The sequence below is a fragment of the Streptomyces sp. NPDC127119 genome (genome assembly GCF_042677425.1).
Taxonomy (GTDB): Bacteria; Actinomycetota; Actinomycetes; order Streptomycetales; family Streptomycetaceae; genus Streptomyces.
The window spans coordinates 1-57,671 of record NZ_JBHXTO010000045.1; the positions used below are offsets into that span (position 1 = coordinate 1).

Here is a 57,671-nt window from a genome sequence, read left to right on the forward strand (position 1 = left end):
GCGTAGGGCTCCCGCAAAAAAGTCAGACCCTCCGACCAAGAGCCGTATGCACGGGGGCGGCGGACTCGACGTACCGGCACGGCCCGCTCCCACCACCCACGCCCTCCCACGCCGCCCACGCCCCCGGCAACACCCCGGCGCCCCCAACGCCCCCAGGCCCCCTACGGCAAGGCGATCCCAGGATCCATCCCACCCAACGCAGAAGCACACGAACAATCCCGCGAACCCCCCGCCGGCAGCCCCGCAACCGCGTCGAACAGAACCCCCCGCAACCGCCCCACATTCGCCGCGAACACCTTCAGCACCTCGTCGTGCGAGACACCTTCCCCCGCAGCGGCACCCGCGTCGAGATCGGTGACCAGCGTCATCGACGTGTAGCAGAGCTCCAGTTCACGAGCGAGCGCCGCCTCCGGATGGCCGGTCATACCGACCACGGACCACCCCTGAGCCCGGTACCAGAGGGACTCCGCACGGGTGGAGAAGCGCGGCCCCTCGATCACGACGAGCGTCCCGCCGTCCACCGCCTCCCACTCCCGCCCACGCGCCGCCGCGAGCGCGACCTCGCGCCCGACGGGGCAGTAGGGGTCGGCCAAGGACACGTGCACCACGTTCGGCGTCCTGCCACCGGCCACCGGCACCCCGTCGAAGAACGACTGCGCCCGGGACTGCGTACGGTCCACGAACTGGTCCGGCACGAGCAGAGTCCCGGGCCCGTACTCGGGGCGCAGCCCGCCCACGGCGCACGGCCCGAGCACCTGCCGCGCGCCGACGGAACGCAGCGCCCACAGGTTGGCCCGGTAGTTGATGCGATGCGGCGGCAGATGGTGCCCGCGACCGTGGCGGGGGAGGAAGGCGACCCGTCGCCCGGCGATCTCGCCGAGGAAGAGGGAGTCGCTGGGCGGCCCGTAGGGGGTGTCCACCTGTATTTCGGTCACGTCGTCGAGGAATGAGTAGAAGCCCGACCCGCCGATGACGCCGATCTCGACGTTCTCCGTGTTCGCCATGACCGGCACCCTAGCCGGGCCCTCAGGGAGCCGGAGAACGCCGAAGACCCCGCCGTGCGCGTGAAGCGCGACGACAGGGTCTTCGTAAGAAAAGGCGCGAGAACGCGTCAGGCGGCGTTGCTGCCGGAGGACGAACTCGTGGACGACGACTTCGACGACGACGACGACTTCGAATCCGAGGACGACGACGAAGACTTGGAGTCCGACGAACCGGACGGCTTCGACTCGGACGACGACCCCGAGGACTTCGACGCCGAAGCGGGGCTGCTGCTCGACGACGAGCCGCGGCTGTCGTTGCGGTAGAAACCGGAGCCCTTGAAGACGATGCCTACTGCGGAGTACACCTTCTTCAGGCGGCCACTGCAGTTGGGGCACACGGTCAGGGCGTCATCGGTGAACTTCTGCACCGCCTCAAGGCCTTCGCCGCACTCGGTGCACTGGTACTGGTAGGTCGGCACTGTGTCTTCCTCCTGGCACTCTCACTCAGTGAGTGCTAACGACGGTCCATACTGACCTATTCCTCGGGATCAGTCCACTGTCACCGGCACGCGGTGACCCACGCCACGTGCGACGGTACGGCTCACGGCCGGCGGAGCGAGCCGCGAACGCAGGCCCACGAGGGTTGCCAGAGCGAGCAGCGTGCCGCCCATCGGGACCAGGAAACCGGCCCCGTCCCAGAGGCGGTCCTCCAGCTGTCCGGCGATCATGACGGCGGCCGCCTGGCCGAGTGCGACCGCGCCGGTCAGCCAGGTGAAGGCCTCCGTGCGGGCGCCCACCGGCACCAGCCCGTCGACCAGCGTGTAGCCGGTGATCAGGGCGGGCGCGATGCACATGCCGACCACGAGTCCGGTCCCGGCGAGGACGACCACCGACTGGGCCGCCCACAGCCCGGAGGCGGTCAGTGCCAGGGCCGCGTACCCGATGAGGAGGCGGCGGCGCGGGGCCACCTTCCAGGCGATCGCGCCGCAGACGATGCCGGAGAGCATGTTGCCCGCGGCGAACGTCCCGTACAGGACGCCGTTCAGACCGGGCTCGCCGATGGACTCGCTGAACGCGGCGAGCGAGACCTGCATGCCGCCGAAGACGGCACCGATGCCGAGGAAGGCGACGACCAGCACCCGCACACCGGGGACGGCGAGCGCGGAAACGGCCTTCACGCGTGCGTGCTGTCCGTCACCGCCCCGCACCTGCGCACCCACAGACGGCTGGGAGCCCCGCTGAGCGGCGAACAGCAGGCCGCCCACCAACGTCAGCGCGGCCTCCGTGAGCAGCCCCGCAGCCGGATCCACGGCCGTGCACAGCGCGGTCGCCAGGAGCGGTCCGAACACGAAGGTCAGTTCGTCCGTGACGGACTCGAAGGCCGCCGCGGTCGTCATGAGGGGCGAGCCCTGGAGCTTGGCGCCCCAGCGGGCCCGGACCATGGGCCCGACCTGCGGCACCGAGGCACCGGTCGGCACGGCGGCGGCGAACAGGGCCCACAGGGGAGCGTCGGCGAGGGCCAGCGCGGTCAGGGACAGGCCCGCCAGCGCGTGCACGACGACCCCGGGGAGCAGCACGGCCCGCTGGCCGTGCCGGTCGGCGAGACGGCCGGTGAACGGCGCGAACAGGGCCATGGCGACACCGGTCACGGCGGCGACGGCGCCCGCGGTCCCGTACGAGCCGGTGGTGTGCTGCACGAGGAGCACGATGGAGATGGTCAGCATCGCGAACGGCTGGCGCGCGGCGAAGCCGGGGAGCAGGAACGTCCAGGCGCCGCGGGTGCGCAGCAGCTGCCCGTACCCCGGGCGCTTGGCGGCCGGAGTTCCCGTAGTGGCCGGAGTTCCGGAGGAATCCGGAGTCCCGCCGGTCTCCTGGGTGACCGTGGATGCCACGGCCGTGCCTTTCTGCCGCCTGGTAGCGCGGCCCCTGTGGCGGGGCGCGGGGCGCCGAGAGCTGTCCTCTTGCGCGGAACTGCGGTAGATACCGGGCCGCCCGCTGAGAGGGGCACCGCGGCCGCCATACGGTCGCGCCAGCACTGCGTCAGGCAGAGTTGGTTCGATCAAGTGTGCCTTGATGATACAGGCCCCACAGAAGCCGGACCTGTGAAAACCAGCACCTCTCACCCCGAAGCCTGGCTTTCACAACACACCGCCCCCGGCCCCCGCCAAGCTTCGGGCCCCGCCAAGCCCCGGCCCGCGCAAACCCCTGGCCCGCGCCAAGCCCCAGCCCCGTCAGACTTCCGGGCCCCGTCAGGCCCGGCCCCGCAAACCTCCGGCCCCGCCAACCCCCGACCTCGCCAACCCCCCGACCCCGCCGACCCGCCCCGCGCTCAGCGATCCCCGCCGGTCCCCAGCCAGTCCGCCAGCTTTCCGCCCTGCCCGACCGCCCGCAGCCGTCGCTCGGCGGCGTCCCGGACGGGGTCCGTCGCCACGACGAGCAGTTCGTCGCCGCGCCGCAGCACGGTCGCGGGAAGCGGAACGAACGATTCTCCACCGCGTACGACCAGCGTGACCGCGGCCCCCGCGGGCAGCCGCAGCTCGTTGATCTCGACGCCGTGCATCTTCGACCCGTCCGGGATGGCGACGGACAGCAGATGTCCGCGCAGCCGCTCCAGGGGCGCCGACTCGATCCCCAGGTCGGCGGTCTCGGAGTCGGATGTGGACAGCCCCAGTTTCCGGGCCAGCCAGGGGAGCGTCGGCCCCTGCACGAGGGTGTAGACGACGACAAGGACGAACACGATGTTGAAGATGCGACGGCTTTCCTCGATGCCGCTCACCATCGGGATCGTCGCCAGGATGATGGGCACGGCGCCGCGCAGTCCGGCCCAGGACATCAGGGCCTGTTCCTGCCAGCGCATGCGGAACGGCAGCAGGGCCACCACGACACTCAACGGTCGGGCCCCCATGGTCAGCACCAGGCCGATGACGAGCGCCGGCCAGATGTCGTCGCCCATCTCGTGCGGGGTGACGAGCAGACCGAGCAGGACGAACATGCCGATCTGCGCGATCCAGCCGAGCCCGTCGGCGAAGCCGCGGGTGGCGGGCCAGTGCGGCAGCTTCGCGTTGCCGAGCACCATCGACGCCAGATACACGGCGAGGAAGCCGCTGCCGTGGGCCAGCGCCCCGGCCGCGTACGCGGTGACCGCGATCGCCATGACCGCGATCGGATAGAGCCCGGAGGCGGGAAGCGCCACGTGCCGCAGCCCGTACGCCCCCAGGAAGCCCACCGCGAGCCCGATGGCCGCTCCGATGGCCAGCTCCAGCGCTATCTCGCCGATCAGGTGGTACCAGTGATCCACCGGACCGGCCGTGGAGAACGCCACGACGAGGATGACGACCGGGGCGTCGTTGAACCCCGACTCGGCCTCCAGGATGCCCGTCACGCGCGAGGGGAGGGGCACCTTCCGGAGTACCGAGAAAACCGCCGCCGCGTCCGTGGAGGACACCACCGCGCCGATGATGAGCGCCTGCCGCCACTCCAGCCCGATCAGATAGTGGGCGGCCGTCGCCGTGACGCCGACGCTCACCGAGACACCGACGATCGCCAGTGAGGAGGCGGCCGGGAGTCCCGGCTTGATCTCCTTCCACTTCGTGCCCAGACCGCCCTCGGCGAGGATCACGACCAGGGCCGCGTATCCGATGACCTGGGTCAGTTCGGCGCTGTCGAAGTGGACGTCACCGATGCCGTCCTGGCCCATGGCGACGCCGATGCCCAGGTAGACGAGCAGGCTGGGCAGTCCGCTGCGCGAGGAGATCCGAACCGCTGCCACCGCGACGAGCAGAACGAGCGAGCAGACGAGCAAGAGCTGGTTGAGGTGGTGGACAGTCAGCGGCTGTTCCCTTCTCGTCGTTCCGATCCTGCTGTTCCGAGTGGCTCGGCCCGATCGGTTTCGTCAGCGCAACTACTTCGTTACCTTACCTAACTCTTGACGCTTTCTTGACGCTTGCCAGGGCAAGATCGAACTTTCGTCCGCTCGGGTACCCGACACCGCGTCAAGCCGGGGTTGGCCCTGCGCCTATGGTTGCTCCAGCGTTCAGTCAAATGGACAAGCCCGTCTGCCGCTCGCGTGAGGACAGCAAGGACAGCGATGCCCCCCAACACCACCGCATCTTCCGGTCAGAAGCCCGGCAAGTCCGGCAGGAAGAAGGGGCGCAGAGCCCGTCTGATCCTGATCGTCCTGGTTCTGGCCATTGTCGGCGGTGTCGCCTACGGGGCGTTCTGGAGCATCAGCACCGTCCGCGCCTCCTTCCCACAGACCAAGGGTTCCATCACCCTCGACGGTCTGTCGGGGCCCGTGGACGTGAAGCGGGACGGCTACGGCATCCCGCAGGTCTACGCCTCGACCGACGAGGACCTGTTCATGGCGCAGGGCTACGTCCAGGCGCAGGACCGGTTCTACGAGATGGACGTCCGCCGTCACATGACGGCCGGCCGGCTCTCCGAGATGTTCGGCGAGAGCCAGGTCGACAACGACGAGTTCCTGCGCACGCTCGGCTGGCAGCGCGTGGCCGAGAAGGAGTACAGGACCACGCTGTCGGCCGGGACGAAGAAGTATCTCCAGGCGTACGCCAAGGGGGTCAACGCCTACCTGAAGGGCAAGGACGGCGCGGACATCTCCCTGGAGTACGCGGCTCTCGGCTTCACCAACGACTACAAGCCCAAGGAGTGGACCCCGGTCGACTCCGTGGCCTGGCTCAAGGCGATGGCCTGGGACCTGCGCGGCAACATGCAGGACGAGATCGACCGCTCCCTGATGACGAGCAGGCTCGGCCCGAAGCAGATCGCCGACCTGTACCCGCAGTACCCGTACGACCGGAACAAGCCGATCGTGCAGGAGGGCCGGTACGACACCGTCACCGGCCAGTACTCGCAGGACAGCACCGACTCCGGCACGGGTACGGGAACCGGCACCGGAACGGGCACGGGAACCGGCGGTACGCAGTCCGTGGCGGGCAGTGGGCTCACGAGCGGCACCGAGGCCCCCGCGGGGCTGGAGAGCCAGCTGTCGGGCCTCTACGGCGTGCTGGACGACGTCCCCGAGGCCGTCGGCGTGAACGGCAACGGCATCGGCTCCAACTCCTGGGTCGTCGGCGGATCCCACACCATCAGCGGCAAGCCCCTGCTGGCCAACGACCCGCACCTGTCGCCCTCGCTCCCGTCGGTCTGGTACCAGATGGGCCTGCACTGCAACAGCCTCTCCGAGAAGTGCCAGTACGACGTCTCCGGATACACCTTCGCGGGCATGCCCGGTGTGATCATCGGCCACAACAAGGAGATCGCCTGGGGCATGACGAACTCCGGCGCCGACGTCACCGACCTCTACCTGGAGAAGCTCACCGGGGAGGGCTACGAGTACGACGACAAGGTGCTGCCCTTCACCACCCGCAAGGAGAAGATCGACGTCGCGGGCGGTGCGAGCAAGAGCATCACCGTCCGGGAGACCAACAACGGACCGCTGCTGTCCGACCGCGACGACGAGCTCGTGAAGGTCGGCAAGAAGGCCGGTGTCGACAGCGCCGCCCCCGACCGCGGCGACGGCTACGGCATCGCCCTGCGATGGACCGCGCTGGACCCGGGCACCTCGATGGACGCCGTCTTCGCGATCAACAAGGCGACCGACTGGACGTCCTTCCGCAAGGCGGCCACCCTCTTCGACGTCCCCTCGCAGAACCTCGTCTACGCGGACCGCGACGACAACATCGGCTACCAGCTGCCCGGCCGGATCCCGATCCGCGGCGAGGGCGACGGCTCGCTCCCGTCCCCGGGCTGGGACTCCAAGTACCGCTGGACCGGCTACATCGACCAGGACGAACTCCCCAGCGAGTACAACCCGGAGCGCGGCTACATCGTGACCGCCAACCAGGCCGTGGTCGACAAGGACAAGTACCCGTACACGCTGACCACGGACTGGGGTTACGGCACCCGCAGCCAGCGGATCTCCGACCTCATCGCGTCGAAGATCAAGAACGGCGGCAAGGTCTCCACGGACGACATGCGCCAGATGCAGCTCGACAACAGCAGCGAGATCGCCAAGCTGCTGGTGCCCAAGCTGCTCAAGATCGACGTGCCCGACAAGGACGTCCGCGAGGCGCAGAAGCTCCTGGAGGGCTGGAACTACACCCAGGACGCCGACTCGGCCGCCGCCGCGTACTTCAACGCGACCTGGCGCAACATCCTCAAGCTCGCCTTCGGCAACAAGCTCCCCAAGGAGCTGCGGGTCAAGGGTCAGTGCCTGTACGTCGAACCGACCGACTCCACCGGCCCGGTCGACGACGAGGACGACAAGGTGCGTGAGTGCGGCCAGCGCGACGCGGACAGCGCCCAGCCGGACGGCGGCGACCGCTGGTTCGAGGTGGTGCGCAAGATCCTCGACGACGAGGACAACGACTGGTGGTCGGCGCCCAAGACGCGTACCGACAAGGCCGTCGAAACCCGTGACGAGCTCTTCGGGCGGGCCCTCGCGGACGCCCGCTGGGAGCTGACCGCCAAGCTCGGCAAGGACCTGGACACCTGGAGCTGGGGCCGCCTGCACCGGCTGTACCTGAAGAACCAGACCCTGGGCACCGAAGGCCCCGGCTTCCTGAAGTACATGCTCAACCGCGGCCCGTACAACATGGGCGGCGGCGAGGCGGCGGTGAACGCCACCGGCTGGAACGCGGCGGGCGGTTACTCGGTGGTCTGGGTGCCGTCGATGCGCATGGTGGTCAACCTCGACAACTTCGACAAGTCCAAGTGGATCAACCTGACCGGTGCCTCCGGCCACGCGTACAGCGCCCACTACATCGACCAGACGAGCAAGTGGGTCAAGGGCGAACTGCTCCCGTGGGTCTCCTCGGACCGGGCCGTCGGCAAGGCCACGTCGGACACGCTGGTGCTGAAACCCTGACTGGCGTCGCCGAAGCCGAAAGGGCCCTCCACGCACGCGTGGAGGGCCCTTTCACGTACCCGTGCGTTCCGGCCGGGTCAGCGGAACCGGTGAACCCCCGACGGGGTCACCGCCGCGTGCACCGGCCGGTCGTGCGGCTCCTCCGGTACGTGGCCCACCACTTCGGAGTCGTGCAGCAGCACCACCAGGGCCGGATCCGCGCCCGCCCGCTCCAGCCGCGCGAGCACCCGGTCGTACGATCCGCCGCCGCGGCCGAGCCGCATCCCGCGCCCGTCCACGGCCAGCCCCGGCAGCAGCACGGCGTCGGCGCCGAGCACGCCCTCCGGGCCCAGGCGGGTGCCCGCAGGCTCCAGGAGGGTCATCCTGCCCCCGTGCCGGACGGGCACGAGCGAGTCCGGTCCGCCGTAGGTGCCCCAGTCGAGGTCGTTGTCCGCGAGGAGCACGGGGAGCAGCACGTGCGCACCGCGCGCGTGGAGCGCGTCGAGGAGCGCACGGGTGCCCGGTTCGCTCCCCACGGAGACGTACGCCGCCACCGTGCGCGCACGCGCCAGTTCGGGAAGCTCCAGTGCGCGGGCCCCGAGAGAGGCCTCCGTCTCCCGCACGTCATCGGCCGTCAACCTGTCCCTCACCGTGAGGATCTCCCGCCGCAACGAACGCTTGGCAGAGTCCTCTTCAGGTCCCAGGTGGCTCATAGACTTGTCTCGTACCCTTCATAATGCGCTCATATGAGAGCGAATTAACCGGAGCCACAGATTCACTACAAAGGCACCGGATATGGTGTCGGGCATGACTCAGTCGCACCCAAGGATCAGCAAGGCTGTCATCCCCGCAGCAGGTCTCGGTACCCGGTTCCTGCCGGCCACCAAGGCCACTCCCAAGGAGATGCTGCCGGTCGTGGACAAGCCGGCGATCCAGTACGTGGTCGAGGAGGCCGCATCCGCCGGCCTCGATGACGTCCTCATGATCACGGGCCGCAACAAGCGCCCGCTGGAGGACCATTTCGACCGCAACTACGAGCTGGAGTCGGCCCTTCAGAAGAAGGGTGACGCCGGCCGGCTCGCCAAGGTGCAGGAGTCGAGCGACCTCGCCACCATGCACTACGTCCGCCAGGGAGACCCCAAGGGCCTCGGCCACGCCGTGCTGTGCGCCGCCCCGCACGTCGGCAACGAGCCCTTCGCCGTACTCCTCGGCGACGACCTGATCGACCCGCGCGACCCGCTGCTCAAGCGCATGGTCGACGTCCACGAGCAGCACGGCGGCAGCGTCATCGCGCTCATGGAGGTCGAGCCCGAGCAGATCCACCTCTACGGCTGCGCGGCCGTAGAGGTCACCGAGGACGGCGACGTCGTCAAGGTGACCGGCCTCGTCGAGAAGCCCGACCCGGCGGACGCCCCCAGCAACTACGCGGTCATCGGCCGGTACGTCCTCGACCCGCACGTCTTCGACATACTCCGCACGACCGAGCCCGGCCGCGGCGGCGAGATCCAGCTCACCGACGCCCTCCAGCAGCTCGCGGACGACGAGAAGATCGGCGGCCCCGTGCACGGCGTCGTCTTCAAGGGCCGCCGCTATGACACCGGTGACCGCGGGGACTACCTGCGTGCCATTGTCCGACTCGCGTGCGAACGTGAAGACCTGGGCCCGGACTTCCGGGCCTGGCTTCGCAGTTACGTCACCGAGGAGATGTAGCAATTTGAGCACCGCCGCGACCCGTGCCACCGGCCAGGACCACCTCTGGTCGGTGACCGAGCACCTGGAGGACATCCTCGCGACCGTGCGGCCCCTGGACCCCATCCAGCTGCAACTCCTCGACGCCCAGGGCTGTGTCCTCGTCGAGGACGTCATGGTGCCGGTGTCCCTGCCGCCCTTCGACAACAGCTCGATGGACGGGTACGCGGTCAGGGTCGCCGATGTCGCGGGCGCCAGCGAGGAGTACCCGGCGGTCCTCACGGTCGTCGGCGACGTCGCGGCGGGCCAGTCCGAACTGCTCCACGTGGGTCCCGGCCAGACCGCCCGCATCATGACGGGCGCCCCGCTGCCGCCCGGCGCCGAAGCGGTCGTCCCCGTGGAGTGGACCGACGGCGGCCTCGGCGAGGGCCCCGTCTCCGGGATGCGCGCCCGCAGCACGTCCCCCGAAGGCGCCTCGGGACAGGTGCACGTCCACCGCCCGGCGGGAGCACGCGCGCATGTGCGCGCGAAGGGCAGCGATGTGCAGGCCGGCGACCGCGCCCTGTCCGCGGGCACCGTCCTCGGCCCGCCGCAGATCGGCCTGCTCGCCGCGATCGGCCGGGGGACCGTCCGCGTCCGCCCCCGCCCGCGCGTGGTGGTCCTGTCCACCGGCAGCGAACTCGTCCAGCCCGACGGCGAGTTGGAGAACGGCCAGATCTACGACTCCAACAGCTACGCGCTGTGCGCCGCGGCCCGGGACGCCGGAGCGATCGCCTACCGGGTGGGCGCCGTCGCCGACGACGCCGAGACCCTGCGCGCCACCATCGAGGACCAGCTCATCCGCGCCGACCTCGTGGTCACCACGGGCGGCGTCAGCGTCGGCGCGTACGACGTCGTCAAGGAGGCGCTCTCCTCGGTCGGCGACGAGGACGAGGCGGGCGGCGGCATCGAGTTCCGCAAGCTCGCCATGCAGCCCGGCAAGCCCCAGGGCTTCGGCACCATCGGCCCCGACCACACCCCGCTGCTCGCCCTCCCGGGCAACCCCGTCTCCTCGTACGTGTCCTTCGAGCTGTTCGTGCGCCCCGCGATCCGCACCCTGGCCGGCCTGGACGACGTCCACCGGCCCACCATCCGGGCGACACTCCGTACGGAGAAGTCGCTCACCTCGCCCGCGGGCCGCCGTCAATTCCTGCGCGGCCGGTACGCGGACGGGGAAGTGAGGCCCGTCGGCGGCGCCGGATCCCACCTGATCGCGGCCCTCGCGCACGCCGACGCGCTGATCGTCGTCCCGGAGACCGTCGAGTCCGTGGAGACCGGCACCGAGGTCGACGTGGTCCTCCTGGGCTGAGAGCTCCGGGTTGGGGGTACCGTGTCGCGCACGACAGGCACGACCGGGAGCGCCGCCACAGCATGAGTACGGCATGAGCACGCAGGACAGACTGACCCACATCGACGAGGCGGGTGCCGCCCGCATGGTCGACGTGTCCGAGAAGGACGTGACGGCCCGCACCGCGCGCGCGAGCGGCCGCGTCCTCGTCTCGCCCCGCGTGATCGAGCTGCTGCGCGGCGAGGGGGTGCCCAAGGGCGACGCCCTCGCCACCGCGCGCATCGCGGGCATCATGGGCGCCAAGCGCACCCCGGATCTGATCCCGCTCTGCCACCCGTTGTCGGTGTCGGGTGTCAAGCTGGACCTGTCGGTCGCGGACGACGCCGTCGAGATCCTGGCCACCGTGAAGACCACCGACCGCACGGGCGTCGAGATGGAGGCCCTCACCGCGGTCACCGTCGCGGCTCTCACCGTGATCGACATGGTCAAGGCTGTCGACAAGGGAGCGGTCATCACGGACGTGCGCGTGGAGGAGAAGACGGGCGGCAAGTCGGGCGACTGGAGCCGGCCATGACGAAGACCCCTGAGACCCCAGAGATCTTTGAGATCCCTGAGACGCCGAAGGCCTCGGCGGCACCGGCGGCACCGGCGGCACCGGCCGAGCCGGCGATCGGAGGTGCGCTGACCGCCCCGTACAGCGCACTCGTCGTGACGGCCTCCAACCGCGCGGCGGCGGGTGTCTACGAGGACAGGGGCGGGCCCCTGATCGCGGAGGGCCTCGTGAAGTTCGGCTTCGCCGTCGACGGCCCCTGGGCGGTTCCCGACGGGGACCCCGTCGAGAACGCGCTGCGGGTGGGCGTCCAGGCCGGCTACGACGTCATCGTGACCACCGGCGGCACAGGCATCTCGCCCACCGACCGCACGCCGGAGGCCACGCGGAACGTGATCGAGTACGAGGTGCCGGGCATTCCCGAGGCCATCAGGGCGTTCGGACGGGAGAAGGTGCCCACGGCGGCGCTCTCCCGGGGCCTCGCCGGGGTCGCCGAGGGGACGCTGATCGTGAACCTGCCGGGCTCCACCGGCGGTGTCAAGGACGGTCTGGCCGTCCTCGAACCCCTTCTGATCCACGCCGTCGACCAGCTGCGCGGCGGCGACCACCCCAGACCCGGCGGCAGTGGGGGTGCGAGCTGAACAGCCCATCCTGGCCGGTCGAGCTGGCGCACGGTGATGTGGTCCTCAGGCCCATAAAGCTGCGCGACCAGCGAGCCTGGCGTGACGTCAACCGGCGCAACCGGGACTGGCTGCGCCCCTGGGAGGCGACCATTCCGCCGCCCACACCCAGCGGGCCGATCGCCCACCGGCCGACGTACCGGCAGATGGTCCGGCACCTGCGCGCCGAGGCGAACGCGGGGCGGATGCTGCCGTTCGTCATCGAGTACCAGGGGCGGCTCGTCGGACAGCTGACGGTCGCCGGAATCACCTGGGGCTCCATGTGTTCGGGCCATATCGGCTACTGGGTGGACGAGGCCGTCGCCGGACGCGGAGTGATGCCGACAGCCGTGGCACTTGTGTCCGACCACTGCTTCCGAACCGTTGGTCTGCACCGCATCGAGGTCTGCATTCGGCCCGAGAACGGACCCAGTCGGCGGGTCGTCGAGAAACTCGGATTCCGTGACGAAGGTCTCCGTCCGCGTTATCTCCACATCGACGGAGCCTGGCGCGACCACCTCGTCTTCGCCCTCACGGCCGAGGAGATCCCCGAAGGACTGCTGGCCCGCTGGCGGCGGACCCACACGAGGAACGCGTCCGAAAACTCACCTAGGGACACGCCCCGGAACACCGCGTAAATGAAATAGGTGTTCGAAAATGATCGGCGATCGACCATCCGCGGGCATTAATTTCGTGCTCTCGGCGGCCTGCTGATCGCATCGGTCACAAAAAAAGCTCGAAATATCAGCCAGATCGTGCGACACACCGGCTCAATTGGCAGATGGCCTCATGCAAACCCCTCTACCGTGTGAGGCGTGAGCAGCAGCGGCCTCATCTACGCAGTCATTGTCGGGGCCTGGGCCGCCTACTTGGTGCCGATGTGGCTCCGTAGGCAGGACGAGCTGAATGAGGCCCGTCCGACGGAACGCTTCAGCACCGCCATCCGGCTTCTGTCCGGACGAGCGGGAATGGAGCGCCGATACGCCAAGGACCTGCAGGCGCGCTCCACCGAAGAGGGGGAGCAGCGCGCCGACCCGGACGGCGTCACCGACTCGGTGGACGTCCGGGCCTTCGCCATGCCTCCGACGCGCCGTGAAGTACGGGCGAACGTCGACGGGGCGCGAGACGCCCGGGAGGCACGCTCCGAAGCGCAGCACGCCCAGGCGCAAGCCCAGCACGCCCAGGCGCAAGCCCAGCACGCACAGGCCCAGCACGCGCAGGCTCAGGCGCAGCAGGCTTCCAGACAGGCGCAGGCGTCGAGGCAGGCCGCCAAGCAGCAGGCGCTGCAGCAGGCGTCGGAACAAGAAGCGCGGCAGGCGGCACGGCAGGCGGCGGCGACGGCCCCCAAGCCCGGCGCCCGCCCCGTGCCCCAGCAGGGCGCCAAGTCCTCGAAGACGTCCGGCGCCTCGAAGACGTCCAGCGCTTCGAAGGCGTCGAACGGCACGACGTCGTCGTCCCCCGCGCGACGGGCCACCGCGGCGGAGGCCGCGGCCCGCGCCCGGCGCTCGAAGGTGCTCGCGCGCCGACGGCGTACGACCGTCATGCTCTTCGTCGCCTTCACGCTCGGTGCGATCGTCGCGGCCGTCGGCGGACTGGCGTTCCTGTGGGCGCCCGCGGTGCCCGCCGTGATGCTGAGCATCTACATCGCGTATCTGCGCTCCCAGGAGCGTCGGCGCTTCACGTACGTGATGGACCGCAGGCAGGCCGAGGCCGCGGCGCAGCGACTGCGCGAGCGGCAGCCGCGCCGGCGGCCCCCGGGCGACCCGGGCGCCGCCGACGAGCCGGAGGACGGACCCGAGCCCGACACCGATCCCGGGATGTCGGCGCTCGCGGCGGACCGCCGTGCCCTCGTCGAGCAGACCGATCACGCGGAGTGGGTCGACCAGCAGCGCGAGCGCCGCAACGGCCCCGCGCGCGGTGAGAGCTGGGACCCCGTCCCGGTGCCCCTGCCGACGTACGTGACGGCGCCGGTCGCCCCGCGGGCGACCTCCGACGTCGACCTGGGCGCGCCCGACGCGTGGAGCTCGGCCCGGTCCAGCACGGCCGAGCCGAACGCGGACCGCGCGGCGGCGGAGGCGGACGCGGCCGAGGCGGCGGAAGCAGCCGAAGCGGCCGAGGCGCAGGAGGAACTGGGCGATCTCGACGGGGACGACGTGGACGACAGCTCGGGCAGCGCCGCGGACGCCCGCCGCGCGGCCTCGGCCCGCCGGGCCCGCGAACGGGGCCGCACGCCCCTCTTCGACCAGTACGAGGACGGCGACCGGCCGCGCGCCGCCAACGAGTGACGGCACCTCAGAACCCCACCGGAGGCCCTGCCCCTGACCAGCGGGAGAGCCACCGGGAACGGATTTCCAAGCACCCTGATGAGGATGCTAGAGTTTCACTCGTTGCAAGGGCCTGTGGCGCAGTCTGGTAGCGCACCTCGTTCGCATCGAGGGGGTCTGGGGTTCAAATCCCCACAGGTCCACCGCAGCTCAGAACCCCCGCCGGGGAGATCCGGCGGGGGTTCTTTGGTGTTGCGTGGTGGGTCGGGGGTGCGCGGCGGCCGGAGTGGATGGCTCGCGTCGGGTGGGGTCAGTAGATGATGACCCTCCAGCGTTCCACCCAGCGCAGCCACGCGCCGCCCGTGCCGCGGACCTGGACGCGGTCCGTCTGGACCTGCCAGACGGTGCCGTAGAGCGTGACGTCCGGGAGGTCCACTCTGACGATGTCGTAGACGTCCACGTCGGTCTCCACCGGCCGCGACCACGTGTGCGCGCAGCGGTCGCAGGTGTAGCCGACCACCTCACGTCCCCCGGCGGACGTGGGGCTGCCCCTGCGGACCGCCTCCACGGAGCATCGGGGGCACGGGTCGGCGGTGCGCTCGCCCGTCACCTGCGACATACGGCTCCTCACAGTCGCTTCGCGAAGCAGCGGCTGTCGTCGTGGAAGCGGTAGTGGCCGAACTTGACGCAGGGCTCGTAGCCGCTGGACGCGTACAGGGCGATGGCCTCGGGCTGCTTGTTGCCGGTCTCCAGGACCATGCGGGTGCGGCCCGCCGCCCGCGCGTCCGCCTCCAGGTCGCCGAGGATGCGGCGGGCGAGGCCGTTGCCGCGGGCCTCCCCGATCACGAACATGCGCTTCAGCTCGGCGTCGCCGTCCGAGTAGCCCTCGTCGTTCTCGTCCTGGGTGCGCCAGCCGCCGGTGGCCACGGGCCGGTCCCCGGCGTCGTACGCGATCAGATAGAGGCCGAGCGGCGGCTCGAACATCGACGGGTCGAGCGGGGTGACATCGCCCTCGTCGCCGTAGCGCACGGCGTACTCGGCCTGCACCTCGTCGTTGAGCTTGACGGCGTCGGGGTGGTCGAAGGCGACCCGGCGTATATCCATGCTGAGTATCGTACTTCTATGCAGTAGGTGGGAAGGGAGCGGTGCGCTGTGCTCGTCCAGTGTGCCGGTATCGTGCCGGGGTGCTCACTGTGACCTCTGTGAATGTGAACGGGCTCCGGGCCGCCGCCAAGAAGGGCTTCGTGGAGTGGCTGGCGGAGACCTCCGCCGACGTGCTGTGCCTCCAGGAGGTACGGGCCGAGCCCGAGCAGCTCCCGGAGGGCGTACGGCAGCCCGACGGCTGGCACGTCGTGCACGCGCCCGCCGCCGCGAAGGGACGGGCCGGCGTCTCCCTCTACACGCGCCGCGAGCCCGACCGCGTCCAGGTCGGCTTCGGATCGGACGAGTTCGACGGCAGCGGGCGCTATGTCGAGGCCGACCTGCCCGGCGTCACCGTCGCCAGCCTGTACCTGCCCTCCGGTGAGGTCGGGACCGAGCGGCAGGACGAGAAGATCCGGTTCATGGACGAGTTCCTCGCCTACCTGAAGGGGCTGCGCGTGCGCGCCGCCGCCGAGGGGCGCGAGGTCGTCGTGTGCGGCGACTGGAACATCGCCCACCGGCCGGCCGACCTCAAGAACTGGCGGGCCAACCAGAAGAACTCCGGCTTCCTGCCGGAGGAGCGGGAGTGGCTGGGCAAGGTCTTCGCCGAGGTCGAGGCCGAGGCCGAGGTGAAGGCGGAGGCCGAGGGCAGCGGCGACAGTGGCGGTGACGGGGCCGGGTACGTGGATGTCGTACGCGCGCTGCACCCGGACGTCGACGGGCCGTACTCGTGGTGGTCCTACCGCGGGCGGGCCTTCGACAACGACTCGGGATGGCGGATCGACTACCAGGTCTCCACACCCGGACTGGCGGCCCGGGCCGTCAAGGCCTTCGTGGAGCGGGCGGCCACTCATGAGGAGCGCTGGTCGGACCACGCGCCGGTGACCGTCGTCTATGAGCGATGACAGTGATCCGCGGCCGGTGACCGTCGTCCACGACCGCTGACCCTCGTTCGCGGTCGGTGCCGGCCGGACCCGGCCGGACCCCTGCCCGGGGTTCACGGCCGCTTCTGCAGGCGCCGGTCCAGTGCCATCGACAGTTCCGCCTCCACCACGCTCTTCGCCAGGGGGCGCAGGCGCTGGAGGTCCTCCGGGGTGCGGTCCTCGGTGAGGACCAGGTCGGTGAACAACTCCGCCAGGGCGTCGGCGTGTTCGCGTACGCGGCGGGCGGCCGCGAGGATGTCCGCGAGCGGGATGCCCTCGCGGACGAGCGCCGCCGAGGTGTCCAGCAGCCGGCGGCTGATGTGGACGATGTCCGTGCCGTCGGTGGCGAGGTAGCCGAGGTCCAGGGACGCGGCGAGGTTCTCCGAGGTGGCCTGGCCCGCGAAGACGTCGGCCAGTTCCTCGGGGGAGAGGCGGACCGGGGTCTCCTCGGTGGGTACGCCGAGCCCCAGCAGTTCGCCCACGTCACGGCCGTGGTCGAACGCCTCGGCCAGTTCCGCGATGCCGTTGAGGGTGTGGCCGCGCTCCAGGAGGGCGGCGATCGTACGCAGCCGGGCGAGGTGGTCCTCGTCGTACCAGGCGATGCGGCCCTCGCGGCGCGGTGGCGGGATCAGCTTCCGCTCACGGTAGAAGCGCAGCGTGCGCACGGTGATGCCGGCCTGCTGGGCCAGCTCCTCCATTCGGTACTCCCGCTTGTCCGCCACATCGGCACCCTATGTCGTACCGCCGGTAACTTTCCTGCGTGCAACCCCTACCCATGAGTACGGAGCTGCTCTAGTCTCCCCATTGCGCCAGTGTTCACTGGCGCGGTCGTACGGGGCATGGACGCGGCATGGAGGCATCGGGATGACCGAGCACGAACATGTACGGGTGGCGGTGATCGGCTCCGGTTTCGGCGGGCTGGGAGCCGCCGTGCGGTTGCGCCGCGAGGGCGTCACCGACTTCGTCGTCCTGGAACGGGCCGGCAGCGTGGGCGGGACCTGGCGCGACAACAGCTACCCCGGCTGCGCCTGCGACGTGCCGTCCCACCTCTACTCGTTCTCCTTCGCGCCCAACCCCGACTGGCCGCGCACCTTCTCCGGGCAGGAGCACATCCGCGCCTATCTGGAGCACGTCACCGACACCTTCGGACTGCGGCCGCATCTGCGCCTGAACTCCGAGGTCAAGCTCATGACCTGGGACATCGAGCGGCTGCGCTGGGTGATCGAGACCAGCAGCGGCACCCTCACCGCCGACCTCGTCGTGTCCGCCACCGGGCCGCTCTCCGACCCGAAGACGCCGGACGTCCCGGGGCTCGACATCTTCCCCGGCAAGGTCTTCCACTCGGCCCGCTGGGACCACGACTACGACCTGCGCGGCAAGCGGGTCGCGATGGTCGGCACCGGGGCCTCGGCCATCCAGATCGTGCCGGCGATCCAGCCCGAGGTCGCGAAACTCACCCTCTTCCAGCGCACCCCGCCCTGGGTGATGCCCCGCATGGACCGGGCCGTCAGCGGCGCAGAGCGGCTGCTGCACCGGACGCTGCCCGTCACGGCCCGGCTGCGGCGCGGACTCCTGTGGGGCATCCGGGAGTTGCAGGTCCAGGCGTTCACGAAGCGTCCGAACGAGCTGGGGCTGGTCGAGCAGATCGCCAGGCGGAACATGTTCCGGGCCGTCAAGGACCCGGGACTGCGGGCCAAGCTGACCCCGTCGTACCGCATCGGCTGCAAGCGCATCCTGCTGTCCAGCACGTACTACCCGGCCCTCGCGAAGCCCAATGTGGACGTCGTCGCGAGCGGACTGCGCGAGGTCCGCGGCTCCACCGTCGTCGCCGCCGACGGCAGCGAGGCCGAGGTCGACGCGATCGTCTTCGGTACGGGATTCCATGTCACCGACATGCCCATCGCCGACCGGGTCGTCGGCGCGGAGGGCCGGACGCTCGCCGAGGCGTGGTCGGCGTCCGGCATGAGGTCGCTGCGGGGCGCGACCGCCGCCGGGTTCCCCAACTGGATGACGATCATCGGCCCCAACACGGGCCTCGGGAACTCCAGCATGATCCTGATGATCGAGTCCCAGCTGAACTACATGGCCGACTACGTACGGCAGTTGGACGTGCTCGGCGGCCGGGCCGCCCTCGACGCACGCCCCGCCGCGGTCGACGCCTGGAACGACCGCGTCCAGCGACGCATGGAACGTACGGTCTGGTCCACCGGCGGCTGCAACAGCTGGTACCTCGACGAGAACGGCGTCAACACGACCGTCTGGCCGGGCACGACCACGGAGTTCCGCGGCGCGACCAGGCACGTGGACCTGGCGGAGTACGACCTGATCCGCCCACCGGTACCCACGCCCACACGCACACCCGCTCCCGAATCCGAACCCGAATCCGGATTCGTACCGGCATCGGCCGCGCAGTCCGCGACACCGGCCGCCCGTACCAAGAAGAAGGCCGAGGCAGAAGCATGAGCCGACTGACGCGCGAGGCCTCCGGCCCCTACGCGCTGCCCGTCCCCGCGCGCGAACTGACGGCGGTCTCCGCCGACGGGGCACGGCTGCACGTCGAGGTGCACGGAGCCGTCGACGACCCGGCCGCCCCCGCTGTGGTGCTCGCGCACGGCTGGACGTGCTCGACCGCCTTCTGGGCGGCGCAGATACAGGAACTCGCCGCCGACCACCGGGTGATCGTCTACGACCAGCGCGGGCACGGGCGCAGCCCCGCCGGCCCCGCCTGCAGCACGGACGGGCTCGCCGACGACCTGGAGGCGGTGCTCGCGGCCACCCTCGCGCCCGACGAGAAGGCCGTTCTCGTCGGGCACTCCATGGGCGGCATGACGCTCATCGCCGCGTCCGAACGGGCCGGGTTCCGCGAGCACGCCGCCGCCGTACTCCTGTGCAGCACGGGCAGTTCACGGCTGGTCGCCGAGTCGCTCGTACTCCCGATGCGGGCCGGACGGTCGCGTACCTGGCTCACCAAGCAGATCCTCGGATCGCGGGCGCCGCTCGGACCGGTCACACCGCTCGCCCGGCGGATCCTCAAGTACGCGACCATGGGACCCGGTTCGGCGCCGGCCATGGTCGACGCGTGCGCGCGGATCGTGCACGCGTGTCCCCGGCAGGTGCGCCACTCCTGGTCGAAGGTGCTCGACCTGCTCGATCTCGACCACGCGGTACGGGAGTTGCAGGTCCCCGCCGAGGTCGTCGTGGGTACGGCGGACCGGCTGACGCCCCCCGTGCACGCCCGCTCCCTGGTCGCCGCGCTGCCGCACTGCGTCGGCTCCACCGAACTGCCCGGCATCGGGCACATGACCCCCATCGAGGCGCCCGACCTGGTCACCACCCGGATCCGGGCACTCGTCGCCACATACGCAGTGATCAAGGAGGGCGCATGAGCAGGGTCGGTCTTCAAGGACAGGTCGCCGTCGTCACGGGGGCCGCGCGGGGTGTCGGGGAACTCCTCGCCCGCAAGCTCTCCGCCCGCGGCGCCACCGTCGCGCTCGTCGGCCTCGAACCCGAGGAACTGAAGGGCGTCTCCGAGCGGCTGCACGGCGAGAGCGGGTACTGGCACGCCGACGTCACCGACCACGAGGCCATGGCCGAGGTCGCGCGCGAGGTGAAGGCGCGGTTCGGGAAGGTCGACATCGTCGTCGCCAACGCCGGGGTCGCCAACGGCGGCCCGTTCGTCGACTCCGACCCGGTGGCCTGGCGGCGGGTCATCGAGGTGAACCTCATCGGATCGGCCGTCACCGCCCGCGCCTTCCTGCCCGTCCTCCAGGAGAGCCGCGGCTATCTGCTCCAGATCGCCTCGCTCGCCGCGATCACGCCCGCGCCGATGATGACCGCGTACACGGCGTCCAAGTCGGGCGTCGAGGCGTTCGCGCACAGCCTGCGGGCCGAAGTCGGCCACCAGGGCGTACGCGTCGGGGTCGGGTACCTCTCCTGGACCGACACCGACATGGTGCGCGGGGCCGACCAGGACGACGTCATGCGGGAGTTGCGCCAGCGGCTGCCGTGGCCCGCCAACAAGACGTACCCGCTGGGGCCGGCCGTCGACCGGATCGTGGCCGGGATCGAGCGGAGGTCCAGCCACGTGTACGGGCAGTGGTGGCTGCGCGGGATGCAGGGGGTACGGGGATACCTCCCCGCGCTCATCGGAACGGTCGGGCAGCGGGAGATGCGGCGGTTCGCACCACGGCTGGGGAGTATCGGGACGGGGCTCGTCGGTGCGGGCGGGGAGGCGGACGAGACAGGTCGGAACACGGTGCGTCACCGACCGTGACTGACCGAAATGCGCGCGATGTCCGTGCGTGTAACTCTGGTCGAGGCCCAACCCCCTCACCCAAAACGGGAGTGAACCTCATGGCCATGAAGGACCAGTTCCAGGACAAGGCCGAAGAACTTCAGCGCACCGCGAAGCAGAAGCTCGGCGAGCGTCGTGACCAGGCCGGCGAGCGTGGGCAGCAGATGCCCGAGCGTGAGCGGCCCGCCGAGCGTGAGCGTCCGGACCGTGAGCGGCCGGAGCGGCGTGCGCCCGAAGGTGCGCGGGAGCGGCGCGACGAGTTCGACGTCTGAGACGTCCGACTCGGCTGAACGCTCAGCCTTCGGCCCTGGCCGGAATTGACGTGGGGTGCCCTCTTCTCTGGGGCGCCCCACGTTTTTCGTCGTCCGCGGCCGGGTGGGGGCTGGCCGCGCAGTTCCCCGCGCCCCTAAGGGGCTCCGCCCCCCAAAGACGAAAAGATTGCGCCGTTCCCCGCGCCCCTGAGGGGGCCGAGGTGCGGGCGCCCCGTCAGGGGCGCGGGGAACGGCGCGGCCAGCCACGACGCACCCGCAGATCGCTGCGAATCAGCCAGCTCCCGCCGGGCCCCGTAAGGGGCGCGGGGAACTGCGCGGCGCGCCCCCACCCGGCCGCAGGTTGAAGCGGATCGGGCAGCGCACCCGCCGGGGGTCAGGGCCGGGGCGGTAGCCGGGGGCGGGACCGGTCGGGGAGGGCTGTGTACGGGGGTGGTGTGGACGCCGGGTGCAGGGCCAGGAGGTCCAGGGACAGCCGGACCGCGTCATCCAGCTGCGCATGCCGCCCCTCCGCCCAGTCCAGCGGCGTACGCGGCACCTCCAGGTCAGGACAGACCCCGTGGTTCTCCACGGACCACCCGTACGCGTCGAACCACGCCGCGTTCATCGGAACCGTGATGACCGACCCGTCCCCCAGCTCGTGGCGCCCGGTCATCCCGACCACCCCGCCCCACGTGCGCAGCCCCACCACCGGCCCCAGTTTCAGCAGTTTGAAGGCCGCCGTGATCATGTCCCCGTCCGAGGAGGTCATCTCGTCGGCGAGGGCGACCACGGGCCCGCGCGGGGCGTTGGACGTGTACGACACCGGCTGCGCGTTACGGGTCAGGTCCCAGCCCATGATCGTACGGGTGAGCTTCTCGATGACCAGCTCGCTGATGTGGCCGCCCGCGTTGCCGCGTACGTCGACGATGAGCGCGGGCCGCGACACCTCCATGCGCAGATCGCGGTTGAACTGGGCCCAGCCCGAGCCGCCCATGTCGGGGATGTGCAGGTAGCCGCACCGGCCGCCGCTCAACTCCCGTACCACGGCACGCCGTTTGGCCACCCAGTCCTGGTAGCGCAGGGGCCGCTCGTCGACGAGGGGGACCACCGCCACCCGACGCGAACATTCCGCAACCCCGGTACCTCCCGTACCCCTCGTACCCCCCGTGCCCCCCGCGCCCCCAGAGCCCTCCGCCGGAGCGAACGTCAGCTCCACCGTCGTACCGCCCGCCCCCGCGAGCAGCGGGAACGGACCGGTGACCGGGTCCACCGGCCGCCCGTCCACATGCGTCAGCCGCGCGCCCTCGCGGATGCCCGTACCGGCCAGCGGGGAGCGCGCCTTGGAGTCGGAGGAGTCGCCGGGCAGGATGCGTCTGACGACCCAGTCGCCGTCCCGGCAGACGAAGTTGGCGCCCAGCAGGCCCTGGGGGCGCTGATAGTGCGGCGGCCCCTCGTTGCGGCGCGCGGCGACCACGTACGCGTGCGAGGTGCCCAGTTCGCCCAGTACCTCGCGGAGCAGGTCCGCGAACTCGTCGGGGGACGCGACCCGTTCGACCAGCGGGCGGTACTGGTCCAGCACGCCCGGCCAGTCGATGCCGCACATGCCGGGTTCCCAGAAGTACGCGTGGATGAGGCGGCCCGCCTCGGCGTACGCCTGGCGCCATTCCGCGGCCGGGTCGGCCTCGTGCAGGATGCGGCGCAGATCGATCCAGACGGTCGAGTCGCCGTCGCCCGGCTCGGTGGACGGGACGGCCCGCAGTTCTCCCTCGTCGACCACGACGAGCCGGCTGCCGTCACCGCTGGGCGCGAACCAGTCGAGATGGTCGACGAGTTCGGACTTCTTCGCCTTGGAGAGGCTGAAGTGCTCCAGGGTCGGCCGGCCGCTGGTGTCGTCCGGGTTCGCGAACGTCTCGCCGAGCGCCCCCGAGATCGGCCAGCGCAGCCAGACGAGTCCGCCGCCCGCGACCGGGTACAGCGCCGAGTACTTGGAGGCCGTCACCGGGAACGGTGTCACCCGGCTCTCCAGCCCCTCGGTCTCGACGGTCACCGTGCCGGCCCCCGCGACCCCGTCCCCACCCTCCTCCTCGTCCAGACCGCCGGCCGCCGGACGGCCCTCGGGGGTCAGCGCGAACGGGGACGGGGTCGCCGAGGACAGCGGTACGAGGTACGGGCGGCAGCCCAGCGGGAAGGAGAGGTCGCCGGTGTGGACGTCGTACACCGGGTCGAAGCCGCGCCAGGAGAGGAAGGCGAGGAAGCGGCCGTCGCGGGTGAAGACCGGGTTCTCGTCCTCGAAGCGGCCGTTGGTGACGTCGACGACCGTACGGGCGCCGGGCCCGTCGATCCGCGCCAGTTTGATCTGGCGGAGCGTGCGGCCGATACCCGGGTGCGACCAGGTCAGCCAGGTCCCGTCGGGGGAGAAGGCGAGGTCGCGCACGGGCCCGTTGACGGACCGGACGAGCTCCAGGACCACCCCCTCGCCCCCCTCGCCCCCCTCGTCTTCCTCGCTTCCCTCGCCTCCCTCGCTTCCGTCGTTCACGGTGAGCAGCAGCAGCCGCCCGTCGTGCGAGGCGATCGCCAGCCGTTCGCCCTTCGGGTCGGAGACGAGTTCCAGGACGCGGCCCAGTTTCCCGGCGGCCAGCCGTCGGGGGTCGCGTGCGCCCGTCGCGCGGGGCAGATACGCGATCTCGACGGCGTCCTCGCCCTCCGCGTCGGTCACGTACGCCACCTGCCCGCCGGAACCGAGCATCTCCGGCAGCCGGACGCGGACGCCGGGAGTGTCGGCGATGGTGCGGGCCGGGCCGTCGCGGTGCGTGAGCCAGTACAGGCTGCCGCGGACGACGACCGCGCCGGCCCGGCCCGTCTCGTCCACGGAGATCCCGTCGACGTGCTGGGCGGCCGGCACCTGGTAGGGGCGGCGGCCCGCGCGGGGCCCGCCGAGCCGTACGTCGAGGCGGCGGGGCCGGGCGTCCGCGGCCAGGTCGTCGACGATCCACACCTCGCCCGCGCACTGGTAGACGACACGGGTGCCGTCGCTGGAGGCGTGCCGGGCGTAGAAGGCGTCGTGGTCGGTGTGGCGCCGCAGGCCGGAGCCGTCGTGCAGGCACGAGTACAGATTGCCGACGCCCTCGTGGTCGGAGAGGAAGGCGATCCGGTCGCCGACGAACATCGGGGAGTCCAGATGCCCGTCGAGGTCGGCGAGGAGGCGCTGCCCGTGCAGCCAGAGCCGGCCGGTGGCGCCGCCGCGGTAGCGCTTCCAGGCGGCGGGCTCGTGCGGGGGCGTACCGGTGAGGAGCAGTGTCCTGCGCTCGCCGTCGACGTCCGCGACCGCGATGTCGGAGACCGGGCCCCACGGGAGTTTGCGGCCGGGGCCGCCGTCGACCGGCACGCTGTAGGCCCAGGTGAAGTAGGAGAAGGGCTCGCCGTGCGAGGCGACGGCGAGGATCTCGCAGGTGCCCTCGGCGTCGGGGGGCGACCAGCCGCAGACCTGGGTGTCGGCGTTGCCCCAGTAGGTGAGCCGCCGGGCCGGGCCGCCGTCGACCGGGGCCAGCTGGATCTCCGGCACGAGACTGCGCCAGGTCGTGTACGCGAGGTGCCGCCCGTCGGGGGAGAAGCGCGGGTGGCTCACCTTGGTCCGGTCTACGGTCACGCGCCAGGCACGGCCGGGCCCGTCGAGGGGGGCCACCCAGAGATCGTCCTCGGCGACGAAGCAGAGCCGGTCCCCGCTGAGATGCGGGAACCGCAGATAGGAGGGGGAGGAGGAGCCGCTGCCTTCCCCGGCTACGGCTCCCGTCCCTGCTCCGGCCCCCGCCCCGGCCGCGTCCTCAACCCCGTACCCGTACCCGTTCCCGTGCCTGTATCGGTGCTCGTCCCCGATCCCGGTCCCGTTCTCGCTCTCGTCGCTCACCCACCCATGCTTTTCCGGTGGGCGGGGCCCGGCAACTCGTGGTTCCGGACGGACGCGTGACCCACCACACGTACGAAACGGTTTCGTTTCGTTGACGCGCAGGGTATCTTCAGAGGAGTACGAGACAGTTTCGTTCGAGCGGAAGCGGTGAATGGGATGGCTGAGACAGCAACGACGCGTCGCAGCCGGCTCACGCCCGAGCGCGAGGCCGAGCTGTACGAGGCCGTCCTCGAACTGCTCCGGGAGGTCGGTTACGACTCCCTGACCATGGACGCCGTGGCGACCCGCACCCGGTCCAGCAAGGCCACCCTCTACCGCCAGTGGGGCGGCAAGGCCGAACTGGTGGCCAGGTCGGTCCGGCACCACAAACCGGTCGGCATCGCCAGTGTGGACACCGGTTCCCTGCGGGGCGACCTCCACGCGATGATCACCCGCCAGGACGACTGCGAGATGGAGCAGAACTCCTCCCTCATGCGCGCCCTGGGGACGGCGGTCCACTCGAACCCCGATCTGCTGGCCGCCCTGCGGGAGTGGCTGGTCGAACCGGAACTGGACGAGATGCGCCAGGTGGTGCAGCGAGCCGTCGACCGCGGCGAGGTCCGCGCGGACAACCCCGCGATCGACTTCCTGCTGCACATGATCATCGGCTCCTTCGCGGCCCGGACGATCATCGACAACGAGCCACCGACGCAGAGTTTCCTCTCCTCGTACATCGACGCAGTGGTCATCCCCGCCCTCGTCGCCTGACCCCACCTCCTCCGAGAACTTCCGAGAACTCCGAGGACCTCCGAGAACCGGCACCGCACCACCCCGCCCTACCCCACCCTTCCCTCCTCTCTCCTTTCTCCTCTCCTCACGCACCTGACGCGACCGCTCACGTCGTCGGGCCGATGATCCCTGCCCTGATGCCGGCGCCGATGCCAGCCATCACCCTCCGCGCCGCGGCGCATCACCGAGCCGCATCACCGACCTGCATCACCGACCTGATCGGGAGTACGCCCTCGTGGCAACGTTCCTCTACAAACTCGGCCGGCTCGCCTTCAGGCGACGGCACTTCGTCGTCCTCATATGGGTGGCCCTGCTGACGCTCGCGGGTGTCGGAGCGGCCTCCGCGCCCGCCGCGGGCACGACCTCCTTCTCCATCCCCGGCACCGAGGCGCAGAAGGCCTTCGACCTGCTGGAGCAGCGTTTCCCCGGCGCCAGCGCCGACGGAGCGACCGGGCGCATCGTCTTCAAGGCCCCCGAGGGGCAGAAGATGACGGACGCCGACAACAAGGCGACCGTCGCGAAGACCGTCAAGGCGCTGGGCGACGGCTCCGAGGTCGTCTCCGTCACCGACCCGTTCACGACGAACGCCGTGAGCAAGGACGGGACGGTCGCCTACACCTCGGTGCGCTACGACGCCCCGGGGATGGAACTCGCGGACTCGACCAGGGACGCCCTTGAGGCGGCAGGGGAGTCGGCCCGGGACACCGGTCTGACCGTCGACGTCGGCGGCGACGCGCTGGAGGCCGGGGCGGAGATGGGCGCGACCGGCGAGATCATCGGCCTCGCGCTCGCCGCGGTCGTCCTCGTCGTCACCCTGGGTTCGCTGGTCGCGGCCGGACTGCCGCTGCTGACGGCGATCATCGGCGTCGGCATCGGTGTCTCCACCATCACCGCGCTCGCCAACGCGCTCGACCTCGGCGACACCACCTCGACGCTCGCGCTGATGATCGGCCTCGCGGTCGGTATCGACTACGCGCTGTTCATCGTCTCCCGCTACCGGGCGGAACTGGCCGAGGGCCGCGACCGCGAGGAGGCGGCGGGCCGCGCCACCGGTACCGCCGGCTCGGCGGTCGTCTTCGCGGGGCTCACGGTGGTCATCGCCCTGGCGGGCCTCGCGGTCGTCAACGTCCCGATGCTGACCAAGATGGGCCTCGCCGCGGCGGGCACGGTCGTGGTCGCCGTCCTCATCGCGCTGACCATGATCCCCGCGATGCTCGGCTACGCGGGCGGCAAGATCCGCCCGGCGAACGAGAAGCGCAAGGACAAGCGCAAGGACAGTGGCAAGGGAGAGGCCAAGGACAGGGGCAAGGACACCGGTACCTCGGCGGGGAAGCCGTCCAGGCCCAACATGGGCACCCGCTGGGCGAGCTTCGTCATCCGCCGCCCGGCAGCCGTACTGCTGCTCGGCGTGGTCGGCCTCGGCGTGATCGCCGTACCGGCCACCCAGCTGGAACTGGGCCTGCCCGACGACGGCTCGCAGCCCACGTCCACGACGCAGCGTCGGGCGTACGACCTGCTGTCGGAGGGCTTCGGCCCCGGCTTCAACGGTCCCCTGATGATCGTGGTCGACGCCAAGAAGAGCGCCGACCCGACGGCCGCCTTCACCGCCGTGACGGACGGCATCAAGGGCCTCAAGGACGTCGTGACGGTCACCCCGGCGACCCCCAACAAGGCGGGCGACACCGCGACGATCACGGTGATCCCGGACTCCAAGCCGTCCTCGACACAGACCGAGGACCTGGTCCACGCCATCCGCGGCCAGAGCGCCGACATCAAGGCGGACACGGACGCGGAGGTGCTGGTCACCGGCACCACGGCGATGAACATCGACTTCTCGCAGAAGCTCAACGACGCGCTGGTCCCGTACCTCGCCCTGGTGGTGGGCCTGGCCTTCCTCCTCCTGATCGTGGTCTTCCGCTCGATCCTGGTCCCGCTCAAGGCGGCGCTCGGCTTCCTGCTGAGCGTGCTCGCCGCGCTCGGCGCGGTGGTCGCGGTCTTCCAGTGGGGCTGGCTGGCCGGACTGATCGGCGTCGAGGAGACCGGCCCGATCATGTCGATGATGCCGATCTTCATGGTCGGTGTGGTCTTCGGCCTGGCGATGGACTACGAGGTGTTCCTCGTGACCCGCATGCGGGAGGCGTACGTGCACGGGGAGTCCCCGAGCCAGGCGGTCGTCACCGGCTTCCGGCACAGCGCCCGCGTCGTGGTCGCGGCGGCGATCATCATGATGGCGGTCTTCGGCGGCTTCATCGGCGCGAGCGACTCGATGATCAAGATGATCGGCTTCGGACTCGCGATCGCCGTCTTCTTCGACGCGTTCGTGGTCCGCATGGCAATCGTCCCCGCGGTACTGGCCCTGCTCGGCAAGAAGGCCTGGTGGCTCCCGAGGTGGCTGGACCGCGCCCTGCCGAACGTGGACGTCGAGGGCGAGGGCCTGAAGGCGCTCGACGCCACCCGCCCGACGACTAAGCAGCACGAGGACCGGGAACTGGTCCGCGCCTGACAGGTCGGCCACGCATGACCAGCCGGTGAGGGGCCCGTGGGGACGGGAGCCCCTCACCGGCTTCTGTCTGCGCCCGCCCACCCGGACGGGAGCGGGGCGGACCCACGCGAGGGGCCGTGCCGGTACGCCGTGGTCCGCCGCGTAGCCCTTCCGAACACGGCTCGCCGTGGCAGCAGAGTTCCGTATGCCCGGGGGCGGCGGACCGCGGTGTACCGGCACGGCCCCGCCCCACCCACCGACGCCCCACCGACTAGCGTGCTCTTCATGACCGCCGCCGAAGAAGAACAGAACGCAGCCCACCCCCGTTTCGCCGAAGCCGTGCGGAAGTTGGGTCTCGACGACCTGCTCCCGAGCATCCGCCGCTTCCCGGAGGCGACCCGCACCGCCGCCGAGGCCGCCACGGCACTGGGCTGCGAACTCAGCGAGATCTGCAAGTCGTTGATCTTCGCCGCGGACGGCGTCCCGGTCCTCGTCCTCATGGACGGCTCGTCCCGCGTGGACCTCGACCTCGTACAGCACGCACTGGGCGCCGAGAAGGTGACCCGGGCCAGGGCGGACCTCGTACGCGAGACGACCGGGTACGCGATCGGCGGCGTACCCCCCTTCGGACACCGCAGCAAGACCCGTGTCCTGGCGGACCGTTCACTGCTGGACCACGACATCGTGTGGGCCGCCGCGGGCACCCCGTACTCCGTGTTCCCGATGGCCCCGAGGACCCTGATCGACCACGCCGGCGGCACCCTCGTGGACGTCCGCGAGCAGTCCGCGTGACACCGCTGGTCACCGCGGCCGTCCTGGTCGCGGCGGTCACCCACGCAGGCTGGAACGCGATAGCCCACCGGATCACCGACAAACTGGTCGGGTTCACGCTGATAGCGGGCGGGGGAGCGCTCATCGGGCTGGCCCTGGTGCCGTTCGTCCCGTTCCCCGCCGCGGAGGCCTGGCCCTACCTGATCGTCTCGGCGGTCATCCATGTCGCCTACTACGTCCTCCTCATGCGCTCCTTCCGGCTGGGCGACTTCGGCCAGGCGTACCCCATCGCGCGCGGCACCGCGCCCCTGGTGGTCACGCTGCTCGCCGCGCTCTTCGCCCACGAGGTGCCCGACGGCTGGGCGGCCGCGGGCATCGCCGTGTCGTGCGCGGGACTGACCGGCGTCGCGCTGTGGGGCCTGCGCGGGAAGCGGCCGAACTGGGCGGCGATCGTCGCGGCCCTCGCGACCGGCCTGACCATCGCGGCCTACACGGTCGTGGACGGCCTGGGCGTACGCGCCTCGGGCTCCTCCCTCGCCTACATCGCCTGGCTGATGGCGGTGGAGGGCGTGGCGGTACCGGCATACGCCCTCCACCGCTGGCGCGGCGAACTCCTCGCCGTACTACGCCCGTTCGCCGGGGTGGGCCTCCTCGGCGCAGCCCTGTCCGTCGCCGCATACGCCCTGGTCCTCTGGGCCCAGACCCGAGCGGAACTGGCCCCGGTCGCGGCGTTGCGCGAATCGTCGATCATCGTCGGCGCGGCCATAGGAGCGGTCTTCTTCAAGGAACGCTTCGGAGCACCGAGGATCGCGGCGGCGGGCCTGCTGGTGGTGGGCATAGGCCTGATGCTGCACGCGGGCTAGGCACAGTACAGGGTCGGGCCCCGTCAGGGGCGCGGGGAACTGCGCGGCCGGCCCCCACCGGCCGGACTCCGTACGAGACGGTGATCCACGAGGCGGCCCTGCGCATCAGGGTCGGCAATCGGGTCGCGACACGCGCCCAGCTCCTCCGTGTCCTCGAACTCTCCGAAGCCGACCACGCCCACGCGCGTCTTCGTCCGCGACTCGAAGATGTCGGCGGAGGCCATCCTCAGCCTCCCGGCCGGAGCCTTTGCCTTCTTCCTCGAAGGCCTGGAGCCTGCCGACGAGGCCGCCTACGCCCGCAACGCCGCCCGCACCGCCCGTACCAGCGCCTGTGCTCGCGGGTCCGCCGTGACCGTCTTGCGGAAGCCGTTCGTCACGTAGGCGAATGCCGTGGCCGTGTCGGGGTCGGCGAAGCCGAGGGAGCCGCCTCGGCCCGGGTGGCCGAAGGAGCCGGGGGCCAGGAACGGGGACGCCGAGCCGTGCAGCATGTACCCGAGGCCGAAGCTCGTGTTGATCACCAGGACGCGGTCCGGGCCCGCCGACTCCTGCGTGCGGGCCGCGGCCAGGGTCGATGGGGTGAACAGGCGTGTGCCGCCGTCCACTTCGCCGATCAGGGACGCGTAGAAGCGGGCCAGCCCGTCCGCCGTCGCGATGCCGTTCGTCGCGGGGAGCGCCGCCGCCCGGTACGCGGGGTCGTTCTGGTCCGGGAACGGGGTGATCGCCGCGAAGGCCCGCCGGGTGAGGGAGTCGGGGTCCTCGTAGGCCTCCACCACCGACTGTTTCGGGCGGGCCCGCAGGCCCCCGTCGCCGGCCGGGGTCTCTATGCGGCCCACCCTGCCGACCCGGGCCGCCTCCCGCTCGGGGAGTCCGACCCACAGGTCCGCGCCCACCGGGCCCGCGATCTCCCGCGCGATCCAGTCGCCGATGCCGTCACCCGTGACGCGCCGCAGCAGCTCGCCGGTCAGCCAGCCGTACGTCAGCGCGTGGTAGCCGTGGTCCGTGCCGGGTACCCACACCGGGGCCTGGCGGGCGACCGCCTCGGCGCCCCGCAGCGGGTCGAGCGACTCCAGCGCGGTCAGCGGCACGTCCAGGACCGGCAGTCCGGCCCGGTGCGAGAGCACGTGCCGGACGAGCACCCGCTCCTTGCCCGCCGCCTTGAACCCGGGCCAGTACTCGCCCACCGGCGCGTCCAGGTCGAGCAGACCCCGCTGGTGCAGGAGCAGCAGGGCGGCAGCCGCGACCCCCTTCGTCGCCGAGCGCACGATCTGCGCGGTGCCGTGCTGCCAGGGCTCACTGTCGTCGATGTGCTTCGTGCCCGCCCACAGGTCGACGACCTTTCGGCCGTCGCGGTACACCGCCACCGCCGCGCCCCGGTCCCCGAGCGTCTCGAAGTTCCTTACGAACGCCGCCTCGACCGGCTCGAAGCCCTCCGCCACTGAGCCGTTCACATCCACCACGTCCGTACCCTTCGCCGCGCGAGCGTCACGCGCCCATTGTCACCGAGCGCGGATCGAAGCCGAACGGCAGCTCCAGGCGGTGCTCCCGCATCAGCTCCTCGTCGGAGAGCAGTTCGCCGGTGCGGCCGTCCGCCGCGATCACGCCGTCGCTGAGGATCAGGGCACGGGGGCACAGTTCGAGGGCGTACGGCAGGTCGTGCGTGACCATGAGCACGGTCACGTCCAACGAGCGCAGGATGTCGGCGAGTTCGCGTCGTGAGGCGGGGTCGAGGTTGGACGACGGCTCGTCGAGGACGAGGATCTCCGGCTCCATCGCCAGCACGGTCGCGACGGCCACCCGGCGCCGCTGCCCGAAGGAGAGGTGGTGCGGCGGACGGTCGGCGAAGGCCTCCATGCCGACCCGTTCGAGCGCGGTGCGCACCCGCGCCTCCAGCTCGGGCCCCTTCAGGCCGGCGGAGGCGGGCCCGAAGGCCACGTCCTCGCGCACGCTCGGCATGAAGAGCTGGTCGTCCGGGTCCTGGAAGACGATGCCGACCTTCCGCCGGATCTCCGCCATGTGCTTCTTGCCGACGGGCAGCCCGGCGACCGTCACCGTTCCGGCGCCGCCGGTCAGGATGCCGTTGAGGTGGAGCACGAGGGTCGTCTTGCCGGCGCCGTTCGGGCCGAGCAGGGCCACGCGCTCGCCCCGGCCGACCGTGAAGTCCACGCCGAAGAGGGCCTGGTGCCCGTCGGGGTAGGCGAACGCCAGCCCGGCGACATCGAGCGAGGGCGCGGGGGAGGAGGGCGGGGGAGACGAGTTCACAGGGTCCATCCCAGCAGACATACGACGAGTGCGGCGCACGGCAGGGCGAAGGCGTACGACCACTGCGCGCGCGACGCGGTCACCTCGTCGATGACCGGCATCGAACCGGTGTAGCCCCGGCTCACCATGGCCAGGTGCACCCGTTCCCCGCGTTCGTAGGAGCGGATGAACAGGGCGCCCGCGGACTTGGCGAGGACGCCCCAGGAGCGGACGCCGCGGGCCTCGAAGCCGCGCGACTCCCGCGCGATCCGCATCCGCCGCATCTCGTCCGCGATGACGTCCCCGTACCGGATCATGAAGGACGCGATCTGTACGAGCAGGGGCGGCAGCCTCAGCCGCTGGAGGCCCAGCAGGAGTTCGCGCAGCTCGGTCGTCGAGGCGAGCAGGACGGACGCGGCGACGCCGAGGGTGCCCTTGGCGAGGACGTTCCAGGCGCCCCACAGGCCGTTCACGCTCAGGGAGAGACCGAGCACGTCGACCCGCTCGCCCTGCGCCACGAACGGCATCAGCACGGCGAAGGCCACGAACGGCACCTCGATCAGCAGCCGCTTCAGTACGAAGCCGGCGGGGACACGGGCCGCGTACGCCACGCCCGCCAGCAGCAGCGCGTACAGCCCGAAGGCCCACATCGCCTCGCGCGGGGTCGAGACGACGACCAGTACGAAGGCGAAGAAGGCGGCGAGCTTGGTGTGCGGCGGCAGTGCGTGCACGGGCGAGTGTCCGTGCCGGTAGAGCCGGTGCGCGTGGCCTGCTCCCATGTCAGACGGACCCGCCGACCTGGGAGGGCCCGCTCTGGTTCTCGGGCGTACGGCGCCTGCGGACGGTCCAGAAGACGCCCGTGCCCGCGACGATCGTGACGCCCACGCCGATCACGCCCGCGAGGCCGCCGGAGATCCGGCTGTTCGTCAGGCCTTCGACGCCGTAGTCGGCGAGCGGCGAGTCGGCGGCCGCGTGGTCCTCGGCCTTGGCGTCGATGCCCTTGTCGGAGGCGACCTTCTCCAGGCCGTCGGGGTTCGCCGAGGCGTAGAAGCTGACGAATCCGGCGAGGACGAGGGAGGTCGCGAGCCCCGCCAGCCACACCTTGCGGTGGGACCGGGCGGCGACGGGGACGGGCTCGGCGGCGGGAGTGTCGACCAGTTCGCCGTTGACCCGCAGCTTCAGGGGCGTGGTCAGGCCGCGGGCCCCGTACACGAGGTCCGGTCGTACGGCGATGACGGCGCCGACCGTGAGGGCGGTGATCACGGCCTCGCCGATGCCGATGAGGACGTGGACGCCGACCATGGCGGTGAAGACCTGCCCGATCGGAACGTCCGTGGTGCCCCCGATCGCGTAGATCAGGGTGAAGGCCGCGGCGGCGGCAGGGACGGAGATCACAGCGGCGGCGAACGCCGAGACGGTAATGGACCGACGCTTCCTGGGCAGGAGTTTTACGAGGCCGCGGAAGACGGCGTAGGCCACGACCGTGGTGACGACCGCCATGTTCGTGATGTTCACGCCCAGCGCGGTGAGGCCGCCGTCCGCGAAGAGGATGCCCTGCATGAGGAGCACGACGGAGACGCAGAGGACCCCGGTGAAGGGGCCCACGAGTATCGCGGCGAGCGCGCCTCCGAGCAGATGTCCGCTGGTCCCGGCCGCGACCGGGAAGTTCAGCATCTGCACGGCGAAGATGAACGCGGCGACCAGGCCCGCGAGCGGGGCCGTGCGTTCTCCCCCACTCTCGGCTTCGCTCGACCGGGAGGTGCCCCCAAGCTCACGGCGGGCGCCGCGCAGGCTCACCGCGACCGCCGTGGCGGCCACGGCTCCGGCGGCGGCGGAGACGGGCGCGTTGATGAATCCGTCGGGCACGTGCATGGAGGGCTCCGCTTCCGTGGGCAGGCCGACTGTCGATAACCGTTCGATGATAGTGGCTTAATGCGAACAGCTTGCAAGAGCGAGGTGACCTCGAATACGACTACGACTCATCTGGGAGCGCATATCGGAAAATATGCGACATTAGATATGGATCAGTTCAAAGAGGGAGCGATCGATGTCCGCCGTTGAGCAGTACGCGCGCGCCCACATCGTGACGGACGAGGCGCAGGATCCGCCCGCCGTGCCGGTGGCCCTTCGATACGACCCGGAGGCCGACCCCCGACGGGTGCACATCATGCTGCCCGGCCACCACGAGTGGGTCTTCGCCCGCGACCTGCTCGAACAGGGGCTACGGGCGCCGGCCGCCGCAGGTGACGTACGCATCTGGCCCTGCGGCCGGGTCCAGGCCGTCATGGAGTTCCACTCGGCGAAGGGAGTGGCGGTCGTGCAGTTCGAGGCGAAGACGCTGATCCGCTTCCTGCGCCGGACGTACACGGCCGCCCCCGTGTCGTCGAACTGAACCGGCCGCCCCCGACCGGCTCAGCCGCCCCGGAGGCGCCGTACGCAGGTCGGCGGCGGCCGTGTGCCGGCCGGCAGGGGCCGCGCGCCGCCCGGCAGAGGCCCTACGTCGGTCAGCTGCCCGCCTTCAGCAGCGCCGCCACGATCGGTCCGGCCGTCTCGCCGCCGTGACCGCCCTGCTGGACGACGCCCGCGGCGGCCAGATCGCCCTTCCAGGCCGTGAACCAGCCGTTGGGCTTCTTCTGGTTGTCGACCTCCGCGGAACCGGTCTTGGCCCCGAAGTCCGGGCCGAGCCCGGCCATCGCCTCGGCCGCCGTACCGGCCGCGGCCGTGTACTGCAGGAGCTCCTTGAGCTGGGCCTGCGTGTCGGCCGACAGCGAGCGGGACCCCTTCGCGAGCGTCCGGTCGTCGACGGTCGGAGACACCAGATAGGGCTGCCGGAACGTGCCCGTCTTGGCCGTGGCGACGACCGACGCCATGTTCAGCGGGTTCATCCGCACCCCGCCCTGCCCGATCAGCGAGGCCGCCTTCTGGGCCTGCGACTGCACCGGCACCGAACCGTCGAAGGTCGGCACCCCGATCGCCCAGTTGTCCATGCCGAGGCCGAACACCTGCTGGGCCTGCTTGGTCAGGTCGTCGTCGCTCAGCTTCTTGGCCTGGCTGATGAAGGCCGTGTTGCAGGAGCGCGCGAAGCTCGCCTTGAACGTGCCGCCCTTGATCTCGAACTTGTCGTCGTTCTGGAACTTCCAGCCGCCGTACGTCGAGTACTTGGGGCAGGGGTGCTCCTTGTTCACCGACGCGAGCCCCTTGTCGATGAGCAGCGAGGCCGTCACGATCTTCATCGTCGAGCCGGGGGCCAGCGAGCCCTGGAACGCGGTGTTGAACCCGTGCCCCGAGTTCGCGACGGCCAGGATCTCGCCGGTCGACGGCCTGATCATGACCGCCGACGCCTTGGACTTCGCGGCCACCTGCTGCTCGGCGGTCGCCTGCAGGGCCGGGCTGAGCGTCGTACGGACCGTGCCCGGCGTGCCCTTGCTCAGCTCCAGCAGCGTCTTGTCGGGGTTCTTGTCGGAGGCGTCCGTCTTCTTCGCGGTGTCGCCGTCCTTGCTGCCCTTGGCGTCCTCGGAGCCGGCGCGGATCACCCGCAGCTCGACGCCCGCCTTGCCGCCGGCCTTCTTGCCGTACTTCTCCCGCAGACCGTCCAGGACCGTCCCGAGGGAGGGGTACTTGGCTGTGGTCAGCTCGCCGCCGTCCCGGTCCAGGGCCTTGACCGGGGGCGTCCCGGCCTCACCGGTGACCAGCTTGTCGCCGTCCTCCAGCTCCGGGTGCACGACCGCCGCATGCCAGTCGACCAGCGGTTTCCCGTCCTTCTCACGACGTACGACGGTCAGCTCGGACTCGTACGCGAGAGGCTTGGTCAGGGTCTTGTACGTGACCGTGCCCTTGACGGCGAACGGCACGGCGTCCCCGGAGCGCTTCTTGGCGGTGAGCGTCACGTCCTCGACGTACGCCTCCTTGCCGTAGCCCGTGAGCAGGGTGCGCGCAGCCGTGACGTCGTTCGTCGCCGCGGCGGCCTTCTCGACGTCACCGCTCTGCCAGGCCGTGAGGAAGGCGGTGGCCGTGGACTTCACCTCGGCCGCCGACAGCGGGCCGCTCTTCACGGACTTGGCGTCGGAGGACGGGCCCGCGTCGGCCACCGCTCCGCCGCCGTACAGGGCGTAGACGCCGAACCCCGCACCGCCCACGACAGCGGCGATCATCCCGCCGATGACGGCGGGCTTCGTCTTCGTCCTGCTGCGCTCAGGTGCGCGCCTTCTGTTCCCCACGGCTTCCGTTCCCTAGCTGCTTCCCCGACGCCTTCAACGGCTCTCCACGAGTTTCTGCCGGCTCTGAAGTCCCCCGCACGCTCCCGAATCCCCACCGGCTCCACCAGAACGAGAGCCACCAGCCTAGAGTCCCGGCCTGTGAGGGTGAGTTCAGCCTCCTGTCCGTAGCACAGCTGCGACAATCGGACCGGCCGCGTCCCCTCCGTGACCGCCCGCCTCCGTCATGGCCGCGGCGGCGATGTCGCCCCGGAAACCGGTGAACCAGCTGTTCGACTTCTCCTGGCCGTCGACCTCGGCGGAGCCGGTCTTGGCGCCGATGTCACCGCCGAGCCCGGACATGGCCTGCGCGCCGGTGCCGCTGGTCGCGGTGAGCCGCATCATCTGCTTGAGCTGGGCGGCGGTCCCGGACGGCAGACCGCGGGCGGTGGCCAGCTGCCGGTCGTCGAGCTTCGGCGACACGAGGTAGGGCTGGTGGAACGTGCCCGTGATCGCGGTCGCGGTGACCGAGGCCATGTTCAGCGGGTTCATCTGGACGTCGCCCTGGCCGATGGCGTTGGCGGCGCGCTTCGGGCCCTCGGACGCGGGCACGCTCCCGTCGAAGGAGACGATGCCCGTCTTCCAGTCCTTGCCGATCCCGAACCGCTCCTGCGCCTCGGTGGTGAGCGACTCGTCCGTGAGCGGCCGTTCGTCGGAGCCGTCGATGAGCTTCACGAAGGCCGTGTTGCACGAGCGCATGAAGCTGTTGGCGAGCGTGGCCTTCTCGTCGGGCTGCATGCCCGTGAGGTTCTTGAAGGTCGCGCTCTGCCAGGTCGCGGTCGCCGGACAGGGCGCCGGGCTGTTCATCGCGGTCACGCCGTTGTCGATGAACATCGCCGCGGTGACGATCTTCATGGTGGAGCCGGGGGCGACCTTGCCCTGGAACGCCGCGTTGAACCCGTCCCCGCGGTGGTTCGCGATCGCCAGGACCTCTCCGGTGCTCGGCTTCACGGCGACCACCGACGACTCCGCGTACCGCGTGACGGCCTTCTCCGCGGCGGCCTGCGCCCCCGCGCTGATCGTCGTACGCAGCTTGCCGGCCTTGCCCTCGGCGAGCGTCACCAGCGTGCTGTCCCCCGCGCTCTCGCTCTCGTGCTGGATCGCGAGCTCGACACCGGGGGTGCCGCCCGCCTTGTCGCCGTACCGCTCGCGCAGGGTGTCGAGCACGGGCCCGAGGGAGGGGTACTTGTCCTTCGCCAGGACGACGCCGTCGCGGTCCACCGCCTCGATGGGCGGGCTCGCCGCCTCGCCCGTGACCAGCGTGTCGCCCCTCTTGAGGTCCGGGTGCAGAACGGCCGGCTGCCAGTCGACCAGCGCCCGCCCCGAGGTCTTCCCCCGCACGACGGCCAGCTCGCTCCGGTACGTCAGCGGCTTGCTCCTGCCCTCGTACGAGACGGTGGCCGACACCTCGAACGGGACGGTCGCGCCCGTCGCCCTACCGGGCGTGATCTTCACCTTCCCGATGTGCGCCTGGCCGCCGTAGGCGACGAGCAGTTCCTTGGCGGCCAGGGCGTTGTCGGTCAGGTCCGCGGCGGTGGGGGCATCCCCCTGCTCCCAGGCGGTGAAGAACTTCTCGGAGGTCTCCCGCACCTCGTCGTCGGAGGGCGGCCCGGTCCTCTCGGCCGCGGCGGCGGACCCCCCGTCCCCGCTGACGGCGGTCACGATGTTGTACGCGCCGTACCCCGCGCCCCCCACCATCACGGCGAACACTCCGCCGACGATGCCGACCTTGACCCCACTCCGCATCTCGCGTCCCCTCCCCGATCCTCCCCGTGCACCGTTCTGAACGCGTTCAGAACGGTGTCCCTGCGTCGCACTGTATGCGGGGAGAGTGACGGATGGGGGTGCTGTTCCCCGATCGTTAGGCGCGCGGGCCCGGCTGCCGGACGGTACGAGCCCCGCCTGTCAGGCGGCGCACGCCCCGGCGATCGCGACGCCGTCCTCGTAGAGATGGTGCCGGGTGATCCGGCCGTCCTCGACGGTGAGGTGCAGCGCGAACGGCCCCTCGAAGGACTTCCCCGTCGCCCGCACGGTCCCCGACAGCCGCCCCGTCAGCACGGCGTCGGCGCCGTCGACGAGGAAGACGCCGACGGAGGCGCGCGCGTCCTCGGGCACGGTGTACTCCGTCAACTCCGCGAACTGGGCGGCGCACTCGGCGCCGGTGGACCGCGGCCGGATCCACGGCACACCGGGATTCTCGGCGAGCATCCAGTCGACACGCTCGGCGAAGATCTCGACGAGCCGCCCGGTGTCCCCGGCGATCCGGGCGGCGAGAAACTCCTGCACGACGGCACGGGTGGCTTCGCCGACGACGTCCGCTGTTGCGCTGGACCTGCTGGACCTGACGGCCATGACGCTCTCCTCGCTGCCGCGACCGGACCCCGGCGGCGGTTGCCGCCGAGGTGCCTGATCCTGCCGGGGGCGGGGAGAGCGGTCGATTACTCCAGAGGTAAGGGGACGGGAGTGATGGGCCGGGGTGGCTGGCGGGCTAGACCCAGGTGTCCAGCCACATCCGCGCCCGCCAGTTGTCGATCGGGATCGCCTGGCCCGTGTAGATCGGCCAGAAGTAGATGAAGTTCCAGGCGATCAGGAGGACCAGGACTCCGGTGGCCGCCGCACCGACGACCCGGCGGCGTTCCGAGGCGCCCGGCGGGCCCAGCATCGCGCCGATCATCATCGCCACCGCCAGGCACAGGAACGGGAGGAAGACGACCGCGTAGAAGAAGAAGATCGTGCGTTCCTGGTAGAGGAACCACGGGAGGTAGCCCGCCGCGATGCCGCAGACGATCGCGCCCGCCCGCCAGTCGCGGCGGAAGATCCAGCGCCACAGGATGTACAGGATCGCGAAGGCCGCGGCCCACCACAGGAGCGGGGTGCCGAGGGCCAGGACTTCGCGGGCGCACTTCTCGCCCGCGTCCGTCGGACAGCCGTCCTTGCCGGGCAGCGGCGACTCGTAGAAGTACGAGACCGGACGGCCCGTGACGATCCAGCTCCACGGGTTCGACTGGTACGTGTGCGGAGAATGCAGGCCGACATGGAAGTCGTACACCTGCGTCTCGTAGTGCCACAGGCTGCGCCACCAGTCGGGGAACAGCCAGGACCAGTCGCTGGTGCGGCCGTCGGCCGTGGCCCAGTTGCGGTAGTAGCCGCCCTTGCCGTCGGTGGCGGACAGGATCCAGCCCGTCCAGGAGAGGAGGTACGTGGCGATCGCCACCGGGACCGTGGAGAGGAACGCCCAGCCCACGTCGTGCTTGAGGACCGCCACGTACGGGCGGCGGGCACCCGCAACCCGCCGTGAGCCGACGTCCCACAGGACCGTCATCAGGCCGAACGCGACGAGGATGTAGAGGCCGTTCCACTTCGTGCCGATGGCCAGGCCGAGCATCAGACCCGCCAGCAGACGCCAGGGGCGGCGGCCGAGGCGGGTGGTCATGGCGATGTGCGAGTCCGGGCGTACGACCCCGTCGGCGTCCGGCGGAAGCGCGGCGGCCAGGCGTTCGCGGGTCCTGTCGCGGTCGACGACCAGGCAGCCGAAGGCCGCGAGGACGAAGAACATCAGCACCTGGTCGAGCAGCGCGGTGCGGCTCATCACGAAGTGCAGGCCGTCCACCGCCATCAGCGCGCCCGCCAGGCACCCGAGGAACGTCGAGCGGAACAGGCGACGGCCGATCCGGCACAGCATCAGCACGGACAGCGTGCCGAGCAGGGCCGTCATGAACCGCCAGCCGAACGGCGTGAACCCGAACATCCACTCGCCGAGCCCGATGACGTACTTGCCGACCGGCGGATGCACGACGTAGGCGGCGTCGGTCGGGATCCGGACGCTGTCGCCGTGCTGCAGGACCAGGTCGTTGGCGTCCTTGGCCCAGTTGACCTCGAACCCGCGGTGGATGAGCGCCCAGGCGTCCTTGGCGTAGTACGTCTCGTCGAATATCACCGCCTTCGGGCTGCCCAGGTTCCAGAACCGCATCAGGCCCGCCAGCAGCGTGATGAGCAGCGGGCCGCCCCACGCCGACCAGCGGACGATGCGTTCGGCGGCCTCCTGGCGGAGCCCGATCGCCGCCCACAGACGTGGGCCGGGCTCGGTGTACGCGGGCACGAGGCGGTCGCGGACGTCGTCTCTGGATCCGGCCGCGTGGCCGAACCTGCGCAGCCGCTGCTGCCACGACGGCCGCTGCTCTTCGACGCCCTGTCCCTGCCGGGTGTCCGTGGAGGACGCGGTACTTGTCACCGCGCCATCGTAGGGAACAGGTCTGTGTGAGTCCCGCGGGCCGCCCCTGCGAGGATGGAACCGTGACAGGAACCGGTGGAACCGCGGCAGGAATCCTCGTACTCGCAGGCACGCCCATCGGGGACATCGCGGACGCACCGCCCCGCCTCGCGGCGGAGCTGGCGGGGGCCGACGTCATCGCCGCCGAGGACACCCGGCGGCTGCGGCGGCTGACCCAGGGCCTCGACGTCCAGCCGACCGGACGGGTCGTCTCCTACTTCGAGGGCAACGAGTCCGCGCGTACGCCCGAACTGGTCGAGGCGCTGGTCGGCGGCGCGCGCGTGCTGCTCGTGACCGACGCCGGGATGCCGTCCGTGTCCGACCCCGGCTACCGGCTCGTCGCCGCAGCCGTCGAGAAGGACATCAAGGTCACGGCCGTGCCCGGCCCGTCCGCCGTGCTCACCGCGCTCGCGCTGTCCGGACTGCCCGTCGACCGGTTCTGCTTCGAGGGATTCCTGCCGCGCAAGGCGGGTGAACGTCTCTCACGGCTGCGCGAGGTCGGGGACGAGCGGCGCACGCTCGTCTTCTTCGAAGCCCCGCACCGGCTCGACGACACCCTCGCGGCGATGGCCGAGGTGTTCGGCGCCGAGCGGCGGGCCGCCGTCTGCCGCGAGCTGACCAAGACGTACGAGGAGGTCAAGCGGGGCCCGCTCGGGGACCTCGCCGTCTGGGCCGCGGAGGGCGTGCGCGGCGAGATCACCGTCGTCGTGGAGGGCGCCCCCGAGAAGACCGAGGTGCTCGGCCCCGAGGAACTGGTGCGCAGGGTGCGGGTGCGCGAGGAGGCGGGGGAGCGGCGCAAGGAGGCCATCGCCGCCGTCGCCGCGGACGCGGGCCTACCCAAGCGGGAGGTCTTCGACGCGGTCGTCGCGGCGAAGAACGCCGAGCGCGCGGGCCCCTGAACGATCTTCGGAGCGCCCCTGAGGGACCTCCTGAGGGCCCCCTGCGGGACCCCTGAGCGACCCCCGCGGCGAGCGGGCGAACGAGCACGTGACCTGCTGAAAGAGAGCGCGGTCGCCCCGCCCGGGGAGCGCACGGGTCCTCAGGGGAGCGCACGATTTCACAGGGGAGCGCACCGGCCCATGCGCTCGCAAAGGACCGCCGTCGAAAGCAAAGCCCCGACCGGGTATCGAGGGCCCTCCGACAAGGAACGGCCAAGACGGCTCCAACACTCGACAGGGGCGGTGCATTCGCGTCGGCGGAGGCGTCCACTGGAGGAAGGACAGACCCGTCCTCGTCCAGCGGACAAGAGGAGCTGGCATGAGTGAGATCGCAGGGCAGCCCGGTCGGATCACCGGCGGACCCGCACACCGCGTCGACGCCGTCCCGGCCACCGACACCGTCCACGAGTCGTATTCCTTCGCCTGCATGCGCTGCGGGCACGGCTGGGAACAGTCGTACGAGATCGAGCACCACTTCGACACCGAGGGAGCCCAGTTCGTGACGTACGTGGCGGACGGCATGGTCGTGCCGTCGCCGCTGAGCCGGCCGAGCTGCGTGAACTGCGACGGGCACATCGTGCGCATCATGCGGGCCGGCCAGGTGTCCTCGGCGCAGAACTCGATGCGCCGCGCGCTGTCCGTACCTCCGATGAAGCGGGCCACGGTCACCGTGGTGCCCGCGGAGGATGCGCAGCCGCCCGAGGTGACGCAACTGCCGGAGACGGCGACGGCGGCCAAGCCCGTCCACCACTGGCACCTGTCCGACCTGCTGCACCCGTTCCACCACCGCAAGGCGGGGTGACTCCCGGGCACCCCAGGGCGCCGGGTCCACCGCTCGCGGACAGCTTCCCCGCGGGACGGGACCCGGCGTTCCGCTGCCGCCGGGCCCCCTTCGTAGGATCGGGGTATGCCTTCCAACGCCGAAGCCCCGCCCCTGCCGGACCCCCTGCGGGTACCGGTGGCCGACTCGCACACCCATCTCGACATGCAGTCCGGCACGGTCGAGGAGGGCCTCGCCAAGGCCGCGTCGGTGGGCGTGACGACGGTCGTGCAGGTGGGCTGCGACCTGAAGGGCTCACGCTGGGCGGCCGAGACGGCCGCCGCGTACGACGCCGTCCACGCGACCGTCGCCCTCCACCCGAACGAGGCGCCCCGCATCGTGCACGGTGACCCCGACGGTTGGTCGCGGCAGGGTGCGCGGGAGGGCGGTGGCGCGGGCGCGCTGGACGAGGCGCTCGCCGAGATCGACCGGCTCGCCGCGCTCGCCCAGGTCAAGGGCGTCGGCGAGACCGGCCTCGACCACTTCCGCACCGGCCCCGAGGGCATCGCCGCCCAGGAGCTGTCCTTCCGCGCGCACATCGAGATCGCCAAGCGGCACGGCAAGGCGCTCGTCATCCACGACCGGGACGCCCACGCCGACGTGCTGCGCATCCTGAAGGAGGAGGGCGCGCCCGAGCGGACCGTCTTCCACTGCTACTCCGGGGACGCGGAGATGGCGGCGGTCTGCGCACGCGCCGGCTACTACATGTCGTTCGCCGGGAACATGACCTTCAAGAACGCGCAGCCGCTGCGCGACGCCCTCGCCGTGGCGCCGCTCGAACTCGTCCTCGTCGAGACCGACGCGCCCTTCCTGACGCCCGTCCCGTACCGCGGACGGCCCAACGCCCCCTATCTCATTCCGGTCACGATCCGTGCCATGGCCGCCGTACGGGGGCTCGACGAGGACGTGCTGGCGACGGCGCTCTCGGCGAACACCGCCCGCGCGTTCGATTACTGACCCCTCACGGACAGCGCGCTCCCGGGGTCCGGCCCGGACGCTTCGCGACACTGCGTGGTCGCGCTGCTTTGGAGAGTGACGAACGCTCCGCTAGGTTCTGTCCGCCCACCCGCCTTCCCTCAACCCGAAGGAGCCCCGCGGGCGTACCTCTCTCCACCGGTCTTCTGGAGCGTGCCGTCGTGAGCAGTCCGCAGTACGAGACGTATGGCCCGAACCACGGCCCGAACGTGAACCCGAGCCCGGCACATGGGCACGCGGACCACGGCGGCCACGGCGGCCACGGCGATCCGGAGCCGTACGGCCACGGCCACGGTCATCCGGACACGTATCGGCCCGCGTACGAGCACGAGCACGTGCCCGCCCACGAACACGTGCCCGCCCACGAGTACGGCAACAGGCACGGGCCCGTGTACGCGTACGGGCTTGAGCACGAGCCCGCGTACCGACACGAGTACGGGCACGGATACGTGCACCCCGGCGAAGCCTGGTTCCCGGACGCGCCGACGCTTCCGCGGCAGGCGGTCCCCCTCGCCCCGACCTCCGAACTGACCACCGAACTCTTCAACGGTCCGGCCGCCCGGTCCGGTGGACGGGCCGCAGCCCGGCGGGCCAAGCGGCGCCGCAGGAGCGCGGAGCGGCCCGACGTACGCAAGCTGATCCCCCAGGCGCTGGTCGTCGCCTTCCTCGCGGGCGGCACCACCGCCTTCGTCGCCGACGACAAGGCGATCGAACTGACCGTCGACGGCAAGCCCCGCACCCTGCACACCTTCGCGGACGACGTCGGCGAACTGCTCGCCGACGAAGGGGTCCGGGTGGGCGCCCACGACGTGGTGGCCCCCGCCCCCGGAGCCCCCCTCACCAGCGGTGCGGAGATCGCCGTGGAGTACGGGCGGCCCCTGCGGCTCACCCTGGACGGGCGGTCGAGCCACGTGTGGACCACCGCCCACACCGTGGACGAGGCACTGCGGGAACTGGGGGTGCGCGCGGAGGGCGCGTACGTGTCGGTGCCGCGCGCTCGGCAGATCGGACGCGCGGGGCTCGCGCTCGACGTCCGCACCGAGCGGACCGTGACGGTCATGGCGGACGGACAGGCGCGGACGGTCCGTACGAACGCGGCGACGGTCCGCGAGACCGTGGACGAGGCCGGGATCACACTGCACGGCCAGGACACCACCTCCGTGCCGGCCGACAGCTTCCCGCGCGACGGACAGACGGTGACGATCATGCGGATCACCGGCACGAAAGAGGTCCGCGAGGAACCGCTGCCCTTCGAGGTGCACCGGACCCAGGATGCCGGGCTGTTCCGGGGCACCGAGGTCGTCGAGCAGGCGGGGCGGCCCGGGCTGCGGCGCGTCACCTACGCGCTGCGGACCGTCAACGGCGTCCGGCAGAAGCCGCGGCGGCTGCGGTCCGAGGTGGTGCGGGAGCCGCGGGCGCAGGTCGTGAAGGTGGGGACGAAGCCGCTTCCCACATCCGTGCAGGGGGCCGACCGGCTGAACTGGCAGGGGCTCGCGCACTGTGAGTCCGGGGGGCGGCCGGGGGCGGTCGATCCGTCCGGGACGTACGGCGGGCTCTACCAGTTCGACACGCGGACCTGGCAGGCGCTGGGCGGGGCGGGGCGTCCGCAGGACGCTTCCGCGGCGGAGCAGACGTTCCGGGCGAAGAAGTTGTATGTGCGGCGGGGGGCCAGTCCCTGGCCGCACTGTGGGGGGCGGTTGTAGGGGTCGTCCCACCGGGGCTCCGCCCCGGGCCCCGTGGGGTTTCGTCCGCGGGCCCGGTGGGGGCTGGTCGCGCAGTTCCCCGCGCCCCTCAGGGCGGGGCTGCGCCCCGGTCTTCTTCTTTTAGCCTGTCCGGCGTTTGAGGACGAGCGCGTTAGCGCGATGGGGGGTGTGGGGGCGCAGGCCCCGCGGACGGGAGTCGGCCGTGGTCACCCTTACCCTTGGGGCGTGACCAGCCCCGCCTCCGACGCCCTCCTGGGCCCCGCCGACATCCGCGAACTCGCGGCAGCCCTCGGCGTACGGCCCACCAAGCAGCGCGGTCAGAACTTCGTCATCGACGCCAACACCGTGCGGCGCATCGTCCGGACCGCCGACGTCCGTCCCGAGGACGTGGTCGTCGAGGTCGGACCGGGCCTCGGGTCGCTGACCCTGGGCCTCCTGGAGGCGGCCGACCGGGTCGTCGCCGTCGAGATCGACGACGCCCTCGCGGGCGCGCTGCCCGCCACGATCGCCGCCCGCATGCCGGACCGCGCCGAGCGGTTCTCGCTCGTCCACGAGGACGCCATGCAGGTGTCCGAGCTGCCCGGCCCCGCCCCGACGGCCCTGGTCGCGAACCTCCCGTACAACGTCGCCGTGCCCGTGCTGCTGCACATGCTCGACACCTTCCCCACCATCGAGCGCACGCTCGTGATGGTGCAGGCGGAGGTCGCCGACCGGCTGGCCGCGCCGCCCGGCTCGAAGGTGTACGGCGTGCCCTCCGTGAAGGCGAACTGGCACGCCGAGGTGAAGCGCGCCGGATCGATCGGCCGCAATGTCTTCTGGCCCGCCCCGAACGTGGACAGCGGGCTCGTCTCGCTGGTCCGCCGCGCGGAGCCGGTGAAGACGACCGCCACGAAGCGTGAGGTCTTCGCCGTCGTGGACGCCGCCTTCGCCCAGCGGCGCAAGACCCTGCGGGCCGCGCTGGCCGGCTGGGCCGGTTCGGCGCCGGCCGCCGAGGCCGCGCTGGTCGCCGCGGGTGTCTCGCCGCAGGCGCGCGGTGAGTCCCTGACGGTGGAGGAGTTCGCACGGATCGCGGAGAACAAGCAGTGAGCGGGGCGGACGGCGTGACGGTGAGCACGACGGGCAGCGTGACGGTACGGGTTCCCGCCAAGGTCAATGTCCAGCTGGCCGTGGGCGGGGCCCGCGCCGACGGGTTCCACGACCTCGCCAACGTGTTCCTCGCCGTCGGGCTGTACGACGAGGTGACGGTGACCCCCGCGGACACCCTCCGGATCACCTGCGAGGGGCCCGACGCGGCCCAGGTGCCCCTGGACCGTACGAACCTGGCGGCGCGGGCGGCGGAGAAGCTGGCCGCGCGGTACGGGCGCCGGGCCGATGTGCACATCCACATCGCGAAGGACATCCCGGTCGCCGGGGGCATGGCGGGCGGCTCCGCCGACGGCGCGGGCGCACTGGTCGCCTGCGACGCCCTCTGGGGTACGGGGGCCTCGCGGGACGAGCTCCTGGAGATCTGCGCCGAACTCGGCAGCGATGTGCCGTTCAGCCTGGTCGGCGGGGCCGCGCTCGGGACCGGGCGCGGGGAGAAGCTGCGGGTCCTTCCGGTCGGGGGGAGCTTCCACTGGGTGTTCGCCGTGGCCGACGGGGGGCTGTCGACGCCGGCGGTGTACGGGGAGTTCGACCGGCTCAACGACGGGGTCGCGGTGCCCGAGCCGGTTGCCTCCGGGGTGCTGCTCGATGCGCTGGCCTCGGGGGACGTCTCCGCGCTGGCCTCGGCCGTGACCAATGACCTTCAGGGTGCCGCGTTGTCCTTGCGGCCGTCGCTGGCCTCGACGCTGGCCGTCGGGGTCGAGGGCGGGGCGTCGGCCGCGATCGTGTCCGGGTCCGGGCCCACGACGGCGTTCCTTGTCGCCGACGCGGAGGCTGGTGCGAAGGTCGTCGACGCGCTGGTGGCGGCGGGGGTCTGTCGCGCCGCGCGCGTGGCTGTGGGACCGGTGAGCGGGGCTGTCCTGCTGTGACCTGCACGGTTGCGTGCCGGGGGCGCTTGCGCGTGCGGGTGTGTGGGGGCGGGCCCAAAAGATTGCGCAGTTCCCCGCGCCCCTGAAGGCAAGAGACTGCGCCGTTCCCCGCGCCCCTGGGGCTGCGGCCCCGAAAGACCGCGGCGTTCCCCTCGCGCCTGAACGTTCCCGCCCACCCTTCTTGGGCGCCCGGAAGGATCATCCTTGTGGGCGGCTACCCTGGAAGGTCGATCGATCCCCCTTGTCAGGAGTGCGATGGCCGTCAATCTGGTCAATGTCGAGGCAGTCAGCAAGGTGTACGGAACCCGTGCGCTGCTCGACGGAGTCTCCCTCGGCGTGTCCGAAGGGGACCGGATCGGGGTGGTCGGCCGTAACGGTGATGGCAAGACCACGCTGATCCGCATGCTCGCGAAGCTGGAGGAGGCCGACTCCGGGCGCGTCACGCACTCGGGCGGCCTGCATGTCGGCGTGCTCACCCAGCACGATTCCCTGGACCCCGCGGCCACCGTCCGGCACGAGGTGATCCGGGACATGGCCGACCACGAGTGGGCGGGCAACGCCAAGATCAGGGACGTACTGACGGGCCTGTTCGGCGGGCTCGACCTGCCCGGCTTCCCGCAGGGCCTCGACACCGTGATCGGACCGCTGTCCGGCGGTGAGCGGCGGCGCATCGCGCTGGCCAAGCTGCTCATCGACGAGCAGGACCTGATCATCCTCGACGAGCCCACCAACCATCTCGACGTGGAAGGCATCGCCTGGCTGGCGCAGCATCTGCGCGAGCGCCGGTCCGCCCTCGTCTGCGTCACCCACGACCGGTGGTTCCTGGACCAGGTCTGCACCCGCATGTGGGACGTGCAGAAGGGCGACGTCTACGACTACGAGGGCGGTTACACCGACTACGTCTTCGCGCGCGCCGAGCGGGAGCGCATCGCCGCCACCGAGGAGGTCAAGCGGCAGAACCTGGTCCGCAAGGAGCTGGCCTGGCTGCGGCGGGGCGCCCCGGCCCGTACGTCGAAGCCGCGCTTCCGCGTCGAGGCCGCCAACGAGCTGATCGCGGACGTGCCGCCGCCCCGCGACAGCAGCGAGCTGATGAAGTTCGCCTCGTCCCGGCTCGGCAAGACGGTCTTCGAGCTGAAGGACGTCACCGTGCAGGCCGGGCCCAAGGTGCTCCTCAAGCATCTGACCTGGCAGCTCGGTCCGGGCGACCGGATCGGTCTGGTCGGCGTGAACGGCGCGGGCAAGACGTCCCTCCTGCGGGCCATGGCGGAGGCCGCCCGTTCCGACGGCGAGACGCAGCCCGCCGCGGGCCGGGTCGTCACCGGCCGGACCGTCAAGCTCGCCTACCTCTCCCAGGAGGTCGGCGAACTCGACCCGAACCTGCGGGTGCTGCAGGCCGTCCAGGCGGTCCGCGACCGGGTCGACCTCGGCAAGGGCCGTGAGATGACCGCGGGCCAGCTCTGCGAGACCTTCGGGTTCAACAAGGAGAAGCAGTGGACGCCCGTCGGCGACCTCAGCGGCGGTGAGCGCCGCCGGCTGCAGATCCTGCGGCTGCTGATGGACGAGCCGAACGTCCTCTTCCTCGACGAGCCGACGAACGACCTCGACATCGAGACCCTCACCCAGCTGGAGGACCTCCTCGACGGCTGGCCCGGCTCCCTGATCGTGATCTCCCACGACCGGTTCTTCATCGAGCGCACGACCGACCGGGTCTTCGCGCTCCTCGGCGACGCGACCCTGCGGATGCTGCCGCGCGGTATCGACGAGTACCTGGAGCGGCGCCACAAGATGGAGGAGGCCGCCGCGGCCTCGGCTCCGGCCGCGGACAAGGGTGCTTCCCCCGCCGCGGTATCGGCCAAGGAGGACCGCGCCGCGAAGAAGGAACTCCAGAAGATCGAGCGGCAGCTGGACAAGATCTCCGAGAAGGAGAGCAAGCTGCACACGCAAATCGCTGATAACGCCACGGACTTCGGGAAGGTGGCCAAACTGGACGGCGAGCTACGTGAACTGGCCACCGAGCGCGAGGAGTTGGAAATGCGCTGGCTGGAGCTCGCCGACGACGCGTGAAGAGCGCGTGAACAAGCGTAACGAGGGCATCACGGGCCGGTTCTCCCTTGGAAACAGGGAAGAACCGGCCCGGTGTTCGAGCGCTCCAGGGTGATAGAAAGAGCCGTCTGGGAACACTCTCAGGCCCTATGGCAACCACTGTGAGTGCATCGCCTGCTGCGGTGCGTACTGCAGGGCATGGCTAAAAATCAGTGAAGAGGGGGAACGCGCTGATGACTCAGCCGCCTGAAAAGCCGTCGCAGCAGGGCGGGTTCGGAGCGCCGCAGGACCAGCCGCCGCAGGGCGGCTTCGGACCTCCGCAGGACCCGCGGGGCGCCACGCCGCCACCGCCCGCCCAGCCGCCGGCGGCCCCGCCGCCCCCGCAGGGCGCTCCACAAGGCCCCCCGCAGACGCCTCCGCCCCCGCCGCCGCAGGGCGCGCCGGGCACCCCGCCACCGCCCGCGCCCGGTTACGGCTACCCGCAGCAGCCCGGCCCGTACGGGCAGCCCCAGCAGCCCGGTCCGTACGGCTATCCGCAGCAGCCGGGCCCGTACGGCCAGCCCGGTCCCTACGGTCAGCCGCAGCAGCCGGGGCCCTACGGCCAGCAGCAGCCCGGGTACGGCTACCCGACGCAGCCGCAGTTCCCGGGCGGGCCCGGCACCCCGCCCGGCGGCGGCTCCCGCGGCCCCTTCAAGGGCAAGCCCGCCGCGATCATCGGTGCGGCGCTGGCCGCCGTGCTCGTCGTCGGTGCCACCGTGCTCGTCGTCACCAGTGGCGACGACGACGGTGACGGCAAGAAGAAGCCCCTCGCCGACAAGAGCCAGGACGCCAAGCCGTCCGGGTCCGACGCGCCCGTCAACCCCGGTGACGGCGACGGCGACGGCAACGCCGGTTCCGAGGACCTCAACGAGGGCCGCCAGGCCGGTGAGGCGAAGGTGCTCTGGTACAAGGAGGCGCCCGACGCCCCCGGTTCGGGCGCCGACGCCCCCGGCATGTGGATCACCGACAAGGTCGCCGTGAAGGCCGCGTACAAGCAGCTCTTCGCCTACGACGTCGGTGACGGCAAGGTCAGCTGGCCCGCGATCACGTTCCCGCAACCGATCTGTGCCGCGTCCGCCCAGAAGACGTCCGACGACAAGGTCTTCGTGGCGTACAAGGAGGGCACCAAGTCCTCCGCCGAGTGCAACCAGGTCGTGGAGGTCGACCTCGCCACGGGCAAGAAGGGCTGGACCCAGAAGATCCCGAAGGGCGACCTGTTCGACAGCTCCCTCAGCCTCAGTCTGAACATCTCCGGGAACACGCTGCTGGTCGGCCGTTCCATGTCCGGCGTCGGCTACGACACGGGCAGCGGCGACAAGCTCTTCGACAAGAAGAAGTACGGCAACTCCTGCTTCCCGTCGGCGTTCGCGGGCGGCGCCAAGCTGCTCTCCGTCTCCTCCTGCGGCGCGGGCGGCGACGACGAGCACGACGAGGTGCAGGAGCTCGACCCGGCGACCGGCAAGGCCAAGTGGACCAAGAAGATCCCCAAGGGCTGGCGTGTGGAGCGCCCCTACTCCGTCGATCCGGTGGTCCTCTACCTCACCAACGCGGACAAGAAGCAGTGGAACATCACCGCGCTGAAGAACGACGGCACGGCCCGTTCGCAGGTCGACGTCGACGAATCGTTCGCGCCGGAGTGCGGCTGGGCGATCCTCTCGCGTGACCTCCAGGGCTGCGAGGGCGTGACGGCCGACGCCAACACCCTCTATCTGCCGACCGAGGCGAAGAGCGGCGCCAACGAGATCGTCGCGATCAGCCTGGAGAGCGGCAAGGAGAAGTGGCGCGCCAAGTCCCCGGTGGACGATTCGATGGTGCCCCTGAAGACGGACGGCACGGACCTCGTCGCGTACGTGGGGCCCTCGTACGACGCGGGCGGCCGGATCGTCTCGATCCCGACCGGCGGCGGTGCGCACACCCCGAAGACGCTGCTGCAGAACCCGCAGGGCGCGGCGGACGTGGAGAACGGTTTCTTCTCGAAGGCCGTCGACTGGGTGGACGGGCGCTTCTACCTCTCCACCACCCGGCTGACCGGCAACGACCAGTCGAAGGAGAAGCTGATGCTGGCCTACGGCAAGTGACCCGGCCGGTCTCCGCCTCCGCCGGTTCCGCCGCTCGCGCCCTCGGCGGGCGCGACGGCCCCACCCGCGCCTCCGGCGTCACGCGCGTCTCCAGCGTCACACGCATCTCCTGCGTCACACGCGACTTCCGCGCCCTCCGCGTTCCCTCCGTCCCCTTCGCACCCGAGGTACACACGTCATGAGCCAGCCGCCGCCCCCGCCGCCGAACCAGCCGCCCCAGGGTGGCGGTTTCGGCGCCCCGCAGGACCCGCCCCCGGGCGGGTTCGGTCCGCCCACGCCGCCCGCCGGGCCCCCGCAGCAGCCCCAGCCGGGCTACGGCTACCCGCAGGCACCCCCGCCCCAGGCGCCTCCGCAGACCCCGCCCCCGGCCGGCCCGCCCGCCGCGCCGCAGGGCCCGCCGCAACAGCCGTACGGCTACCCGCAGGGACCCCCGCAGCCGCCGACCGTGCCCGGTTACGGCTACCCGGGCCAGCAGCCGCCGCAGGGGTACGGCTACCCGGGGCAGCAGCCCCAGTACGGCTATCCGCAGCCCCACACCATGCCGATGCAGCCGCAGGCCCCCACGGGCGGGAAGAAGTTCGGCGCCCAGGCGGCGATCATCGTCGCGGCCGTGGTGGCGATCGGGCTGATCGTCGGCGGCGGTGTCTGGTACGCGAGTTCGTCCGGCAAGGACGACAAGGACACCTCCGCGGGCCCCGGCGGGACCGACGGCAAGGACGGCGACAACGACGGCGACAACGACGGCGGCAGCACGGGCGGCGGTGGCGGCGGCTCGGAGAAGGTGCCGTCCAGCACCGGTGCGAAGGTCCTCTTCCAGCTGCCCGCGCCCGAGGTCCCCAAGAAGGAGGTCTGGAGCGTGGAGGGTTCCTGGCTGACGGACAAGGTGTACGCCAAGGCGGGCGTACGCAAGGTCGTCGGCCACGACCCGGACACCGGCAAGGAGACCTGGACCCTGCCGTTGACGGGCCTGACCTGCGCCGGCTCGCCCGAGGTGACCAAGGACGGGGTCGCCGTGGTGGTCGCGGAGGACGCCCCGCGCACCAAGGCCGACCCGTACCCGTCGTGCACCGAGGTCACGGCCTTCGACATGAACACCGGCAAGGCGCTCTGGACGAAGTCCGTGGCCCCGGGCGGCGGTGAGAAGGCCAAGTTCAAGGAGGTCAGCATCACCGGCACCACGGTCGCGGCGGGCTCCGGCCTCGACGGCGGCGCCGCCTTCGACATCGCCGACGGCAAGGTCCTGTGGCAGCCGAAGGTCAGCTCGTGCGAGGACGTCGGCTACGCGGGCGGCGAGCAGCTGGTCGCGGTCCGCAAGTGCGGTGACTACGGCAACGAGAAGTACGAGGTCCAGCGCCTCGACCCGAAGACGGGCACCGTCAAGTGGAGCTACAAGCTCCCCTCGGGCATCGACAACGCCAAGGTCATCTCCACCAAGCCGGTCGTCTTCGGTGTGGACTCCGGCGAGATCACCGCGTCCGGCGCGACCGACATCTTCTCGCTGGACGACAGCGGCAAGCTGCGGACGAAGATCACGCTGGAGGACGGCAAGTACGGGCACGACTGCGGTGTGAACAAGGTCCACAGCTGCAAGGCGATCGCGGTCGGCAACGACAAGCTGTACGTGCCCACCAAGCAGCACGAGGGCGACGAGAAGTACAGCCGCGTCAACGAGATCGTGTCCTTCTCGCTGGCCACCGGCAAGTCCACGAGCGACCGGGCCGACGCGGGCGACGGCTACGAGATCTGGCCGGTCCGGATGGACGGCACCGACATCATCGCGTACAAGAACGGCCCCTACGACAAGGGTTCCCAGGTCGTCTCCATCGACGGCAAGTCCTTCAAGGAGACCAAGCTCCTGGAGACCCCGGCCACCGACCAGGTCCGCAGCGCGATCAGCGGAATGGTGCCCAAGTCCTCGGAGATGCTGTACACGGCCGGCCGGCTCTTCATGGCCGAGGACCTGGTCAGCGCCCCGTACTCGAAGGACGAGAAGGACTACACGGCGATCGGGTTCGGCGCCGAGTAGCCCGTGCGACGCTCCCGCGCTCCACGCGACGCCCCCGCCGCCCGCTTCCCGGGCGGCGGGGGCGTCGCGCTGTACTGCCGAAAGGACAGCGGGACAGGGAGGAGTGGGGGCACGGGGGCAGAAGGACAGCGAGACGGCCGGGAAATGGTCCAAGGGCGATACAGGGTGGTCAAACAGTGGTCCGGGTCAGGCTTGTTCGCTGCGGAGTGTGGCAAGTTGCCCCCCTGCGCTCGACGGAGACCCATGATCAAAGGAGACTTCCGGGTGTATACCCGTGTGTCGGGGCGGGGAGGTTGTCTCCCGCGCGCCGTTCCGCGAATGAGATGAATCTTGACATTACGGGGCACTTCTCTCCACTGGGGGGAGCGCAACGTCGAACAAGCGTGTAGCTTCCGGGGGATGGAGAGCCGGGGGGCTCCTATCCATGGGGTACCAGTAGGGATCCTGGGGGGACTGGGGGGTTGGGCTCGATGGGAGTGCGGCTCATGGTGGTCGACGACCACCGACTGCTCGCCGAGGCGCTCGCCTCGGCCTTGAAACTGCGCGGGCACCGTGTGCTGGCCGCGGCCGCGCCCGCCGCGGGAGCGGCGGAGCTGGTGATCACCAGGGCGCCCGAGGTGTGCCTGATCGGTACGGCCACGCCTGCCGAACCGGGCATCTTCGATCCGGTGGTGAAGATCAAACGGGAGCGGCCGCAGGTCGCGGTGCTGGTCCTCGGGCCGGTGCCCAACCCGCGCGGCATCGCCGCCGCGTTCGCCGCCGGCGCCTCCGGTTACGTACGGCACGACGAGCGCATAGAGGGCGTCGAACGCGCCATCATGAAGGCCCGCGCGGGGGAGGCCGCGGTGGCGCCGCAGCTCCTCCAGGGCGCCTTCAGCGAACTGCTCAACCCGGCCGCGCAGCCCGACGACGAGGGTCAGCGGCTGCTCCAGATGCTGACGCCCCGCGAGGTGGAGGTGCTGGTGCGGGTGGCCGACGGCGAGGACACGCGGCTCATCGCGGCCGGCATGGGCATAGCGCCGAGCACCGCCCGCACGCACGTACAGCGGGTCCTGATGAAGCTGGGCGTGGGCTCCCGCCTGGAGGCCGCAGCCCTGGCGGCCCGCACGGGCCTACTGGACCGAGCGGGCCCACTGACCCACCACACACCGGCGAGCCAGACCCCGGACATCTGAGACCTCGATAGGGGCAACCCCCGTCAGGGGCGCGGGGAACGGCGCGCCCGGCCCCCATCGGCCGGCAGGCGACGAGCGCGTTTAGGGCGCGGGGAACGGCGCCACCAGCCCTCACCGGCCGGCGGGCGGCGAGCGTTTTCAGGGGCGCGGGGAACGGCGCGCCAAGCCCCCATCGGCCGGCGGGCGGCGAGCGTTTTTAGGGGTGCGGGGAACGGCGCCACCAGCCCCCACCGGCCCGCGGTGAACGAACCCCCGGAGGGGGAGGGGGGCTCAGGCCCGTCGGCCGTCACACCTTCGTGGGTCCCTCCGCAGAGGATTCGTCCGGCACAGGCGGAGCCGCAGGCCGCAGCCACAGCCAGGCCAGGAAGAACAGGCCCAGGGCCAGCATCCCCAACCCCGTCCAGAGGTTGATGTTCACCCCCTCCGCCTTGTCGATGTCCGCATCGGACGCGGTGATCCCGGCGATCGTCACGATGATCCCGTAGACCACGAAGAGGCCGCCGATGATGCGGCGGATGTCGAAGAGCCGGGCCGCGGTGGCCGACTTTCCCTGCAGTTCGGTGACTTCGCGATGGACGTCACGCTCGGAGTGGTCGCTCATGGGCTGTCGATCCTTCGGTGACGGTGACGGTGATCAGAACGAGAACGGGATGTAGCAGGCGGCGGCCAGGACGACGGCCCCCCAGCCGAGCAGCGCCGGCCTGCGGTACCAGGCGTCGTCGCCCGACCCGGCCGGCTCCTCCATGCCGGGGGAGCTGGTCCCGTACACGAGCCCCCGCAGCTCCTCCTCCGGCTTCGGCGCGGTGAAGAGGGAGACGGCGAACATCACGACCGCGCCCGCCACGAACCCGGCGATCGCGGAGACGAAGTTGGCGCCCTGGTCGGAGGGGATGCCGATGATGTCCTGCTTGTAGAGGACGAAGTAGTTGACCATCGCGGCCGTCGTGCCGGCCAGCAGCCCCCAGAAGCCGGATTTCATGGACGCGCGCTTCCAGAACATGCCGACGATGAAGACGACGAACATCGGCACGTTGAAGAAGGAGAACAGCGTCTGGAGGTAGCTCATGATGTTCGAGAAGGACGAGGCGAGGAACGCCGTGCCGATCGACGCCAGTACCCCGACCGCCGTGATGAGGCGGCCGAAGCGCACGTAGTACGCGTCCTCCTCGTCGCGCTTCACGTACCTGCCCCAGATGTCGTTCGTGAAGACGGTGTTGAAGGACGAGATGTTGGCCGCCATGCCCGCCATGAACGCCGCGAGCAGGCCCGTCACCGCGATGCCGAGGACGCCGTTGGGGAGCAGGTCCTCCATCAGGTACGGGATCGCGTCGTTGTACTGGAGGTCGGAACCGGATGTTCCGATCTTCGGTACGAGCACCGCCGCGACGAGCCCGGGGATCATCACCAGGAACACGATGAAGATCTTCGGGAACGCGGCGATGAGCGGGGTGCGCTGGGCCGCGGACAGGTTCTTCGCGGACAGGGCGCGCTGCACCTCGGCGAAGTTGGTCGTCCAGTAGCCGAAGGACAGCACGAAGCCGAGGCCGAGCACGATGGTCAGCCAGTTCGCGCCGAGCGGGTTGTCGCTGCCGATGCCGGTGCCGCCCCACGCGGTGGTGAAGTCACCGCCGTGGCTCGCCGTGAGGGAGTCGGTCAGACCGTCCCAGCCGCCGACCTTCTTCAGGCCGAGCAGCGTGAGCGGGATGAGCGCGGCGAGGATGACGAAGAACTGCAGCACCTCGTTGTAGATCGCCGACGACAGACCGCCGAGGGTGATGTACGCGAGCACGAAGGCGCCCGCGACGACGATCGACACCCACTCCGGCCAGCCGAGCAGCGCCTCGACGACGATGGCGAGCGCGTAGAGGTTGACGCCCGCGATGAGGACCGCGGCGAACGCGAACAGCACGGAGCTGAGCAGATGCGCGCCCCGGTCGAAGCGCAGCAGCAGGAACTCAGGGACGGACCTGACCTTCGAGCCGTAGTAGAAGGGCATCATCACCAGGCCCAGGAAGACCATGGCGGGGATGGCGCCGATCCAGTACCAGTGCACGGTGTAGACGCCGTACTGGGCGCTGTTGGCGGCCATGCCGAGGATCTCGGTCGCGCCGAGGTTGGCGGCGACGAAGGCGAGTCCGGTGACCCAGGCGGGCAGCGAACGCCCGGAGAGGAAGAAGTCGAGGCTGGTCTTCACCGAGCGGCGGGCGGCGAAGCCGATGCCGAGCACGACGACGAAGTAGATCGCCAGGATCGTGTAGTCGAGCCAGTTGGTCGGGAGCCGCAGCTCCGCGGCCAGGGGGGTGGCCAGGTCCAGGGCCGGGCCAGGGGCCAGGTCCGGGTATGTGGGGGTCTGCATCCTGCTCTCACTTCGTCTTGGTGTTCTTTGTTCGGTTGTGGTGCTGACTTACGTGGGGGTTTGTGGTTTGATGTGTTTGATTCTGTTTATTGGTTTGATCGGGTTAGGGATGGGGAGTCCGGCGTGAAGAAGACCTCGACCCGGCTGGCCGACGGTCGTGAGCTCATCTACTACGACTCGCGCGACGACACCGTGCGCGACGCGGTGGACCGGCGCCCGCTCGACCGGACGGTCACCACTTCGGAGGTACGGCGCGACCCGCTGCTCGGTGACGCGGTGGCCATCGCCTCGCACCGCCAGGGCCGCATCTACCACCCGCCGGCCGACGAGTGCCCGCTGTGCCCGTCCGAGGGCGACCGGCTGAGCGAGATCCCGGACTCGTCGTACGACGTCGCGGTGTTCGAGAACCGCTTCCCCTCGCTGGCCGGGGACTCCGGGCGGTGCGAGGTCGTCTGCTTCACCTCGAACCACGACGCGTCCTTCGCCGATCTGACCGAGGAGCAGGCGGCCCTGGTCCTGGAGGCGTGGACCGACCGCACGGCGGAGCTGTCCCATCTCCCCGCCGTGGAACAGGTGTTCTGTTTCGAGAACCGCGGCGCCGAGATCGGCGTGACGCTCGGACACCCGCACGGGCAGATCTACGCGTACCCCTTCACGACCCCTCGTACGGCCCTGATGCTCCGCTCGCTGGCGGCGCACAAGGAGGCGACCGGCGGGGAGAACCTCTTCGACGCCGTGCTGGAGCGCGAACTCGCCGACGAGCGGGTCGTCCTGGAGACCGAGCACTGGGTGGCCTTCGTGCCGTTCTCGGCGCACTGGCCCTACGAGGTGCACCTGTATCCGCGCCGCCGCGTGCCCGATCTGCTGGGTCTGGACGAGGGCGCGCGCACAGAGTTCCCCCAGGTCTATCTGGAACTGTTGAGGCGCTTCGACCGGATCTTCGGCGAAGGTGAGCCTCCGACGCCGTACATCTCGGCCTGGCACCAGGCGCCGTTCGGCACGCTGGAGGAGT

The 57,671-nt window shown here is 71.0% G+C and carries 48 protein-coding genes and 1 tRNA gene (1 of these 49 running past the window's edge); 29 read left to right on the forward strand and 20 right to left on the reverse strand.

Going from position 1 to position 57,671, the window contains the following annotated elements:
• Positions 1-161: 161 nt before the first annotated feature.
• The 4 genes from ACFVH5_RS20560 to ACFVH5_RS20575 all read right to left on the reverse strand — a co-directional run bounded on the left by ACFVH5_RS20560 (position 162) and on the right by ACFVH5_RS20575 (position 4,839).
• Positions 162-1,004, reverse strand: a complete 843-nt coding sequence (locus tag ACFVH5_RS20560) for an S-methyl-5'-thioadenosine phosphorylase (RefSeq protein ID WP_385835079.1) — start codon at positions 1,002-1,004, stop codon at positions 162-164.
• Between the two features lie 107 nt (positions 1,005-1,111).
• Entirely contained in the window at positions 1,112-1,462 is a 351-nt protein-coding gene (locus ACFVH5_RS20565) for an FmdB family zinc ribbon protein (protein WP_385835080.1), read from the reverse strand.
• Between the two features lie 69 nt (positions 1,463-1,531).
• Complete coding sequence (locus ACFVH5_RS20570; RefSeq protein ID WP_385835081.1) at positions 1,532-2,875, reverse strand: MFS transporter; 1,344 nt, start codon at positions 2,873-2,875, stop codon at positions 1,532-1,534.
• Between the two features lie 437 nt (positions 2,876-3,312).
• Positions 3,313-4,839, reverse strand: coding sequence for a potassium/proton antiporter (locus ACFVH5_RS20575; RefSeq protein ID WP_385835119.1), 1,527 nt, complete (start codon positions 4,837-4,839; stop codon positions 3,313-3,315).
• Between the two features lie 231 nt (positions 4,840-5,070).
• Here ACFVH5_RS20575 and ACFVH5_RS20580 point away from each other — a divergent pair, with 231 nt between their 5' ends.
• Positions 5,071-7,869, forward strand: a complete 2,799-nt coding sequence (locus tag ACFVH5_RS20580) for a penicillin acylase family protein (RefSeq protein ID WP_385835082.1) — start codon at positions 5,071-5,073, stop codon at positions 7,867-7,869.
• Positions 7,870-7,946: 77 nt separating this feature from the next.
• Here ACFVH5_RS20580 and ACFVH5_RS20585 read toward each other — a convergent pair whose 3' ends face one another.
• Positions 7,947-8,561, reverse strand: coding sequence for a 5-formyltetrahydrofolate cyclo-ligase (locus tag ACFVH5_RS20585; protein WP_385835083.1), 615 nt, complete (start codon positions 8,559-8,561; stop codon positions 7,947-7,949).
• 94 nt (positions 8,562-8,655) lie between these two features.
• On the opposite strand from ACFVH5_RS20585, the gene galU reads away from it, so the two are divergent.
• The 7 genes from galU (at position 8,656) to ACFVH5_RS20620 (ending at position 14,540) form a co-directional block, all read left to right on the forward strand.
• Positions 8,656-9,558, forward strand: coding sequence for a UTP--glucose-1-phosphate uridylyltransferase GalU (gene galU / locus ACFVH5_RS20590; RefSeq protein WP_385835084.1), 903 nt, complete (start codon positions 8,656-8,658; stop codon positions 9,556-9,558).
• Positions 9,559-9,562: 4 nt separating this feature from the next.
• Complete coding sequence (glp, locus tag ACFVH5_RS20595; protein WP_384810990.1) at positions 9,563-10,885, forward strand: gephyrin-like molybdotransferase Glp; 1,323 nt, start codon at positions 9,563-9,565, stop codon at positions 10,883-10,885.
• A gap of 73 nt (positions 10,886-10,958) precedes the next feature.
• Complete coding sequence (gene moaC / locus ACFVH5_RS20600; RefSeq protein WP_189774961.1) at positions 10,959-11,438, forward strand: cyclic pyranopterin monophosphate synthase MoaC; 480 nt, start codon at positions 10,959-10,961, stop codon at positions 11,436-11,438.
• Positions 11,435-12,055 carry a molybdenum cofactor biosynthesis protein B gene (locus tag ACFVH5_RS20605; protein WP_385835085.1) on the forward strand — a complete coding sequence of 207 codons (621 nt, stop codon included), beginning with the start codon at positions 11,435-11,437 and terminating at the stop codon, positions 12,053-12,055. Before moaC ends, ACFVH5_RS20605 begins: the two co-directional genes overlap by 4 nt.
• Positions 12,052-12,711, forward strand: a complete 660-nt coding sequence (locus ACFVH5_RS20610; protein WP_384811106.1) for a GNAT family N-acetyltransferase — start codon at positions 12,052-12,054, stop codon at positions 12,709-12,711. The genes ACFVH5_RS20605 and ACFVH5_RS20610 overlap by 4 nt, the downstream gene beginning before the upstream one ends.
• Positions 12,712-12,888: 177 nt before the next feature.
• On the forward strand, positions 12,889-14,358 hold the full coding sequence (glpR, locus tag ACFVH5_RS20615; protein ID WP_385835086.1) for a gephyrin-like molybdotransferase receptor GlpR: 1,470 nt from the start codon (positions 12,889-12,891) through the stop codon (positions 14,356-14,358).
• A gap of 108 nt (positions 14,359-14,466) precedes the next feature.
• Positions 14,467-14,540: transfer RNA gene (locus tag ACFVH5_RS20620), tRNA-Ala, on the forward strand.
• A 107-nt stretch (positions 14,541-14,647) separates the two neighbouring features.
• Here ACFVH5_RS20620 and ACFVH5_RS20625 read toward each other — a convergent pair.
• Together ACFVH5_RS20625 and ACFVH5_RS20630 are read right to left on the reverse strand one after the other, a co-directional pair.
• A complete protein-coding gene (locus tag ACFVH5_RS20625; protein WP_385835087.1) occupies positions 14,648-14,956 on the reverse strand; it encodes a hypothetical protein in 309 nt (102 codons plus the stop codon).
• Between the two features lie 8 nt (positions 14,957-14,964).
• Positions 14,965-15,441: a GNAT family N-acetyltransferase gene (locus ACFVH5_RS20630; protein WP_385835088.1), complete on the reverse strand. Its 477-nt coding sequence runs from the start codon at positions 15,439-15,441 to the stop codon at positions 14,965-14,967.
• Positions 15,442-15,500: 59 nt separating this feature from the next.
• On the opposite strand from ACFVH5_RS20630, the gene ACFVH5_RS20635 reads away from it, so the two are divergent.
• Entirely contained in the window at positions 15,501-16,382 is an 882-nt protein-coding gene (locus ACFVH5_RS20635; RefSeq protein ID WP_385835089.1) for an exodeoxyribonuclease III, read from the forward strand.
• A 92-nt stretch (positions 16,383-16,474) separates the two neighbouring features.
• Here ACFVH5_RS20635 and ACFVH5_RS20640 read toward each other — a convergent pair whose 3' ends face one another.
• The gene (locus ACFVH5_RS20640) at positions 16,475-17,098 is read right to left on the reverse strand and encodes a MerR family transcriptional regulator (protein ID WP_384811110.1); all 624 of its coding nucleotides are present in this window, start codon (positions 17,096-17,098) and stop codon (positions 16,475-16,477) included.
• 166 nt (positions 17,099-17,264) lie between these two features.
• Between ACFVH5_RS20640 and ACFVH5_RS20645 the strand changes: the two genes are divergently transcribed.
• The 4 genes from ACFVH5_RS20645 (at position 17,265) to ACFVH5_RS20660 (ending at position 20,966) form a co-directional block, all read left to right on the forward strand.
• Complete coding sequence (locus tag ACFVH5_RS20645; protein WP_385835090.1) at positions 17,265-18,863, forward strand: flavin-containing monooxygenase; 1,599 nt, start codon at positions 17,265-17,267, stop codon at positions 18,861-18,863.
• Positions 18,860-19,786, forward strand: a complete 927-nt coding sequence (locus ACFVH5_RS20650) for an alpha/beta fold hydrolase (protein WP_385835091.1) — start codon at positions 18,860-18,862, stop codon at positions 19,784-19,786. The genes ACFVH5_RS20645 and ACFVH5_RS20650 overlap by 4 nt, the downstream gene beginning before the upstream one ends.
• Positions 19,783-20,673 (forward strand): SDR family oxidoreductase, encoded by an 891-nt coding sequence (locus ACFVH5_RS20655; protein ID WP_385835092.1) that lies wholly within the window; start codon positions 19,783-19,785, stop codon positions 20,671-20,673. Before ACFVH5_RS20650 ends, ACFVH5_RS20655 begins: the two co-directional genes overlap by 4 nt.
• A gap of 80 nt (positions 20,674-20,753) precedes the next feature.
• Complete coding sequence (locus ACFVH5_RS20660; RefSeq protein ID WP_385835093.1) at positions 20,754-20,966, forward strand: hypothetical protein; 213 nt, start codon at positions 20,754-20,756, stop codon at positions 20,964-20,966.
• 373 nt (positions 20,967-21,339) lie between these two features.
• On the opposite strand, the gene ACFVH5_RS20665 is transcribed toward ACFVH5_RS20660, so the two are convergent.
• Positions 21,340-24,687, reverse strand: a complete 3,348-nt coding sequence (locus ACFVH5_RS20665; protein WP_385835120.1) for a S41 family peptidase — start codon at positions 24,685-24,687, stop codon at positions 21,340-21,342.
• Between the two features lie 318 nt (positions 24,688-25,005).
• Between ACFVH5_RS20665 and ACFVH5_RS20670 the strand changes: the two genes are divergently transcribed.
• The 4 genes from ACFVH5_RS20670 to ACFVH5_RS20685 all read left to right on the forward strand — a co-directional run bounded on the left by ACFVH5_RS20670 (position 25,006) and on the right by ACFVH5_RS20685 (position 29,733).
• Positions 25,006-25,596: a TetR/AcrR family transcriptional regulator gene (locus ACFVH5_RS20670; protein ID WP_384811016.1), complete on the forward strand. Its 591-nt coding sequence runs from the start codon at positions 25,006-25,008 to the stop codon at positions 25,594-25,596.
• 256 nt (positions 25,597-25,852) lie between these two features.
• On the forward strand, positions 25,853-28,120 hold the full coding sequence (locus ACFVH5_RS20675; RefSeq protein WP_385835094.1) for an MMPL family transporter: 2,268 nt from the start codon (positions 25,853-25,855) through the stop codon (positions 28,118-28,120).
• A gap of 264 nt (positions 28,121-28,384) precedes the next feature.
• The gene (locus tag ACFVH5_RS20680) at positions 28,385-28,891 is read left to right on the forward strand and encodes a YbaK/EbsC family protein (RefSeq protein WP_385835095.1); all 507 of its coding nucleotides are present in this window, start codon (positions 28,385-28,387) and stop codon (positions 28,889-28,891) included.
• Positions 28,888-29,733, forward strand: coding sequence for an EamA family transporter (locus ACFVH5_RS20685; protein ID WP_385835096.1), 846 nt, complete (start codon positions 28,888-28,890; stop codon positions 29,731-29,733). Before ACFVH5_RS20680 ends, ACFVH5_RS20685 begins: the two co-directional genes overlap by 4 nt.
• A gap of 23 nt (positions 29,734-29,756) precedes the next feature.
• On the opposite strand, the gene ACFVH5_RS20690 is transcribed toward ACFVH5_RS20685, so the two are convergent.
• From ACFVH5_RS20690 to ACFVH5_RS20710, 5 genes are all read right to left on the reverse strand, one after another.
• Entirely contained in the window at positions 29,757-29,957 is a 201-nt protein-coding gene (locus ACFVH5_RS20690) for a hypothetical protein (protein WP_385835097.1), read from the reverse strand.
• A gap of 66 nt (positions 29,958-30,023) precedes the next feature.
• Positions 30,024-31,187, reverse strand: coding sequence for a serine hydrolase domain-containing protein (locus tag ACFVH5_RS20695; protein ID WP_385835121.1), 1,164 nt, complete (start codon positions 31,185-31,187; stop codon positions 30,024-30,026).
• A gap of 28 nt (positions 31,188-31,215) precedes the next feature.
• The gene (locus ACFVH5_RS20700; RefSeq protein WP_385835098.1) at positions 31,216-32,013 is read right to left on the reverse strand and encodes an energy-coupling factor ABC transporter ATP-binding protein; all 798 of its coding nucleotides are present in this window, start codon (positions 32,011-32,013) and stop codon (positions 31,216-31,218) included.
• Positions 31,989-32,750: a cobalt ECF transporter T component CbiQ gene (gene cbiQ / locus ACFVH5_RS20705; protein WP_385835099.1), complete on the reverse strand. Its 762-nt coding sequence runs from the start codon at positions 32,748-32,750 to the stop codon at positions 31,989-31,991. Before cbiQ ends, ACFVH5_RS20700 begins: the two co-directional genes overlap by 25 nt.
• Before the next feature lies 1 nt (position 32,751).
• On the reverse strand, positions 32,752-33,843 hold the full coding sequence (locus tag ACFVH5_RS20710) for an energy-coupling factor ABC transporter permease (RefSeq protein ID WP_385835100.1): 1,092 nt from the start codon (positions 33,841-33,843) through the stop codon (positions 32,752-32,754).
• Positions 33,844-34,018: 175 nt separating this feature from the next.
• Here ACFVH5_RS20710 and ACFVH5_RS20715 point away from each other — a divergent pair, with 175 nt between their 5' ends.
• Positions 34,019-34,363 (forward strand): SsgA family sporulation/cell division regulator, encoded by a 345-nt coding sequence (locus tag ACFVH5_RS20715; RefSeq protein WP_384811049.1) that lies wholly within the window; start codon positions 34,019-34,021, stop codon positions 34,361-34,363.
• Between the two features lie 112 nt (positions 34,364-34,475).
• Here the strand turns inward: ACFVH5_RS20715 and ACFVH5_RS20720 are convergent, their stop codons facing one another.
• The 4 genes from ACFVH5_RS20720 to ACFVH5_RS20735 form a co-directional block, all read right to left on the reverse strand.
• Complete coding sequence (locus tag ACFVH5_RS20720; RefSeq protein WP_385835101.1) at positions 34,476-36,188, reverse strand: penicillin-binding transpeptidase domain-containing protein; 1,713 nt, start codon at positions 36,186-36,188, stop codon at positions 34,476-34,478.
• A 150-nt stretch (positions 36,189-36,338) separates the two neighbouring features.
• Positions 36,339-37,970, reverse strand: coding sequence for a penicillin-binding transpeptidase domain-containing protein (locus tag ACFVH5_RS20725; protein ID WP_385835102.1), 1,632 nt, complete (start codon positions 37,968-37,970; stop codon positions 36,339-36,341).
• A 159-nt stretch (positions 37,971-38,129) separates the two neighbouring features.
• Positions 38,130-38,576: a nuclear transport factor 2 family protein gene (locus ACFVH5_RS20730; RefSeq protein ID WP_385835103.1), complete on the reverse strand. Its 447-nt coding sequence runs from the start codon at positions 38,574-38,576 to the stop codon at positions 38,130-38,132.
• A 136-nt stretch (positions 38,577-38,712) separates the two neighbouring features.
• Positions 38,713-40,455 (reverse strand): dolichyl-phosphate-mannose--protein mannosyltransferase, encoded by a 1,743-nt coding sequence (locus tag ACFVH5_RS20735; protein WP_385835104.1) that lies wholly within the window; start codon positions 40,453-40,455, stop codon positions 38,713-38,715.
• A 62-nt stretch (positions 40,456-40,517) separates the two neighbouring features.
• On the opposite strand from ACFVH5_RS20735, the gene rsmI reads away from it, so the two are divergent.
• From rsmI to ACFVH5_RS20785, 10 genes are all read left to right on the forward strand, one after another.
• Positions 40,518-41,393, forward strand: coding sequence for a 16S rRNA (cytidine(1402)-2'-O)-methyltransferase (gene rsmI, locus ACFVH5_RS20740; RefSeq protein WP_385835105.1), 876 nt, complete (start codon positions 40,518-40,520; stop codon positions 41,391-41,393).
• A 358-nt stretch (positions 41,394-41,751) separates the two neighbouring features.
• Positions 41,752-42,234, forward strand: a complete 483-nt coding sequence (locus ACFVH5_RS20745) for a hypothetical protein (RefSeq protein ID WP_385835106.1) — start codon at positions 41,752-41,754, stop codon at positions 42,232-42,234.
• A 105-nt stretch (positions 42,235-42,339) separates the two neighbouring features.
• A complete protein-coding gene (locus ACFVH5_RS20750; RefSeq protein WP_385835107.1) occupies positions 42,340-43,209 on the forward strand; it encodes a TatD family hydrolase in 870 nt (289 codons plus the stop codon).
• Positions 43,210-43,388: 179 nt separating this feature from the next.
• Entirely contained in the window at positions 43,389-44,930 is a 1,542-nt protein-coding gene (locus ACFVH5_RS20755; RefSeq protein ID WP_385835108.1) for a ubiquitin-like domain-containing protein, read from the forward strand.
• A 225-nt stretch (positions 44,931-45,155) separates the two neighbouring features.
• Entirely contained in the window at positions 45,156-46,016 is an 861-nt protein-coding gene (rsmA, locus tag ACFVH5_RS20760; protein WP_385835109.1) for a 16S rRNA (adenine(1518)-N(6)/adenine(1519)-N(6))-dimethyltransferase RsmA, read from the forward strand.
• On the forward strand, positions 46,013-46,942 hold the full coding sequence (locus tag ACFVH5_RS20765; protein ID WP_385835110.1) for a 4-(cytidine 5'-diphospho)-2-C-methyl-D-erythritol kinase: 930 nt from the start codon (positions 46,013-46,015) through the stop codon (positions 46,940-46,942). Before rsmA ends, ACFVH5_RS20765 begins: the two co-directional genes overlap by 4 nt.
• A gap of 255 nt (positions 46,943-47,197) precedes the next feature.
• Positions 47,198-49,006, forward strand: a complete 1,809-nt coding sequence (locus ACFVH5_RS20770) for an ABC-F family ATP-binding cassette domain-containing protein (RefSeq protein WP_384811080.1) — start codon at positions 47,198-47,200, stop codon at positions 49,004-49,006.
• A gap of 212 nt (positions 49,007-49,218) precedes the next feature.
• Positions 49,219-51,102 carry a PQQ-binding-like beta-propeller repeat protein gene (locus ACFVH5_RS20775; protein ID WP_385835111.1) on the forward strand — a complete coding sequence of 628 codons (1,884 nt, stop codon included), beginning with the start codon at positions 49,219-49,221 and terminating at the stop codon, positions 51,100-51,102.
• A gap of 178 nt (positions 51,103-51,280) precedes the next feature.
• Positions 51,281-53,128, forward strand: coding sequence for a PQQ-binding-like beta-propeller repeat protein (locus ACFVH5_RS20780; RefSeq protein ID WP_385835112.1), 1,848 nt, complete (start codon positions 51,281-51,283; stop codon positions 53,126-53,128).
• Positions 53,129-53,598: 470 nt separating this feature from the next.
• Entirely contained in the window at positions 53,599-54,303 is a 705-nt protein-coding gene (locus tag ACFVH5_RS20785) for a LuxR C-terminal-related transcriptional regulator (protein WP_385835113.1), read from the forward strand.
• Positions 54,304-54,589: 286 nt separating this feature from the next.
• Here ACFVH5_RS20785 and ACFVH5_RS20790 read toward each other — a convergent pair whose 3' ends face one another.
• Complete coding sequence (locus tag ACFVH5_RS20790) at positions 54,590-54,904, reverse strand: hypothetical protein (RefSeq protein WP_385835114.1); 315 nt, start codon at positions 54,902-54,904, stop codon at positions 54,590-54,592.
• A gap of 33 nt (positions 54,905-54,937) precedes the next feature.
• Positions 54,938-56,659, reverse strand: coding sequence for a sodium:solute symporter family protein (locus tag ACFVH5_RS20795; protein ID WP_385835115.1), 1,722 nt, complete (start codon positions 56,657-56,659; stop codon positions 54,938-54,940).
• A 123-nt stretch (positions 56,660-56,782) separates the two neighbouring features.
• On the opposite strand from ACFVH5_RS20795, the gene galT reads away from it, so the two are divergent.
• On the forward strand, positions 56,783-57,671 hold the 5' portion of the coding sequence (gene galT, locus ACFVH5_RS20800; protein WP_385835116.1) for a galactose-1-phosphate uridylyltransferase. It continues 173 nt past the right edge of the window; the window shows 889 of its 1,062 coding nt (coding positions 1-889); its start codon is at positions 56,783-56,785; the stop codon falls past the right edge of the window.

Excerpts from the sequence above, each read along its gene's own strand:
- ACFVH5_RS20560 (WP_385835079.1), bottom strand. The coding sequence starts at position 1,004 with ATGGCGAACACGGAGAACGTCGAGATCGGCGTCATCGGCGGGTCGGGC.
- ACFVH5_RS20580 (WP_385835082.1), top strand. The coding sequence starts at position 5,071 with ATGCCCCCCAACACCACCGCATCTTCCGGTCAGAAGCCCGGCAAGTCC.
- ACFVH5_RS20585 (WP_385835083.1), bottom strand. The coding sequence starts at position 8,561 with ATGAGCCACCTGGGACCTGAAGAGGACTCTGCCAAGCGTTCGTTGCGG.
- galU (WP_385835084.1), top strand. The coding sequence starts at position 8,656 with ATGACTCAGTCGCACCCAAGGATCAGCAAGGCTGTCATCCCCGCAGCA.
- moaC (WP_189774961.1), top strand. The coding sequence starts at position 10,959 with ATGAGCACGCAGGACAGACTGACCCACATCGACGAGGCGGGTGCCGCC.
- ACFVH5_RS20605 (WP_385835085.1), top strand. The coding sequence starts at position 11,435 with ATGACGAAGACCCCTGAGACCCCAGAGATCTTTGAGATCCCTGAGACG.
- ACFVH5_RS20625 (WP_385835087.1), bottom strand. The coding sequence starts at position 14,956 with ATGTCGCAGGTGACGGGCGAGCGCACCGCCGACCCGTGCCCCCGATGC.
- ACFVH5_RS20630 (WP_385835088.1), bottom strand. The coding sequence starts at position 15,441 with ATGGATATACGCCGGGTCGCCTTCGACCACCCCGACGCCGTCAAGCTC.
- ACFVH5_RS20640 (WP_384811110.1), bottom strand. The coding sequence starts at position 17,098 with ATGGAGGAGCTGGCCCAGCAGGCCGGCATCACCGTGCGCACGCTGCGC.
- ACFVH5_RS20645 (WP_385835090.1), top strand. The coding sequence starts at position 17,265 with ATGACCGAGCACGAACATGTACGGGTGGCGGTGATCGGCTCCGGTTTC.
- ACFVH5_RS20650 (WP_385835091.1), top strand. The coding sequence starts at position 18,860 with ATGAGCCGACTGACGCGCGAGGCCTCCGGCCCCTACGCGCTGCCCGTC.
- ACFVH5_RS20655 (WP_385835092.1), top strand. The coding sequence starts at position 19,783 with ATGAGCAGGGTCGGTCTTCAAGGACAGGTCGCCGTCGTCACGGGGGCC.
- ACFVH5_RS20660 (WP_385835093.1), top strand. The coding sequence starts at position 20,754 with ATGGCCATGAAGGACCAGTTCCAGGACAAGGCCGAAGAACTTCAGCGC.
- ACFVH5_RS20670 (WP_384811016.1), top strand. The coding sequence starts at position 25,006 with ATGGCTGAGACAGCAACGACGCGTCGCAGCCGGCTCACGCCCGAGCGC.
- ACFVH5_RS20680 (WP_385835095.1), top strand. The coding sequence starts at position 28,385 with ATGACCGCCGCCGAAGAAGAACAGAACGCAGCCCACCCCCGTTTCGCC.
- ACFVH5_RS20690 (WP_385835097.1), bottom strand. The coding sequence starts at position 29,957 with ATGGCCTCCGCCGACATCTTCGAGTCGCGGACGAAGACGCGCGTGGGC.
- ACFVH5_RS20700 (WP_385835098.1), bottom strand. The coding sequence starts at position 32,013 with ATGTCTGCTGGGATGGACCCTGTGAACTCGTCTCCCCCGCCCTCCTCC.
- cbiQ (WP_385835099.1), bottom strand. The coding sequence starts at position 32,750 with ATGGGAGCAGGCCACGCGCACCGGCTCTACCGGCACGGACACTCGCCC.
- ACFVH5_RS20710 (WP_385835100.1), bottom strand. The coding sequence starts at position 33,843 with ATGCACGTGCCCGACGGATTCATCAACGCGCCCGTCTCCGCCGCCGCC.
- ACFVH5_RS20715 (WP_384811049.1), top strand. The coding sequence starts at position 34,019 with ATGTCCGCCGTTGAGCAGTACGCGCGCGCCCACATCGTGACGGACGAG.
- ACFVH5_RS20725 (WP_385835102.1), bottom strand. The coding sequence starts at position 37,970 with ATGCGGAGTGGGGTCAAGGTCGGCATCGTCGGCGGAGTGTTCGCCGTG.
- ACFVH5_RS20730 (WP_385835103.1), bottom strand. The coding sequence starts at position 38,576 with ATGGCCGTCAGGTCCAGCAGGTCCAGCGCAACAGCGGACGTCGTCGGC.
- ACFVH5_RS20745 (WP_385835106.1), top strand. The coding sequence starts at position 41,752 with ATGAGTGAGATCGCAGGGCAGCCCGGTCGGATCACCGGCGGACCCGCA.
- ACFVH5_RS20750 (WP_385835107.1), top strand. The coding sequence starts at position 42,340 with ATGCCTTCCAACGCCGAAGCCCCGCCCCTGCCGGACCCCCTGCGGGTA.
- ACFVH5_RS20770 (WP_384811080.1), top strand. The coding sequence starts at position 47,198 with ATGGCCGTCAATCTGGTCAATGTCGAGGCAGTCAGCAAGGTGTACGGA.
- ACFVH5_RS20775 (WP_385835111.1), top strand. The coding sequence starts at position 49,219 with ATGACTCAGCCGCCTGAAAAGCCGTCGCAGCAGGGCGGGTTCGGAGCG.
- ACFVH5_RS20780 (WP_385835112.1), top strand. The coding sequence starts at position 51,281 with ATGAGCCAGCCGCCGCCCCCGCCGCCGAACCAGCCGCCCCAGGGTGGC.
- ACFVH5_RS20785 (WP_385835113.1), top strand. The coding sequence starts at position 53,599 with ATGGGAGTGCGGCTCATGGTGGTCGACGACCACCGACTGCTCGCCGAG.
- ACFVH5_RS20790 (WP_385835114.1), bottom strand. The coding sequence starts at position 54,904 with ATGAGCGACCACTCCGAGCGTGACGTCCATCGCGAAGTCACCGAACTG.
- ACFVH5_RS20795 (WP_385835115.1), bottom strand. The coding sequence starts at position 56,659 with ATGCAGACCCCCACATACCCGGACCTGGCCCCTGGCCCGGCCCTGGAC.